The following is a 57,671-nucleotide window of genomic DNA, read 5'->3' as shown; positions in this document are numbered from 1 at the left end:
TTTGCCAACACGCCAGTAGGCGAACAGCATAAGACCCATCAATACAGTCAGGGAAATACTCGCTGCTGAACCAAACGGCCAGTCACGAACATTGAGGATCTGACTCTTGATGACGTTACCAATCAACAGGTTCTTCGCGCCGCCCAACAGGTCAGATACGTAGAACATACCCAGTGCTGGAAGCAGAACCAGAAGACAGCCAGCGATGATGCCCGGCATGGTCAAAGGTAAAATAACTTTGATAAATGCCTGAAGCTTGCTTGCACCTAAGTCTTTCGCCGCCTCGAGATAGCTGTTGTCCAGCTTCTCGATGCTTGAGTAAAGCGGCAGAATCATAAATGGCAGCAGGATATAAACCAGGCCAATCATCACCGCATACTCGGTGTACATAATACGTAGTGGCTTATCGATAATACCCAGCGTTAGCAGGCCTTCGTTAAGCAAACCACGGGTACCCAGAAAAATTTTCAGGCCGTAAGTACGGATCAGTGAGTTAGTCCAGAAAGGAATAATCACCATAAACAGCATCACAGGACGCCATTTCACTGGCATGCGCGCAATAATGTACGCAAATGGGTAACCAATCAGCAAACAGAGCAGGGTAGCAATGGCTGCCATATAGAATGAATGCCAAACCACCTTCGCGTAGAGCGGATCCATCAACTTGGCGTAGTTGCTCAAGGTGAAGGTCATCTCAATCAGGTTTGCGTCATCGCGGGTCAGGAAGCTGGTGACAATAATCATCAGGTTCGGGATAAACACGAACAGCAGCAACCAACCTACAATCACGCCAATGATGGCGTTTTGGAGATTAAGCTTCTTCATCAGGCAGTACCACTTCCCAGCTTTCAACCCAGGTAATCGCGACTTTCTGATCCAAAGAGTGGTCTACATCTGGATCGTCTTCATTGAAGAACTCGCTGACCATGACTGACATGCCAGATTCCAGCTCAAGCACTGAATCCAGCGTCATGCCCTTGTAGTTGCGCTCGCGAACGTAACCGATAATGCCATTACCAGAATCTGCCGCTTCGATTTCTTCGATACGCAGATCTTCAGGGCGAAGCAGGACCTTCACGCGGTCACCCGCTTTAACGTCCAACTTACAGTAAACCTGACATTCACGGCCTTCGATGGTGGCAGTAATGCGCTCTTCATCAATACGGGCAATAACATCAGCGTCAAACACGTTGATTTCACCGATGAAGCGAGCAACGAATAGGTTTGCTGGTTCTTCGTAAATTTCACGAGGTGTGCCGTCTTGAACCACTTCACCGGATTTCATTACGATGATGCGATCGGACATCGACAACGCTTCTTCTTGATCGTGAGTAACGAAGATGAAAGTAATGCCAAGCTTACGCTGGAGTTGTTTCAGCTCAATCTGCATTTGCTTACGCAGTTTGTAGTCCAGCGCAGAGAGGGACTCATCAAGCAGCAGTACTTTTGGTTTATTCACGACAGCGCGAGCAATCGCGACGCGTTGCTGTTGACCGCCCGAAAGTTGATGAGGTTTGCGTGGTGCAAATTGTTCCAGTTGAACCATGCGAAGGGCTTCCGTCACACGTGGTTCGATTTCACTTTCAGCGACTTTCTGCATGCGCAGGCCGAAAGCAACGTTATCGAACACTGTCATGTGCGGGAACAATGCATAGCTTTGGAAAACGGTATTAACATGACGATGTTCTGCGGGGATAGCAGTAACGTCCTGCTCATCAATGATAATTTGGCCATCGTCTGCATCTTCAAGACCAGCAATCAAACGAAGTACTGTGGTCTTGCCACAACCTGACGGACCTAGAATTGTTAAAAACTCACCGTTGTTAATTTCAAGATCGAAGTTAGAGATGATCTCTTTACCATCGAAGCTCTTACACAGTCCTTTTAACTGGACAACGGGTTTTTTAATTGGTTGTGTTGCGTTCAATTCTACTCTCACTCCTTACACCACGGGCGATTAGCTAAGTAAAAATTCCCCTAAAAATTAGACCGCGCATGATAGACGTGCGAATCATGAAGTTAAAGCGTTTTTTTGTGTTTTATCGGGAATTTTTCGCCCTGAATTGACGCGGCATAAGAAAATGTAGAAACCGCGAACAAAACCGATTCTTGTGACCTGCATCATCCATTTGAGGACGCGGGCGCCCGCAAGTATAGACCCTTAATGTGACGTCCAAAAATGCGACACCTTGAGACGCATCCAAAAAATATCACCTATAACTTTAAGAGTGGGGAAATTTCTTAGGCTAAAGACAAAAGTTACTTTGTTATGAATAAACAACAGTTGAGCAACGCACTGCACGTTGGCGGTACCTTAGAAAATGCGCTGAGTGGTGATTACAACTTGAGTGCTTCAAGCGTGGTTCAAGAAGCCGTTAAGCTAACGCAAAAGCATTTTTGGCAATTTCTGCCAGCGACAGTGATTTTGACCATTGCGCACATTCTGATTTTTCTTGTGGCATTGACCATCATGAATGGCACGCCTTATTCGGTGATGGAAGCCTTTATAGGCAAGCAGCAAATGACGCCTGATCTTATGGCGTCGGCCAGAATTGCTGTTTTCGCGGCCACCGTGCTATCCGCACCACTTTATGCCGGTGCGAGCCTGATGGGTTTAAGCCACGCGATAGGCTTTAGAACCAAACCTAGGCATATCATAAAAGGGTTGGCTTATGGTTTGGCAGTGACGTTGGCAATGAGCTTTATCAACGCATTACAAAGCTTCAGCAGCCAACTCATTCCGTTGCTGGGCATTTTCCTCGGCATTACCTTTTCCATGACCATTCTGCTTATCTGTGAAAAACGGCTGCGCCCGGTGGAGGCGATGATCGTTTCATTTAGGGCGATTATAAAAAAACTGATACCATTGACCTTGGTTTACATCGTCATTGCTATCTTGTTTGTCTTTTCATATGCGACGGCAGGCTTGGCCTTGGTCTGGGCGCTACCTTTCATGTTCAATGTGAAGGGCGTGCTTTACCGTGAAATGTTCGGTGTTGGTATTGAAGTGACCGTGTCACAGGAGGGAGATGACGATTCTTCTTCTGATGGCGGTAATAAAGAGGTTTTCAACGCGTAAATGAAGCTTTCCCATGCTGTATTGGCTTCGGCTCTGTTTATTTCTGCGTGTAGCGACGCCCCACAATCTCCCATCACAGTAGACAATCTACAGCCGGCTTCACCACCACCTTCGATGGTCGTGAAGCCTGATTTTGGCTCTTACCAGATAGTCGATGAGAAGAAAAAAGCGTTCGTGGCTTTCATGAAACCCGGCATCAATTACGTCAACGGACTGATCAAAGATGCACGAGCGCGTCTGATTGAACTAGATAAAGGTAAAGCTCCAAATCAAGAAGACAAAGCGTTTGTTGCACGTGTGGCAGAGCTCTTTAATCTGCCTTTACCTGAAGCCGGTGCCGACAAGGCGTGGTATCAGGAAGCATTAAAACGTGTCGATGTGATCCCGGCTGACCTTGTTCTGACTCAGGCAGCGAAAGAATCTGGGTGGGGCACATCACGCTTTGCCCGCGAAGGAAATAACTACTTTGGGCAGTGGTGTTACACTTCGGGCTGCGGCATGGTGCCAAGCGCACGTTCGCAGGGTAAAACCCACGAAGTTGCCGTGTTCAAAGACACTTACCAATCAATCCGCGCGTATTTCCTTAACGTCAACCGCAATAAAGCGTATGCCCAGTTGCGGGATATCCGAGCTGACTTGAGAAAATCAGGTGAGCCGATTTCCGGCGTTGCTTTGGCTAATGGATTGAAAAGTTATTCTGAACGCGGCCAAGCTTATGTCGAAGAAGTGCAAAGCATGATTCGATACAACGAGAAGTATTGGAGCCAAGGATGATTAAAGGACTTACGGCTGTCTTGTTGGCAGCTGTAATTTCAGCACCTGCTGCTGCGGCGCAGGTAAAGTTCAGTTATAGCAAGCTATACACCCAGCTTAAGCATAACTATGGTGAAAACCATCCAGACGTAAAAATTGGGTATTTTATGGTTTCTCCTTCTTCAGGGGCGACTTGTCAAATCACCAAAGCCTGGATGACCAAAAAAGCACATTACGAAGAGTTTGAGATCCCAGCATCACAAGAGCTACCACTTCCCATTGATAACCACCTGCGTAAAGTGAATCCGGATGTGTTTATTGAAACTGCTGGCACCCAAGCTTGTGATATTTCATTCCAGGTGTTGGCAAAGAGCAGTTTTGGTTCTGAAGTGACGGAAGAAGAGGTGAATAACCTGGTTCCTCAGATGACGACCATGATGCAGGATTTAGGCGGTATGTTTGCTTCTTGGTTTATGCCGGAAGTGGAAGGTGTGACTGTACATTTTGCTGATGCACAACCTGAGCTGAAAACCTCAGAAGGGCGCACAATCGATGTAAATGGCAAGGCCGCTGTTATACGCGCTTCGGAGTTAAAGAGTGGGGAGCGTGTCTTCTTCCCGCAAGAGCCGCTGAAAGTGACGCCTTGGATTCCGCAAAGTTAGCCTCTGGCCTTTAAAAAAGAAAAAGCCCGCTGCTGCGGGCTTTTTTGTCTCTGTTGGTCTGCTTAGTTCACTTGAACCACGTCCAGTTTCAGCGATGGATCAAATTCAACTACATCGTCTTCTGATGGTTGTGTATCGCTGAATTGTTCTTTATCGAACGCAGTATCACCACCATTAATGACACCAGAATCTTTATCGATGCTCTTGAAGTCGAACAGTTCGAAGTCAGCCAGGTGCGATGGCACCACATTTTGCATTGCTCGGAACATGGTTTCGATGCGACCTGGGAAACGACGGTCCCAATCGCGCAGCATTTCTTTGATCACCTGACGTTGCAGGTTTGGCTGCGAACCACACAGGTTACAAGGAATAATTGGGAACTCAGCGGCTTCTGCATAACGCTCGATATCTTTCTCACGGCAGTACGCCAGAGGACGAATCACAACGTGTTCACCGTTGTCGGAAACCAGCTTAGGTGGCATGCCTTTCATCTTGCCACCGTAGAACATATTCAGGAACAAGGTTTCCAGAATGTCATCACGGTGGTGACCCAGTGCAATTTTAGTTGCACCTAACTCTTTAGCTGTGCGGTAAAGAATACCGCGACGCAGGCGAGAGCATAGTGAACAGGTGGTTTTACCTTCTGGCACTTTGTCTTTAACAATCGAGTAGGTGTCTTCTTCTACAATCTTGTACTCAACACCAAGACCATCAAGATATTCAGGCAGCACGTGCTCAGGAAAACCCGGTTGCTTCTGATCCAGGTTTACTGCAATGAGTTCAAAAGAAATCGGTGCGCTTTTCTGTAGACTCTGCAGAATCTCCAGCATGGTGTAGCTGTCTTTACCGCCACTCAGACAAACCATGATACGGTCGCCGTCTTCAATCATGTTGAAGTCAGCAATGGCTTGGCCGACTTTACGGCGAATGCGCTTTTGCAACTTATTCTGGTTGTACTTTTGTGCTTTGGTGATTTCTTGATTCGACATGTTAATACTAAGTGCCTCTAAAATTTCTCTACGCGATCAAGCCAGCCAATGGCATATGGTAATGGCACATCGCTCCCCGATGCGAAGGTTAGGCGCGTATGATACGGATTTCGTGGCAGGATGCCAGTGCCGAAGGGAAATAGACTTAAAGTCATAGACAAAGAAAAAGCGCCTTTCGGCGCTTTTCAAAATATGTTTCTCAGCCTAAGCCAACATTAGGTGCGAGCGGGCTGACATAACCGTCAGGTTTAATCGCTAAAACGTCACAGTTGAGTTGGTCAATAGTATGTTCAGCGGTATTGCCGATAAAGATGGCCGACAATCCCACACGCCCTGTTGTTCCCAGTATCACTAACTCAGCATCAAGCTCTTTGGAAACGGCGGGGATAACATCCTCGGGCAAACCTTCCAGGCAGAAAGTCTGCTCTTCATCAATGCTATGTTTTTGCCGCAATGCTTTCATCTGAAGCAAATGGTGTCCTCTCACGGCGTCAGTGTATGAAGCAGGATCGAACTCAGGAAGCTCTATCGTGACGTTCACCGGTGTTGCAGGGTAGGCGTTAACGAGGTTCACTTCTGCGTTAAGAAGTTTACTCATCGCTTTTGCTTCATCTATCAGTTTGTCATTGAGCGGCTCATGGGTTTCATTTTCAGAAGAAACATTCACCGCGGTGAGGATCTTTCCATGCTCAGGCCAGCTATGTTCTTTTACGAGAAGAACGGGGCATGGGCATTTGCGAAGCAGGTGCCAGTCAGTTGGCGTGAAAATCAAAGAACCGAGCTTATCGTGCTGATGTGTCGCTTTGATAAGCAAGTCATGCTCTCCATCAAACACTTTTGCGATCATGCTTTCGTAAGGACGATTGTGCCAGACAAGGTGTTTTACAACATCTATCCCTTCACACGCATTGTTTTCAACGACTGAATCTATCCATTCTTCTCGCTGTTTGAGCACGCCTGCACGCATTGCCTGACGCTCTTCTGCGGAAAGCATAGAGGTCATTTCATAAGAAAAGTCATAGATGGCAAGGAATAGGGTTATTTTGACAGGCGCAGAAGATTTTCTCGCGATATCCATCGCGCGGGAGAGCGCGGGTTGTTCTTCGTGGTCGGGATCGATAGCGACGAGCAAGTTGGTATATCTGTTCATAACAACCTCCAGCTGGGTGATGCCGATACTTTAATTTAACCCATTGTGGCAGGAGTTTGCGATAAATTCAGATAGATAAACGTAAAAAAAGAGAAATGGCGCGTGTAGCGCCATTCCATAAGTCATTTGTAAAGCAGGGGGATTTACTTGGAAACACCCGCCAAACGGCTTAATTCATCGTGGTCAAGAATCGTAATGTATTTGCCTTTAACACTTAGCATGCCGCTCTTTTGGAAACGGCCAAGCAGACGGCTGATGGTTTCAACAGTTAAGCCAAGGTAATTACCGATATCACCACGTGTCATCGTCAAACGGAACTCTTTTGCTGAAAAGCCACGCTGAGAGAAACGAGTAGACAGGCTGTGTAAGAATGCGGCTAGACGTTCTTCTGCATTCTTCTTAGAAAGAAGCAGGATCATTTCCTGATCACCTTTGATTTCGTTACTCATCAAACGCATGATCTGCTGACGAAGCTTAGGCATTTTGCCTGATAGGTCATCAAGAATCTCAAACGGGATTTCACATACCATAGAAGTTTCCAACGCCTGCGCAAAGCTAGGGTGGGACATATGGTTTATCGCGTCAAAGCCAACGAGATCTCCAGCTAAGTGGAATGCTGTGATTTGCTCATCACCTTGCTCGGTGATGGTGTAGCTTTTGATGGTGCCGGAACGGATGGCATACAACGAACGAAGTTGATCGCCCGCTTGGAATAATGGCTGACCTTTTTGAATCGGCTTTTTACGCTCGATAATTTGGTCAAGCTGATTCAGCTCACTCTCGCTTAACGTAAAAGGAATACAAAGCTGACTGATGCTGCAGTCCTGACAATGGATTGCACAACCGCCAGATTGAACACGTTTAGTAGGAATTTTGTCTTGAATCATGAGCCTGCTTAGCCAAATTGATTTGAGTCAATATTTTACCATTTCCGGAAGAGAAAGCGAGACTTAGTACAACTGATTGTATACAGAGTAAGCGGTAACAATTCCGTACATTAGCAGTATCAATGATGAGATCCTTCGGAATATCAGATTGTTAAGGAGGTTCTTGGTTGCTTCTGCAGCAGAGCCAACCAAAATCATTGCAGGGAGAGTTCCTAAACCAAATGCGAGCATTATCAACAATCCATCTAGTGCATTTCCGGCCACAGCTGCCCAGCTCAACGCCGAATATACCAACCCGCAAGGCAACCAGCCCCACAACATACCAAATGGTAAAGCCGCCATGGGGGAGCGCAACGGAAGTAACTTAGTGGAAAGGGGGGAAAGACGTTTCCAAAGCACTTGGCCCACTTTCTCCACATAGGCAAGGCCATTCCAGAACCGACCAATGTACAAAGCAAGCAAAATCATCATGATAGCAGCAGCCAACCTTAGCCAAAGTAGCTGTTGGGTGATTTGCGTTACACCGACAACACCTGCTACTAATCCACCTGCAATAGCACCAATCAAGCCATAAGAAAGCAGGCGGCCGCCGTTGTAAAAGAGAAGGAAAGGGAGTTTATGTTGATTTTGGGGAGTCCCCATGGAAACAGCGGCGGCGACACCGCCACACATACCTAAACAATGGCCTGCACCAAGCAGGCCAACTGTAAAAGCAGCAATGAGATCACTGATGGGCATTATTGTTGTTCCGACGAGGTGTCGCTCTGCTTCTTTGATGAGGATGTTGATTCATCCTCATCAAGAAGGATGTTCATGCCTTGTCTTTCAAGATCTTCAAATTGCTCGGATTTTACCGCCCAGATAAAAATCCCTACGGCGACACAAACCAAAGCAATTGCGATGGGGATGAGGATATACAGACTTTCCAAACCGTTACTCTCCCTTCAGCTTTTCAATGAGGTCTTTCTTAAACAAACGAAGCGAGTTCGTAACGACGATCACCGAGCTGCCTGACATACCAGCTACCGCCACATAAGGTGCGACAAATCCCATCACCGCCAGTGGCAAAATCACAAGATTGTATCCTAATGCCCAAGCCAGATTCTGACGAATGATTTTTTGGGTAAAAGCCGCCAATTTGCGCGCATCGAGTAGCTTGGTGAGGTCATCACCGAGCAATACCATATCCGCAGAGGCTTTTGCCACGTCAGTGCCTCCGCCCATGGCAACCGAAAGGTGCGCACCAGCCAGCACAGGCGCATCGTTCACCCCATCACCAATCATCATGGTAATTTGGTCCTGCGGTAGAGAATTTAAATACTCGAGCTTACCTTGCGGCGATACACCTGCGACCAGTTCATCAATACCCAATTTATCAGCGACAGCTTGAGCTGTGGCTGAGTTGTCGCCGGTTAGCATGGTGACTTTGATGCCAGCTTCGTGGAACTTCTCGATCAGCGTTTTGCTTGACTCACGGATTGGGTCAACAAGCAAATATGACGCTACCGCCTCACCATTTCGGGATAGCCAAATCTGGTGAGTACTTTGCTCGGAAATTTGCGTGTTGTTTAATGCAAACTGAGGCTTGCCGATACGCCATTCGTCACCATCTAATTGGCCTTTTAAACCTTCACCGATGACGTTTTCAACGTTCTCTAACCCCTTAGTTATATCAAAGCCGCTAAAAGCTTCCGCGATAGGGTGGTTAGCATAGGACTCCAAAGACGCAGCGATAGCAGTAGCCTGATTTGCATCAATGTCTGCGTATATCTGGGTATCAGCAATTGAAACGTTGCCTTCGGTTAGTGTGCCGGTTTTATCAATGACAACTCGGTTAATGTGCGTCAGTGTTTCGAATACATGGCCCCGACGCAGAAGAATACCGAGTTTGCCAAAGGTGGATGTTGAACAGGTCAATGCGGTAGGTGTTGCCAATGACAACGCACAGGGACAGGTTGCGACCAATACAGAAAGCATGATCCAGAAAGCGTCTTCTGGGCGATGACTTTGCCAGTACCACCAGGTACAAGCCGAAATGACGAGAATAGCAGCGACGAAATAGCGTGCGACGATATCAGCAATTTCAGCGACTCGCGGTTTGGCAAGCTGAGCAGCATCCTGGAGCTCAACAATATGGGCAATAAGGGAGTCTTTTTTCTCAGCCGTCACCTTTACATTCACGTTTCCATCAATGTTCATGGTGCCCGCATAGACATACTCACCACTTTGACGTGATTCGGGCATGGACTCACCAGTCAGCATAGATTCATCGACCGTTGTCACGCCCTCTAAGACCAACCCATCTGCAGGGAAGGGTTCACCAGGTAATACACGCACAACATGACCGATGGTCAGCGACTTAGCTGGGATTTGCTCACCCGATGCCAGTGTCGCCAGACGCGGGATCAGCTTAAGCAAGTTTGCGCTTGCAGCAGCCGCCGTTCTTCGGGCGCGCATTTCAAGGAATCGGCCAACCAGCAGGAAGAAGGTGAACATGGCTATGGATTCGAAGAACACTTCGCCTTTTCCTGTGATGGTGGCATACAAGCTGGCGAAATAGGCAAACAAAAGCGCGATTGAAACAGGAACATCCATTCCGAGCGTTCGGGCTTTGAGGTTTCGCCAAGCGTTGATATAGAAAGGCATCGCGGAATAGAGTAGAACCGGCGTTGCAAATATCAAGCTTACCCAGCGGAAGTAATCACGAAACGCTTCGTCCATGTCTCCGAATACTTCGAAGTACATAGCAACAGCCAGCATCATGACCTGCATGGTCGCGAGACCAGCAATACCCAACTTATAAAGGTATTGCTTCATTGTGTGGTGATATTGCGCTTCCTGATTATCAGCTTCGAAAGGTGCCGCTTTGTAGCCAAGCGCGTGAATCTTATTAAGCAAAGTACTGAGTTTGGTTTTTGATGGGTCCCAACGAAGCGTTGCGCGGTTGGTTGTGGTGTTGACGCGAATGCGCGAGACACCTTCTTGGCTATTTAGTTGTTTTTCAATCAACCAAGCGCATGCAGCACAAGATACGCCATCGACTGACAAAACAACTTCATCTATCCCGCCTTCATGACGCACGAATTCCTGTTGGACGTCTTCGTTGTCGTAAAGAGAGAGTGATTGAAGTTCTTCCGGTACTAGGCTGGCTTTTTCTGCTGGAGCAGTGCGGTATTCGTAGTAAGAGGTGAGGCCGCTTGCCACAATGGTGGTGGCGACCGCTTCACATCCAGGGCAACACATAATTCGGGTGGCGCCCTGAATCTCGACTTTATAAGAGTCACCGGTAAGAACCGGCTCTCCACAGTGATAACAATCTTTCGTCATTCCTTGCTCTGACCATACAACGCTACTGGGTCTTCAGATGGGAAATTTGCGCGGCCATTTAGCGCCCACGTCCCATCAAATGCGTTAACTTCAACGTACCAAGGGCCAGTGAGCGGTTCGCTCAGGGCGAGTCGGTAGCGGCCGGAAGCATCAGCGTTGACCATCTGTTCGATATCTCTATCAGCAAGCGTACGGTGTTGGAATGTAATTTTTAGAGTAGGGTATTGCGTTAGCTCACCTTTATCCAAGGTGAAAATAGCGGTGTCATTCTGTGCAGACAGGAAAGCGGAGATGGCGAGCTCATCGGCTTTCTTCAAGCGGGATATGTCGATGTTAATCCCTTTACCTTCTTTGTAATAATCTTCGGCGACAAGGGATACCTGATTTTTGCTGAACAATGCAAAAGTGAAAAGACTGGCAACGACAACGCTACCTGGAAGGGCTATCAGGAACCAGGGCCAAAACTGCTTATACCATGGCTTAATCATATCGCTTTCCTGTGTGAACTGAATTCTTGGGGAAAAAAGCCCCTGCAAGCAGGGGCTTAACTAACTAATTATTGATTTTATTGGTTTTGCGGTGTGCTTAGCTGCCAAACATAAGCAGAAAGCAGCTGGATCTTGTCTTCGTCCAGAATGTCTTTCCAAGCTGGCATAACGCCTTGGCGACCATAGCGAATGGTTTCTTCAACGGCTTTACGAGAGCCGCCGAACAGCCACACGTTGTCAGTCAGATCAGGTGCACCAAATGCTGGGTTACCTTTACCGTCTGTACCGTGACATGCTGCACACACAACGAAGCGTGTTTTACCTTTCGCAGCTTCCTGAGCGTCAACCTTACGGCCCGACAGGCTCAGCGTGTAAGAAGCGACTTCACGAACGCCATCTTCACCCAGCGCGTCAAGCCATGATGGCATATTACCCACTCGACCATTAACCAGAGTCGCTTTAATGGTTTCTGGCTCACCGCCATACAACCAAGCTTCGTCGGTTAGGTTAGGGAAGCCAGACTGACCTCGAGCATCAGAGCCGTGGCACTGAGCACAGTTTTGAATGAACAGGCGTTGACCCACTTTAATTGCTTCAGGGTTCTTAGCAATTTCAGTGATATCTTGCAGTTCATCCGAACCTGGCTTGTATGCGAGTTTGCGGAAGGTTTCGCCGAAAATCGCGTTCGCAGATGCTAGCTCGCGCGCATATTGGTCAATACCGTCGCTATTAGCCAGCAACTGACGTGACTCTTCAATATTCGCAACGTCCTGAGCGGAACTTTGCCAATTGAAAACGCCTTTCCAGTTACCCAGACCAGGATACAGTACGAAGTAAACCGCGCCGAATACGATGGTCGCCCAAAACATGTACGACCACCACTTAGGCAGTGGGTTGTTCAGCTCACGAATACCATCGTATTCGTGGCCCATATCTTCACCATCAGCCACGCCATCAAGGTCTTTGCTACACCAAATAATCAGTGCGGCACAACCCACAAGGGTACCAATGGTAATGACAGTGATAAATAGACTCCAAAACGTAGTCATTTGTTATCTTCTCCTGTCTTTTTATCGCCTTTCTCCTCGTCAGCGAAGACGAGGTTAGCAGCTTCGTCGAATTCCTTTTTACGGCGACTGCTATAGGCCCAAAGCACAATCACAATGAAGCAGACGAAAATCGCTAGCGTCCATAGGGCATGAAAAGATGCCATAAGAGCTCCTTATTTCATCGCGTGGCCGAGTGACTGCAGGTAAGCGATGATGGCATCCATCTCCGTTTTACCTTCAACGTCTGTTTTCGCATTTGCGATTTGCTCATCAGTGTATGGAACACCGAACATATCGCGGAAAACAGTCAGTTTCTTAGCTGTGTTGTCGCCAGTCAGAACATTCTCTTCCAACCAAGGGAAGCCAGGCATGTTTGACTCAGGCACAACCGCACGAGGGTCGATAAGGTGAACGCGGTGCCACTCATCAGAGTAACGGTCACCAACGCGCGCCAAATCAGGACCTGTACGCTTGGAACCCCATAGGAATGGGTGTTCCCAAACACTTTCACCCGCCACAGAGTAGTGACCGTAGCGCTCAGTTTCCGCACGGAAAGGACGAATCATCTGGCTGTGACAAACGTTACAGCCTTCACGGATGTAAATGTCGCGGCCTTCCATTTCCAGTGCAGTGTATGGGCGCAGGTTATCAACAGGTTCGGTCGTTTGCTTTTGGAACAGCAACGGTGTGATTTCAACAAGCGCACCGAGGCTGATAGCAATGACCGTGAGGATAGCGAAAAGACCAACGTTCTTTTCTACAATTTCATGACGACTAGAACTCATTCGTTGGTCTCCTTATGCTGCTTGCTCAACGGATTTGAGGCTTGCTTTTGGCGCGGCAATCGTCTTGTAGGTGTTGTAAGCCATCAAGAGCATGCCTGACCAGAAGATTGCGCCACCAACGAAACGTACAAAGTAGAACGGATAAGAAGCTTCCAAAGATTCTACAAAGCTGTAGGTCAGGGTGCCGTCAGTGTTAACTGCACGCCACATCAGACCCTGCATTACGCCGGAAATCCACATTGCAACGATGTACAGCACGGTACCTACAGTTGCTAGCCAGAAATGGACATTGATCAGGTTGATAGAGTACATACGCTCTTGCCCGAACAATTTTGGAATTAGGTGGTAAACCGCACCGATAGATACCATCGCTACCCAGCCCAAAGCGCCGGAGTGAACGTGGCCGATTGTCCAGTCGGTGTAGTGTGACAGTGCGTTAACTGTCTTGATTGCCATCATCGGACCTTCGAAGGTAGACATACCGTAGAAAGACAGAGAAACAATCAGGAATCGAAGGATTGGGTCATAACGCAGTTTGTGCCAAGCACCTGACAGCGTCATGATACCGTTGATCATGCCACCCCACGAAGGAGCGAACAGGATAACGGACATCACCATACCCAGTGACTGAGTCCAGTCAGGTAGAGCAGTGTAGTGCAGATGGTGAGGACCCGCCCAGATGTACAGAGATACCAGTGCCCAGAAGTGAACGATAGAAAGGCGATAGGAGTAAACCGGACGACCTGCTTGTTTCGGGACGAAGTAGTACATCATACCCAGGAAACCTGCAGTCAAAAGGAAGCCTACAGCATTGTGACCGTACCACCATTGGATCATGGCATCGATGGCGCCCGCATATATCGAATATGACTTCATTCCGGAAACTGGAATTGCCATGCTGTTTACGATGTGCAGGACAGCGACGGTGATGATAAATCCACCGAAAAACCAGTTAGCAACATAGATGTGCGAGGTTTTACGTTTGATTAGCGTTCCAAAGAACACGACGGCGTATGAAACCCATACGACCGCAATAGCGATATCGATTGGCCATTCCAGCTCTGCATATTCTTTACCACTGGTGAAACCCATAGGTAGTGTTATTGCTGCAGACAGAATGATTGCTTGCCATCCCCAGAAGGTAAATTCAGCCAGCTTACCTCCGAACAGCCTTGTCTGACAGGTGCGCTGTACAACGTAATAAGACGTCGCAAACAGGGCGCTGGTGCCGAACGCAAAAATCACCGCATTGGTATGCAGTGGGCGTAAACGGCTATAAGTCAGATAAGGAATGTCGAAGTTCAGCGCAGGCCATACCAGCTGAGCGGCAATTAGAACACCAACACCCATGCCCACGATTCCCCACAGGATAGTTACCAGGGTGAATTGACGGACAACGCGGTAGTTGTATTCCAGTTCAAGCTGCTTTTCTTGGCTCATATTGCATGCTTCCACTTTTTGATTACTACACTCACGTATTACAAAGTGACTTAAACGTCACAATGCCACCCCAGAAGCAATGCAATGCGAATAGTGATTGATTTATACCCACTTGATGCATTCCATTGCTATTTCATTGTAAAAGTGGCATTTTCATTGGTGATAATACTTCAGTTATTCAGTTAAATACAGGGTCGAACCCACACTCGGTTTACGCTCGGGTAACATTTCTACTAAAACTTTGAGCTCTGTAACACGGGAAAAGCATAAATCACATGGCAGCAGAAAAATTAACCACAGGTCGTTTAGTACAAATATTAGTCGTTATGACAGTGCTCGTAACCGCTTTTATTTGGAGGACGGTAGACTATTCCAATACCCAAGAAACTTTAAAATGTTCAGTAGTAGCGGGAAGTTGCAGCGTTTCTATTAATGGTAAAACAGTGGAGATTAAGGTTGAAAATCAAGCTGATAATTCACTTATTATGCTTGTTGATTCAGTCTATGCACCCGGTGAGTTGCAGTGGTTAGGTCAGCCTGAAAAAGTCATAACTTCTCACAAATTTTTTGAAAAAGAAGATAAAAAACGGGTCTATATTTATGCTTTACCTACTGATGTTAATTCCGGGTCATCGCATAAATGGCTTTTAAACATTGATCGAGATCAATTAGAAATTAACTTTTAACATCGAATTAATATTTATGCGAATGGCGTTAACAATCTTGAGTTAAGTCATTCAAATTGGCTGAACGTCTTAAAATTCACATTAAAGCAGCTAAAGGCTGCTTTTTTACTGCCTGTTAATCTATCAAATTACCAAAATAAAATGCCTGATGCCGCACTGCTTTAGCATGTTCAGAGCACAGGTAATGGATAAGATCTGACGCATCGGTTGCAATATCGGGACACTTTGGACCCTGAGTGTATTGATCACCGCCAATGACGACATGATTCACTTTTAGTCCTTTGTGAACAGTTTTATTCGAATGGGCAAGTTGGCATAGCTTTAAGTGAAGTGCTTTCAAAGAGTCGCTAGCATCTTCGCTTTTATCGGGAACGATAACGTAGGTCAGGGTGAGTTCATCAATAGTGTCTGAGGCGTTAGCTTTTAGCGAAGCAAAGAAGGTTTCATCCAGCGGCATTTTGAGTTGGTCAATCGTACTCTCAGATACCAGCACGACCACGCCATCCACAGAGGCAACATTTGACGTAGCCCAATCGAACTCGTCAGCAATCATGGTGCGATCGAAGGGCAGGCAATATCGATATCTGACTCTTGGCTCATCGGCGGCAATGGCATATCCGTCTTGCTCATTGTCTGCCAAATACACCACAGTATTGCCTTTTTGGGCGAGGCGCTTGCTAATTATTTGTCCTAGTGGGAGATTCGCATTAATGACGATATAAAGCTGGCTATCCATTGCTCAAGCGGAGTTTTTGGTCGATGTCGGCGATTCTATCGTCTATTAATAGAGAATTCAGTGATTAAGCGAAAAGAATCACGGTAAAAACTGGTGTTTGCAGAAGTGAGAAGGCTATTATTGAAGGTATTGCCGCAACCAAGCTGTGTAGATGTAAATGAGAATTGCGACATCATCATCAACCGCCCCCAAAGCCTGTGAGGCCATACAAGTCATAGCCAGGGAGATATCTCAAAAAATCTCCTCTCCTTCGCTCATGCTTGTTTATTACACAGAAACGCAAGACGCTGAAGCGATCAAACGTGAACTGAATACGCATTTCCCCAATACTTATGTCATTGGTTGTTCCTCATGTCAGGGAACCATGACAGACAAAGGTTACGTCGGCGGGCATTCTATTTCAGTATGGGCCGTTGAAGATGCAGACGGTGCATATGGGTCGGCACTCTGCGAATTAAAAGAAGGTGATGACATCGCCGAATCCGCACGGACAGTTCTCAGCAGAGCTATTGATAGCAGTGGACGTCCCGGAGAGTTGCCCGCGCTCATCACATTACATGCCACACCGGGTCATGAAGAAACCATTCTTCAGGCTATTCGAGAAGAGCTCGGTGTCAATATTCCTATTATTGGTGGTTCAGCCGCTGATGACGGTGTCAGTGGTAAATGGTCTCTGATGGACAACGCGCGCGTGACGTCGGAAGGCATCGCCATGGCCGTCTTTTTCCCCTCTGCTCGTGTCAGCTATTCATTTCACAATGGCTATGCTGCCATGGGGTCAAGTGCGGTCGCTACCAAGGTAGACGGTCGTACACTCGTCGAATTGGACGGTAAACCTGCTTTTGACGTCTACGGAAAGTGGTATTTCAACGCCACAGGCAATGCTATCGATCCCGATGGGCTGTTTGCCCAGTCAACGCTTTTTCCTCTGGGTCGTCAGACAGGCGAAATCCATGGAATGCCTTACTATACGCTTTCTCACCCAGCCACAGTCTCTCCGGAAGGTGGCATTCAGATGTTCTGTAATATTCAGGAAGGTGAGACAGTTCATTTCATGTCCGGCACGACGGAAATGTTGGTGTCGAGGGCAGGGCGCGTTGTAGATTCAGCCAACGACCACGACAAGAATACCTGTGACCCAATCGGCGGATTAGCAATATATTGTGCAGGATGTATGCTTCATGTTAGCGATTCTCTGCACAACGTCGCAGCGAATATGCGTCTATCAATGCATCATGCCCCCTTTATTTGCCCGTTTACCTTTGGCGAGCAAGGACAGTTCCTCGGGGGAGAAATTGCCCACGGAAATTTGATGATATCCGCCGTATTGTTCCACAAGGATGAGCTATGACAGGCGCAATCTCAGAGAAGTTGCAGGAAACACTGTTCGAACTGAACCGTGTTGAAGAGAGAGAGCAAAAGTTCAAGGAAGAAAACCGCGCGATTCTGTCAGCGATCTCCGCGATGTCTGGTGCCAGCAACAAAATCGAAGTGTTCAACACGCTGTTGAAAGTGATTGAGCGCTATGTTTCTTTTGATAATGCAGTGGTGCTAACCCGTAACAAAGAAACGGAAGACAAATATTCCTGTTTGGTGTCCACATCACCACATGTAGAAAACTTTATCTGGGAAGATGGCGGGACTTTCTCCCGCTGCGTGAATGGCCAGACCGTCGTACTCTATGCGCCAGAAAGAGTGAAAGAATTCTCCTTGTTGCAAGGCGATGATTTTGACTCGTGCCGTTCCGCGCTGATCACCGGGATGACGGTGAATGCCAGCGAGTCGATCCTCATCCTGTTCGCTTCAGAAAAAGGGCGTTTCCAAACCAAATCACAACAGGTTATTGAGCGTTTTCGACCGCTAATCGAACGCACAATCATAGATATTGACTACCGCGAACGTCTCCAGTGTTTGGTGTCAGTCAAGACTCAAGAATTAACTGCCAGTCGTCAGCGTTTTCGTGACTTTGCGAAAACTGCCGGTGACTGGTTCTGGGAAATCAATAATAACCTGCAGTTCACCTATCTTTCTTCGCCATCAAATGAATCATTCTCTGCTGAGCCGCAGGGGATAATGAACCAGTTGAATCGCCAGCCGGATGTGAAACACAAATTACTCGACTTGATTCAACTTGAACAACCATTCTCTGAAGTGGAGTGGAAAGTATTCCAAGAAGGAAGAGAGCAGTGGATCAGCTTGTCAGGTCGACCTTATTACGACAAGCGTGGGAACTGTATGGGGTTTCGGGGTACGGCGAAAGACATTACAGCCCGAAAGCAGCGGTTACACGAACTGCAACAGGCAAGACAACAGGCAGAATCTGCCAACGCCGCGAAATCCCAATTTCTGGCAATGATGAGTCATGAAATCCGTACGCCACTCAATGCGGTAATGGGGTTACTGGATACGTTGCAACAATCTCCGCTGGATGACGAGCAAACCGTTTGGGTTTCCCAAATGGATAAATCGGCTCAATTGCTCCTTACCATCATTAATGATGTGCTTGATTTATCGAGAATTGAGTCAGAACGCTTCTCTCTGCATCCTGAAAGTATCAACCCACGTGACAGTGTCACTGTTGTGTTCAGCCAACTCAACGAAGTTTCGTCCCGTAAAGATATCAAAATGGAAATGGACATCGCCGATGATGTACCTGACAACATTTATCAGGACGGTAACCGCTTCACCCAGATCTTATTGAACCTGGTTGGCAATGCCGTGAAGTTTACCGAGCACGGTAAAGTCAAAGTCTCAATGCGTGTCCGTAATGGAAGATTGAAGCTCTCCGTGAAAGATACCGGAATTGGTATCAACGCCGAACGTAAAAAAGATGTGTTCCTGCCGTTTACTCAGGCAGATGGCAGCATTACCCGCCAATATGGTGGAACCGGTCTGGGGCTTTCCATCTGTAAAAAGTTGGTGACCATGATGAACGGCAGCATCGACTTTGACAGCGAGCAAGGTGTAGGCACCACCTTCTATATCGATATACCTCTTATTGAGCCTTCGCCGACAGAGCAGGTGAAAAAAGACAATGTTGAAGAAAGTGACCTTCACGCATTGAGCATTCTGGTAGCAGAAGACAGCAAAGCCAACCAGATGGTGGCAAAGCTGATGCTGGAGAAAGCGGGGCACCATGTCGTCGTAGCAAACAATGGCAAAGAAGCGGTCGATTTGGTTCATGATGGACACGTCCAGTTCGATATGATTCTGATGGACATGTCGATGCCAGTACTTTGTGGTATTGAAGCGACCAAGCAACTGCGTGCTGAAGGCTATGAATTACCAATTATCGCTTTGACAGCCAACGCAATGAATGAAGACAAAGAACGTTGCATGGAAGCCGGAATGGATGACTTTGTTACCAAACCTATCCGTGCCGTAGTACTAAAACAGGCGTTACAGCGTCACGCAAAGGTTAAAGAGTGAGCGGGTTGGGTGTTCTTTGTCCGACTTTGGCTGAATTGTGACGCCGTCACATTTTTACAATCTGTCGTTCCACCTCTATATCCTCGTGATTATTGCGGCTTAACAGATAGTTACTGAACGCCTGCGCGATAGGCGACAGTGCCTTGTCACTTCGATGGACCAAATACCAATGCCGAATGATCGGCATGTCTTCCACATCCAGCACTTTAAGTTTTCCTGCTTCCAACTCTAACGAAATGGTATGGCTGGAAACGATTCCCAAACTTAAACCGGCAGACACCGCTTGCTTAATCGCTTCACTGGCACTCATTTCCGCCGAGACATTTAGTTCGTGCCCGTGTTGAAGGAAAAAGCGCTCAATCGAAAATCGTGTTCCCGAACCTTTCTCTCTCACAACCATTGGCTCTTTGGCTATCACAGATAACGGAATCTTGCTTTGGCGGCAGAGTGGATGATTCACAGGGGCGATGACTACCAATGGGTTCTCCATAAATACCGTCGCTTCTACATCAAACTCCGCCGGCGGCTTTCCCATGATCACCAGGTCACAATCATTACTTTTAATGTCTTTCAGTAATTGTTCGCGGTTCGTGACTTTCAAGCTGATTTTTATCTCTGGGTGTTGCTGAGAAAACTCAGCCAGCAGCTTAGCCGCGAAATAGTTTGCGGTGCTGGCGACGGTCACTTTAAGTTTTCCGCAGGTCAGTGATTTCATTTTCTCAAACGCATCTTCGGCATCGCGTAGCTGCTCAGAAATGCGTTCGCAGTAACCCAGAAGCTCCTCGCCGGCATGAGTGAGAAATAGGGATTTCCCTAAATGCTCAAACAACGGCAAGCCGATATTGTCTTCGAGTTGTTTTATCTGCATCGAAACGGCAGGCTGAGTGAGGTGCAGTTCAGCGGCAGCGCGCGTGAAACTTAAATGCGTTGCAACTGCCTGAAAAATATTGAGCTGTCTTAACGTCAAATGCATAACAACCTTCCTTGTTTCTTATGCAGAGAGTGCTTTTAATGAACAGCGAATGATTAGGCAGACGTCCGGGTAATGCTCGCGAACAAGTTCGGTAATACATCAGGCAGTCTGTTGGCATCATCCAAAACTGAATAATGGCCTTCACCAAATATCTGAGCGACGTAATTGTCCGCGTCCGGATCTATCGTCAGACAGAATGGAGTGATGCCTTGCATTAACACATCATCGATAGCATGTTTGGTATCAGCCTGAAGATAAAGCGGATCACGGCTGTCTATGTCCGCAGGTTCTCCATCGCTGATCATTAACAGTAGCTTTTTTCGCTGGGGTTGCTGAGCCAAATATGTTTTGGCATGTCGCAATGCTGCGCCCATTCGTGTCGATAAACCGCCTTCCATACCAGCTAACCGGGATTTTGTTATGTCATCGTATGCTTCATCAAAATCTTTAAAGCGTTGGTAACGAACATCACTTCGTCCGTTGGAATTGAACCCATGAATGGCAAATGGATCTCCAATACCATCAATCGCATTTGCCAACATCACTGTCGCTTCCTGGGCAATATCCAGCACTCTGAGATCACCGTGATTTCTAGGTAGTGAATCCACGGTCGATTGAGAAAGATCCAGTAGAACCAATACGGCTAAATCCCGCTCGCGCCGAATAAGCCTTTGGTCAATGTTCATATCCGGCAGCGCGCCACGACGAATTTCTTTCATGGCATCAATTGCCGCATCAAGATCCAACTCATCACCTTCAAACTGTTTTCTCAGTCGCTGAAGCCCTTTAGGTTGAAGCGCTTCAACGATGGCTTTGATTTTCCTGAGTTGAGCTTGCCGGCTTTCTACGAGTTCATCGATTTTAGAAGCAGTACTTTTTTTTACCGAACGCTCTGTGAGTGTTACCCATGCCGGGCGCATTTGATTTGCCGTATAGTCCCATTCTGGATAGTGGAAGGGGGATGATATTTGTTGTTTGCCTTCCAGTTCATTCATGCTGACGTTTTCAGGATCGCCATCCCGAAAAAACTCAGACTCCAGAATCCATACTTCCTGAGCGTTATCATCAGCCAGTTCGTTGTCTATTTCATTGACCATTTCCATCACATTGACGGTTCTTTTAACCTGAGGTTCAGAAAGAAGCGGCCATTGATAAAACTCATCACCGTTTTCAAACCAGAGGTAAGTATTGTCGTCACGATAAAAAAGCTGATTAGGCAAATTGCCCTCATCACTGATCTCTATATCACAAGCTAAACGTCGGGCTAGCGTGTCTGTATGGACTTCCTGTTCTAAAGAGTTATTCATGCTCAAAGCATTGAACGTATTAACGACGTAAGTGAGATGCGCTGGAGCATCTTCAGCATTACCTGATAGCAATGCCAGTGACAGTTGGTTGGCTTCGTCGTTACTTTTTTTGACTTGAGCAAGATGGAAGGGCATCCATAGTTGGCGCAAACCGGGAAAATCTCTGATTGCTAACGCTTCGACGCGGGCATCTTCTACGAGTCCGTAACAGTAGCGCTGAATGTCAGAGTAATCGCCGTGTGGTTTTGGTCGAGAAAACATCAAGTGCGCTGCGGCATGAGTCACAGACGCTCGGTATAAATTTTTCGCCGAAAGTGTTGGATTGCTGGGTTCCTGATCTTCCATGGCATCCGGCAACAAAATGGTGCCGCTGTGAATAGTAGATAGTGGCGAAGAATTTTGTTCACTTTCGGCGCCATTGATCTCGATAATTCTGGGACGGAGAAAGAAATCGCGGCCCCAGATAGCACGGAGGTAAAAATTAAGTTGACGCTGGGCATCTACAAAAAGGGTACCGCGGCGCTGTCTTTGAAAAATATTCTGACTTTCCGGTGACGCGAGTGTGAAGTAACTGTGTAGGGAATCTATCTGGTTTGCATGTGATTTAGCGCCAATGAGTGCCCAGTGACGCAAGCCTAAAATGGGTAACGATGTGAGAAAACTGGGAGATCGCGTGAGAAATACTTTAAGGCACCTAGGCGCAGTCCGAGCTAATTCCTCAACAAGCTTTTGGTAGATGTTTAAGCCATCCTTTGAGCAAAGCCTTTCCGCGACAGCAGGCAGGGTATTCAGATATTGAGATAGGCGCTCCGAACCTAACCATTCAGACAAGGTAACAATGGTATTTCTTATATCAAGTGTGACGCTGTCACCTATGTGGTTATGAGTATTTGGAACGGATAACAGGAATGCAGTTATTGATTCATCAGATTGATTTTTATCGAATAAATCTAATGCCGCCGTCAAATATTCATTCAGATCAATGGTACTCATCAGTGCTTCAGCTTCCTGAAAGCCAGTTTCAAAAGCGAACTTTAACCCATCTGCTTTTTCTACCAGCTGCGCTTCAATTCTTTGTTTATTGGCGCGTATTCTGTCATCCATATTTAGCCCCAAAATCTCTCATCAGAAGCAACCCTGAACCGTTGTTTCCAAGGTTTCTCGAATGTCTGTGTCATCGCTCAGCGGACGAACCAAAGCCATGTGGCAGGCCGCAACAGGGGGAATGCCTTTCTTGATAAGTTGTGCGGTATACACCAGGAGGCGGGTAGAGATACCTTCATTGAGCCCATGTCCCACGAGGTTTCTGGCGTGTTTGGCAATTTGAATCAACCGACCGGCTGTGCCTTCGTCGATACCAGTTTCATGACAAACAATTGAGGTCTCGGTTTCCTCATCCGGATACCCGAATTCCAATGCCGCGAAACGCTGTTTGGTGGAGGTTTTAAGATCTTTCATCAGCGTCTGGTAACCGGGATTGTAGGAGATCACCAATTGGAAATCGTCATGTGCCTGCAGCAGTTCACCTTTCTTTTCCAGAGACAGTGTCCGGCGGTAGTCAGTCAGAGAATGAATAGCGACGGTCGTATCCTGACGCGCTTCAACCACTTCATCGAGATAACAAATCGCTCCGATTCTCGCTGCGGTCGTCAAGGGGCCATCTTGCCAGTAGGTGCCTTCTGCATTGAGTAGGTAGCGGCCAATTAAGTCGGAAGCTGTCATGTCTTCATGACACGAAATCGTGATAAGCGGTTTACCCAATCGCCAGGCCATATGTTCGATAAAGCGGGTTTTCCCACAGCCCGTGGGACCTTTGAGCATCATAGGAATGCGGGAATCATACGCGGCTTGGTACAGCGAAATTTCATCGCCAGATTCTTGATAGTAAGGCTCGTTGGCAATCAGATATTGATTGTTAAGCGGCACAGGTTGGACTGCCTGACTCATAGTGAACTCCGTAACGAATGAGCTAAACCAACAGGGAAAAAGGGCTGGGAGACGCAGGACCGCACATTCCCAGCCAAGCCCTATCGAGAAGGTTTACCCAAACAGCACCGGAGAAGTTTGGGTAAGTTCGGGGTTACTCAAATCCTGGGGCGCGGTAGATAACCATGGATGCTCCCTGACTTTGGCGATAGTTGTCATAACCAATCAAACGAACATGGTGGTTCGGATTCAGGTTATGGCAGAGCTGCGCTTCGTTCAGGATCTGATCGACATTGGTTTCACCAAACATGGGCAGTTTCCACATGTACCAGTAAGAGCTTGCCGCTTCTTCCGGCTCAGTGTGCTCAATGGCCGGGTTCCAACCTTTGCTGACAATGAACTCGACCTGACGGCGAATCTGTTCAGCGGTCATTCTCGGCAGATAAGAAAAAGTTTCAAACTTGCGGCTGTGCGGGTCAGTCAGCCGCGACGAATAATCCATCACTTCACTCATTGGGATTCTCCTTCATCTATCACTAGGCGTGCACAACATCGAGTTTGTCGACTGTATCGAATTCAAACTTGATCTCTTTCCACGTTTCCATGGCGGCCTTCAACTCAGGGCTGTGTTTCGCTGCCTGTGTAAGAATGTCTTTGCCTTCACGTTCCAGCACACGGCCTTCGTTGCGCGCTTGTGTACAAGCTTCCAAAGCGACACGGTTGGCAGCTGCGCCTGCAGCATTACCCCAAGGGTGACCCAAAGTACCGCCACCAAACTGGAACACCGCGTCATCGCCGAAGATAGACACCAACGCCGGCATATGCCACACATGGATACCACCAGACGCCACAGGCAGAACGCCAGGCATAGAGCCGAAGTCCTGATCGAAGAAAATGCCACGGGAACGATCTTCCTTAATGAAGCGATCACGCATGATATCGATCCAACCCAGCGTCGCCTCACGGTCGCCTTCGAGTTTGCCCACCACGGTACCGGAATGAAGATGATCACCACCTGACAGACGCAGGCATTTCGACAGCACGCGGAAATGGATACCGTGGCGGGGGTTTCTATCAAGAACGGCGTGCATCGCACGGTGAATGTGGAGCAACATACCGTTTTCACGGCACCAGTTCGCCAGACCTGTGTTGGCGGTAAAGCCCGCGGTCAGGTAGTCGTGCATGATGATGGGCATGTCGAGTTCTTTCGCAAATTCAGCGCGACGATACATTTCTTCCGGGGTAGGCGCGGTCACATTCAGATAGTGGCCTTTACGCTCTCCGGTTTCACGCTCAGCGCGGTGAATGGCTTCGGCGACATACTCGAAACGATCACGCCAGCGCATGAAAGGCTGGGAATTCACGTTCTCGTCATCTTTAGTGAAATCCAACCCTCCACGAAGACCTTCATAACACGCGCGGCCATAATTCTTCGCCGACAAACCCAGCTTGGGTTTAATGGTGCAACCCAACAGCGCACGGCCGTATTTGTTGAGCTTGTCGCGCTCGACTTGAATACCGTTCGGCGGTCCGCCACAGGTTTTCACATACGCGATGGGGAATCGCACATCTTCAAGCCGCAAACCACGAATCGCTTTAAAGCCGAATACATTACCAACGAGCGACGTCAGCACGTTAACCACAGATCCTTCTTCAAACAAATCGATGGGATAGGCGACGAAGGCATAGAAGGTACTGTCATCACCAGGCACATCTTCAATCGCGTAAGCGCGTCCTTTGTAGTAATCCAGATCCGTGAGCAAGTCAGTCCATACCGTGGTCCATGTACCGGTCGAGGACTCTGCAGCAACCGCGGCGGCGGCTTCTTCTCTTGGCACACCCGGTTGGGGTTCGATTTTAAAACACGCCAGAATGTCGGTGTCAGCGGGGGTATATTCGGGCATCCAGTATGTTTCCCGGTACTCCTTTACACCTGCCTGATAACTCTTAGCCATAACCCATTTCCTTCTGTGAATCGCCAGATGGCTTGAAACCTTCTGATGAAGATTGCTTGTGATTAAGTGTTGGGAAAGGGCGGCCACAAGTGAAATTGGTTCTTCTTATGCTCAGGATAAGAAGTTCTGTTAAAAGGCAGATTTTCACCATTTTGATGACGAGATATAACGATAATATATTGACTTTGTTAAGATATTTTTGATTGATGTCGATTCGACAAAGCAGAGTTTTTGTCAGGCACTAATTCACTAACAAACTGATTTCATTTGGTTAAGTGTTCGAATATCAAGGCTATAAGTTTTCCTTATCATCTTTGCGGCTATTCCTGATTGGAGTCACCGTAACCGACTGGATAACTTGGAATGCAGAAGGAATTTTATTTTGCGTCCAAGGAGACCGTCATGGCATTGATCAGTTTGAGACAATTGCTCGACCACGCCGCCGAATTTGGATACGGCGTTCCCGCATTTAACGTCAACAATATGGAGCAGGTACACGCCATTATGGGGGCTGCTGCCAGCTGCGATGCGCCCGTGATCCTGCAAGCGTCAGCGGGAGCCAGAACCTATGCAGGGGCAGGGTTCCTGCGTCATTTAATGCTGGCATCTGTAGAGCAATGGCCAGAAATTCCCGTCGTCGTACATCAGGATCACGGGGCTTCACCCGCCGTCTGTCTGCAATCTATTCAGCAGGGGTTTACTTCCGTGATGATGGACGGATCCTTGCTCGAAGACATGAAAACGCCCGCGAGTTACGAATATAACTGCGACGTAACAGCGCGGGTGGTTGACATGTCCCACGCTGGTGGCGTTTCTGTAGAAGGGGAGTTGGGCTGCTTAGGCTCACTCGAAACTGGCACAGCAGGGGAAGAAGACGGCTCCGGTGCGGAAGGGGTGTTGAGTCACGATCAATTGCTTACTGATCCCGAAGAAGCCGCCATGTTTGTGCGTCAAACAGGCGTTGATGCTTTGGCCATCGCTATTGGTACCAGTCATGGTGCTTACAAATTCAGCCGTCCGCCAACCGGCGACATTCTTGCCATCGAGCGTGTAAAAGCCATACACGAAAGGATCCCGGATACGCATTTAGTGATGCACGGTTCATCTTCCGTGCCTCAAGAGTGGCTGCAAATCATCAATGAGTTTGGTGGAGATATGGGAGAAACCTACGGCGTGCCCGTTGAGGAGATTGTCGAAGGGATTCGCCACGGCGTTCGCAAAGTGAACATTGATACCGACCTTCGCATGGCAAGCACAGGCGCGGTGCGACGCTTCCTCGCACAAAATCCCAGCAACTTTGATCCCAGAAAATTCCTCGTAGCTGCCACCAAAGCCATGGAAGCCTTGTGTAAAGAACGCTATCAAGCCTTTGGTTGCGCAGGTATGGCATCGAAAATTAAACCTGTCAGTCTGGAAGTTATGTCTGCCCGTTATGCTTCCGGCGAATTGAATCCCTCCGTCAGATGAAATCGATCTGAACCTACAACGCATTTCATTTGAAGGAGAAAACTATGTCAGTGAAGCATCCCATTGTAGCAGTGACCGGATCATCCGGTGCTGGCACCTCAACAGTGAAAAACGCGATGGAACAAATTTTCCGTCGCAACCAGTTCAAAGCCGCCGTGATTGAAGGCGACAGCTACCACAAATATGACCGCGCAGAGATGCGCGAAAGGCTGAGGAGGGCGCAGGAAAAAGGGAAGAACCTGAGTCATTTTGGTCCTGAAGGCAACGATTTCGCCGAACTGGAGAAAACCTTCCGCGCCTATGCAGAATCAGGTACTGCGCTGCGTCGTTACTATGTTCACAACGAAGAAGAAGCTCAGCTTCATCAATCACGCCCCGGCACTTTCACCGATTGGAGCCAGATACCCGAGGGATCAGATCTTCTGTTCTACGAAGGTCTGCATGGCGGCGTGGTCACTGCTGCCAGCAATGTCGCGCAATACGTTGACCTTTTAATAGGTGTGGTTCCCATTGTGAACCTGGAATGGATTCAAAAAATCCACCGAGATACCCATGTGCGAGGCTATAGCAGAGAAGCTGTGACCGATACCATTTTGCGTCGTATGCACGACTACGTTCATTACATCACACCGCAATTTTCACTCACGGACATCAACTTCCAGCGCGTGCCTATGGTGGATACCTCTAACCCGTTTATCTCGCGGGATATTCCCACTCTGGACGAAAGCATGGTGGTGATTCGTTTCCGTGATCCCAAGAAAACCGGCGTCGATTTCCAGCACCTGCTCAATATGATTCACGGATCGTTTATGTCCAGGCGCAACAACATCGTCGTGCCTGGCGGAAAAATGGGATTCGCGATGGAGCTGATCATGCAGCCATTGATTGAAGAACTGGTACTGCACGGTTCTAACCGTGTGAGTGTTGAAACCACCCATGATCGCTTCTCGAAGCGCGTGCCAGCGCTGTAAGGAGGAAGCATGATCAGGAAAGGAACGACATTTACCCGTTTTATCATCGAAGATTTACGAAAATTGCCCGAAGCGACAGGTGACTTTACCTTGCTGCTCAACACCATTGTCACTGCCTGTAAAGAGATTGCAGACGACGTGAGCCGTGGGCAACTCATCAATGTACTTGGTTCAGCCGACACTGAGAATATTCAGGGCGAAACCCAGAAAAAGCTCGATGTGATTTCCAATGAAATCCTGATCAAAGCGCTGGAATGGTCAGGGCATGTAGGCGCGATGGCATCGGAAGAAATGGAAGAGGTTTATCCAATTCCCGCCAAGTTTCCCAAAGGGAAATACCTGCTGGTTTTCGACCCCTTGGACGGTTCTTCAAACACCGAAGTGAATGTTTCGATTGGGACGATTTTCTCGATTCTTCGCTGTCCATCGGGCGTTTCAGCGCCGACAGAGCAGGATTTTCTGCAACCTGGTGCCAGTCAGGTGTGTGCAGGGTACGTGCTCTATGGGCCTGCTACCAATCTGGTGCTGACCACAGGGCAGGGCGTGAATGGCTTTACGCTGGACAGAGACATTGGCGAGTTCATTCTCACCCATCCCAATCTGACCATTCCTGACAAGACCAGCGAGTTTGCCATCAATATGTCGAACCAACGCCACTGGGAACCTGCGGTAAAACGCTATATCGACGAGGTTGTCGAAGGCAAAGAAGGCCCACGAGGACGTGACTTCAATACCCGTTGGGTAGCGTCCATGGTCGCAGAAGTGCACCGAATTCTAATGCGTGGTGGCATATTTCTTTATCCGCGGGACAGCCGTGAGAACGTGAAAGAAGGGCGCTTGCGTCTACTTTATGAAGCTAACCCTATGAGCTTCATCATCGAACAGGCGGGAGGCGCAGCATCAACGGGTAGGGAACGTATTCTTTCCGTTAAACCTCACCGTTTGCATCAACGTATTCCCGTCGTTATTGGCGCCCGTGAAGAAGTGGAAAGAGTGGAACGGTATCACCTCAGTATGGATAAAGAAGCGTAACTTAATGACCTAAATAGGAAATTAAAGGTAAATCATCATGATAATAGAGACTTCTGAAACCCACTCGTCTTTGGGCGATTTTTTGAAAATGCGGGAAAGCGATCTGCAATCTCTGCTTTTCGATATCGTCAGAAGTACGGCGTTCAAAACGATACTTCCACTGTATCAGCTCGGTTTGGCTAACACCGATATTGGCTACAAAGACAATAATGACATAGTGACCGCCGCCGATACGGAGATGCAGAACCGTTTGATTGATGCGTTTTCTACCTACTGGCCAAACATTGGGGTACTCAGTGAAGAACAGCCTATAGAGACACAACAAGCTGTTTTTAAAAACAAAAAAAGACCGTTCTGGGTGTTGGATCCGATCGATGGAACCAGCAATTTTGCCTTTGGCATACCGTATTTCTGCACATCTTTGGCACTGATCTTCGAAGGAGAGATTCGTGTTGGTCTGGTTTACGATCCGATCAGGGATGAGTGTTTTTACGCTTCTCAGAGGAATGGCGCTACACTTAATGGAGTCAAGCTGTCTGGTTTCACCCAAATAAATCAGGCGGATAGCGAGAATAACTTAAAAAGCACAATGGCTATGGTCGACTTCAAGAGGTTGCCACAAGCACTGGCTACAGAACTTGCTGCCAAGCCGCCATATCGTTCACAACGAAGTTTCGGGGCGAGCGCGTTGGATTGGTGTTGGATAGCCGCAAATCGTTGCCAGCTTTATCTGCACGGAGAACAAAAGCTGTGGGATTACGCAGCAGGAACTTTGATTCTGTCAGAAGCCGGCGGCATGTCATCATCGTTTGATGGCAGCAACGTGTTTAACCAATCCATGCAGGCAAGGTCAGTCATTGCCGCCACACAGCCAGCGCAGTTTGAGCGATGGCAACAACTCATCAACCAACATCTGTAACCGGATCGGCATCAGCCACACAAGCCAGGCCGCCGCATCCGGCTTTCGATAATTCACCAAAGCTAGAAGAACTCTGTTGGAACAGAATGATCCAATATGAGCGTCTTAGAGAATTGGTAATTATCTATTTTATGGTAAATAGATAATTACGTTTAATAGACTGAAATCTTTGAAGAAAGTGGGTAATGACAGACGTAGGAGAGTCAGATTTGGCGTAGCCGCACATCACATTTAACATAATATACATAATGCGTACTGGAGGTGTAGGCGCTAAGTTGTAATGTCACTTTTAAGCACAGTTAAAATGTCCTCTAGTTCTTGATAAAAAACTTCGCCTCCTTGGACGTAAACCGATGCTGTTCAAAGTACTTCAAGATGTCGTAAACAACTTCTTTTACAAGCCGTTGCCGTAGTTCAGTCAAAAAAGAAGCCCGCAAATCGGGCTTCTTTACTAAAATCTATCAGTCCAGCGAATTGAATAAAGAAGATATGGGTCTCTGATCGCTATAACACTATCTTCAGCGTCAAATTCGATAAGAGGAGCCTTAACTTCCTCCTCTGTATCGTTGTCGCTCTCCTCGCAACTTCCAACACTTCCAAATACGTGCTCCGCACTGATGTCACTGATCTTTGTACAAGCCTGAAAAATACCAGTACTTTGAGGTGGTGTTTCACAAATTGACTTAATCTTTTCGTATAGCTCATTGTATCGAGTAATCATCGATGCTGGGTCTTTCTTTAGAGCTTTAAGAGTTATTGAATAAACATCACCTGTTGACCCATCCTTCAATTGGTAGCTGTTTCTAGGTTTACCCTTAGTCTTAGCGCCAGCCAACAGTTTTGAAATGAGGTTGTCAAAATCAGTTGTTTGACTGACTTTGACGCAGGTCTGTCTAAATTGATCCGAATTAGGAGTGATGTCTCTAGGAGCTTCTTGGCTGCAATGACTTGTCCTAGCTTCCATGACTCTACAAAGGTGCAGGCAGAGAGATTGCATAAGTTGAGGAGAGCCTGCCGCCTCAGAAATTAACTTACCCTTGGCTGTTCCATCAATAGCAAAATTTAGTTGCGCCAATCCGGTATCTACAATCTTTAGCAGTTCTGTATCCGACCAATAAGAAAGATCTATTTTGAAGAGCCTGCCCTGTAAATCTGAATTAGCCCTAATGATATCATCAGAGTGATAAGGGACTGATGCATAGACCACGGACACTTGGCTTCTGATTAGCTCTTTAACCTGCTGAGCAATCAAAGCTTGTATTTTCGGATTTATGTAATGGAAGTCATCAAGAAAAATAACTTTGTTTGAACCTGATAGAAGCTCAGTAACCAAGTTGAAGTAGTCGCGCGTTTGTTTAGTTGACCTTTGAGCAACGTTGCCTTCAGTTTCTGAAGTTGAAGCTCCCGCTCCCACAGACACACCCATGGCTTTTACACTACCTTTTGCATCAAATTTGGTTTGGCTTGTTGCGCTGTCACTGTTCGTTCTTTGACTTTCGTATGGCACACCAAGTTTATCTAAAACTTTCTTCCACACATCTTCTGAGTCAGTAATACCTCCACCGGTGACGGTAATGAGGTTGTCAGAACCGATTGCACTCTCCACCAAAACTGTTTTGCCTGATTTTGATGGGCCGCTGATATGTTGTTTCCACAATGGCGGGATGCAATTGCCAGCTTGACCTATTACGGCTTGGAAAAGCCGGTGTTGAAATGGCTTCGCCGTTTTTCCAAAAAGCCAAGTCAGCTTGATCCGGTGAAAGCTTAGATGCGAAGAGGCCCTGATAATCAGGGCCTTTTTGACTGAATTGTAAAAATTACAAACGTTCTTGTGCTGATTATGAATCACTTGAATTAAATTGATTGCATATTCTCGTTTTGCTCAAAAAACAGACTCCATACTTTTCGGTGCCTAATTGCGTTTACCGAACGAAACACCATAAGGAGTTTGTAATGAAGAATTGGAACACCTTCAGATGGCGTATTGCTTACCCACTTGTCACGGTCTTCATGCTACTGGGTTGTGATAGTGGCTCCGGCACAACACATCAAAGTACCAGTGCAAATAAGGATACATCTCAAGCTGACACATCCGAATCAGCAACGCCAAGCAGCCAAGAAGGCATTAAAGGCTTTCAATTTCTGGGAACCCAAGCAACCAATAACGACGAAGATAAAGATACCAATAAAACCGTCAACCTCTCAGGCTCCTCAGGAAATATCACAAACGCCTCCACACCAACAAACTCTGGCGTGAGCAGTCCATCAAATACAACATCCTCATCCTCAACGGAACCTTCCTGGTCTCCCTCCAATGTATCACCAACACAAACCGCCAATACCAACACAGATAACACCTCCAGTGAGACCGCTAACTCTGCAAGTGTTGAATCTGCGTCTGTAACCGCTGGATCGCCGGACAGTAAACAAACAACGACTTCTGCAGGATCAACAGGCAACGCGAATCAAACACAATCAGTAGCAGGCTCACAGGCCTCAGAGGTCTCTTTGACAACAGAAACCCCTGGCATCTCAGAAACCGGCAGCACCTCAGAACAACAATCAGCATCGACAGAGGCTGCTAAAGAAACATCAGAAAGCGTGGACGGGAGCAGCGATACAGCCCTCTCAGCAGGTAGTGATACGTCAGATCAGCTTGAAACCACGACGGAAGGAATCGGTTCAGAGTCAGCAACGTTCACTGCGTCACTAACAGAAAGCACTGCTGATACTGATAAGAACGCCCCAGAATCACAAGCTCCAGATCCAAGCTCAACGATTGAGACTACAAGCACCGATGCCACCACAGAAGAAGACACTCCATCGACGATTACCGATAGAGGAACGTCGGAAAATACCAGCGGTGAGAACCACACTGCTCTTTCGACAGGCAGTGAAGCTTCAGACCAAACTGAAACAACGACGGAAGTAACTGGTACAGAGTCAGCAACGTCCACTGCGTCTCTAACAGAAAGCGCTGCTGATAGTGATAAGAATGCCTCAGAATCATCAACCATAGATACGAATGCAACCACAGAGACAGAAGCCGTTGGTGAAAGTACAACAACGACTAACACAGAAAGTGAATCTGGTTTAGTGTCTGCCCAGAGCACTGATGTAGGGAGTGATACATCGACAAGTCACGCGTCGGCCGGGGTGACAGACCAATCAACGGAAAACGTTGAAGAAAGCGAGGCGCTAGTAGAAGAAGACACTACGCTGACCGCATCAATGACAAATGAAAGCGCCTCTGGCAACTCAGATAGTTCTGAAGCCTCATCAAGTATTGAAGTCCTTCCGGATGTGACAACGGAATCAGAAGCTTTTTTGGCTGCATTGGTCGAAGCAACACCGCCACAGAAAACGTTGAAGCTGCACCAACGAAACGCCTGACAAAAATTGAACTGGCGCCCTATTCATCCGTTGTGTTTTCCGGCACTGTTCAATTCACGGCGACGGGTACTTACGACGATGGCACAACAGAAGATATTACTCAGCAAGTATTTTGGTATTCATCCAATAGCCACATTGGCGATCTAGACCATAATGGATTAGCAACGCTCTACAATGAAGGCTCTATTAATGTATCTGCCAAGCTGGACGGCATATCCAGCAACGAAGCATTTTTAACGGGCAAAGAATTAGTTTGCGGCCATAAATTCAACCAGCCTTTCCAGTACGCTGCGAACGATAGAGATAGCGCCAATGCGGCAGGCGGCTGCGTTAAAATTGCCGAAACCGCGCAAGGTACCTGGTTTACGTCAGCGCCTAGCGCTCAAGCTGTGATTGATTTCGAATTCCCTGTCGCAGGCACTACCTATTGGGAAATGGGTCATCGGGGCCCTAAGGGGAACTTCATATCTCTGAATTACCAAGAATCAAATGCTTGGTGTAGCTGGCTGAATCGTCTGGAATTTGCCGGTCGCCAAAACTGGAAAATGCCTAATAACAGTCAATTGAAAGATCTTCACTCTCAGCTCGGTGATATGCACATAAACTATGGCTGGCCGGGTCTCTGGCACTATTATTCCACGGATCGAGGTTGGCTGGGGTATTGGACCCGTTCCCTGAAAAACAGTTTTAGCTGGGACGTGTTCGCTAACGACAGGCATAACACCTCATGCATGTCTGTGGGATAGCGCTGACTTGACACTTCTCGTTTGAACGATGATCTATTCAACCAAGCGGGCTCTGATGTCTATACCCAAACAACCTGAAGTTGGTTGGGTATAGACGCTGCGCGGGTTTGAATGATTGCGGAGATCAATCCTTCCTTTGCGGTCTATTAGCTTCCTCCATCGTTACACATATTGTTACAGCTCTAAGGAATACATGAATGGAAACGTTAATCGAACACCGTATTATTGCAGCCGAATGTTTACATTCTCTTGGAGCAGTCTGGCTATCAGCCATGGATTAAGACAGGGACCGTTTTGCAAGGAAGTCTTTATAAACAGCAATAAAAAGGCTTTACGATGAAGAAAATGACTATCGCATTGGTTGTCGCGTTATCCGCACCCACTTTTGCGTCTGATACGTCAGACGATACTTATCTTTTCGGCGGATACAAAGGCGGTGATCGTAGCGGTTTTGCTCTGGGGGCTGGCTATCAGTTCAGTGAAAGCTTGGGCCTCGAAGCCTCTTACGCCTATGGCGGTGATGAGAGTTTCCTTGAGTTCGAAGGAAACAGGGTTACCTATCGAAACAAGGTTAATGTCACTTATCACTCCACACACTTTGATGCGGTATGGAGCAAGGAAATGTCGCCCTACTTCATCCCGTTTGCTAAAACGGGGATCGCTTACAACGTTGGAAAATCGGACATGACAAGCACCTTCAGTTCTGGACAAATGTCATCCCGTGACAGTGAGATTAGACCTCATTTGGGCTTAGGTGTTGAGATGCGTTTGCCTTCTGAAAGTAACGTATTTGCCAGGATGGAATACAACACCTACCTCATGTCCAGCCCAGCCAGTGACAGTTGGTGGGGATTGAATCTGGGTTACCGGTTTAGCTAATAACTGCCGCTATAAGCTTTATCATTAAAGGGGCTGAATCTGGGGCTCTTTAGGTTGGCTTGCTTTGTATTTCTACTGGTAATTTCAAAAAATAAAGCCCTCTTTCGAGGGCATTTTCTTACGAGTTGTGTCTACTCAAACTTTGAATTTGTTTAACTCACTTTCCTGCTGGCCAGCTAAATCCGATATCGCGACACAAAGCGACTCCTGCTCTTTGGCTTGCTGAGAAAGAGTTTCACTGATGTCACGGATGTTGTCTGTATTCTGTTGGATATCAGCGGCAGTATCACGCTGTCTGAACGAGGAGTTAGAGATCTCAGTGATCAGTTCGTTAATACGGTAAATGTGGCTGTGGATGTGGGTCAATGCTTCATTCGCGCCCAGTACTTCTTCCTGTGTACTTGATGCCGTATTGCGGCTTTGAATAATGACACTTTCCGCTTCGCCAACACCAGCTTGAAGCTGGGCAATCATGTTTTTGATTTCTTCCGTTGAAGTTTGGGTGCGTGAAGCCAGTGCACGAACCTCATCGGCAACAACAGCGAACCCTCGACCCATTTCGCCAGCACGAGCCGCTTCGATCGCGGCATTTAATGCCAGTAAGTTGGTTTGCTCAGCAATGTCGGTGATCACGGTTAGGATGGATTCGATGTTCGCGCTGTAGTTAGCCAGTTCGTTGACTTTGGATACTGCGGTTTCCATTTCGCCCATCAACACTTCTATAGACGCTTTGGTTTGCTCAACAGAACGCCCACCTTTGTTAGTGGCCTCACTACTTTCCGCTACCGCTTCGGCGGCGTGGCGCGCACGCTCAGCTACGTCATTGGAGATCTCTGTCATTTCATGAATGGCGTTGGACACCAGATTGATCTCATTGAGCTGGTGATCAGCGCCCTGCGCTGCATTTTTGGCAGTGGATACTGTCAGGCTGACATTGTTGGAGACTTCGCCAGAGGTGGTTTTGATATTGGTGACCAGCGCTTGAAGGTACTTGATAAAGCCGTTGAACTCGTTAGAAACGCCACCGAATTCGTCATTACTTTTAATGGTAAGACGCTTAGTGAGGTCGCCGTCACCGCTGTTAATTTCTTCCAGACTTTCACGGAGGTTTTCCAGAGGTTTAAGTTGACGGGAAATCAGCAAGCTAAGCAAAATCCCAATAAGAATGGCGCAACCGGCCGTGGTCGCTGCTGCGGTGAATCCAAAATTATCGCTGTGCGCCATAACAATGGATTTATCAAGCACAACACCTATCAACCAGTTACTGCCTCTCAGACCATCAAGCGGCTGAAATGCAGTGAAAGCAGCTCCGGCATCGACCTCAACTTCCTGAAATGTATCATCCAGCACGGGTAATGTGCCTTTGAATAGCTCACTGAGTTTGAGTCCATTTAGCTCGCCATTTGGGTGGCTGATGATGGTGCCGTCTGCACTCAACAAAAAGGCGTAACCGGCATTGTTGAAATTGAGGGTGTTGAGCGCTTCTGACACGGTTTTTAAGCTGAGATCCCCACCAAAGGCTCCTTTGGATTTGCCGTTATCATAAAGATTGGCAACAACGGAGATGAGAATTTCTTTGGTCGCGGCGTCCGGATATGGGTCGGTCAGCATCGCAGAATCGTTTTTCTTGGCAAAGGGATACCAAGGACGTTTCCGAGCATCCCAGCCTTCTGGATTCCAAGTTGGATCATTGGTGATGCGTTTCCCATCGGTGTCGAGCCCTCCAAATATCAGGATAAACTCGTCTTTAAGCATCGGAAGATCGAAGGTGCTTTGAATGGTTTCTGCACTGAAGTCGGCATTGATGTTTCCGGCCATCATATCGATGAGGGCGAGTTTACCGTTCAGCCAGTTGGTTATTTGCTCTCCCATGGCAGCAGTGGTTTCAAGGGTGTTTTGTTGTGAGCTGATCAGCTCTTCCTGTTTGACGCTCTGGTATTGAAACCAAGAAAGCGCCGAGAGTACTCCGATAACAACTGTTGTAGAAAGTAGAGCAACACGATAAGAGACTTTCATTTGCGATACCCGTCATTGATTAGGTGGATCAATTTTTCTTATATGTATCGCTTAATGAAGCAGACCATTTAGTCTCAAGCTAGGGCTTGTTAATGATTATTGTGTTATTTGTAAATATAATGAGCTGAATGTGTCAGTATATTTTACACCCAGCTTTTTTTCCTCGATCTTTCAGTGTATTGAACTTGAAGCATGACAAAGTGAATCGCCTGTTTTTATAGGCTTTTCACCCGGACTGAGACCTTTACTCCGCGGTACTCTACTTGCTCTATTTCCTCAAACCCAATGCGGCCGTATAAACCTCCGTCTAGCTGTTCGGTTTGGAGGTGAAGTTTTTCAATACCCAAGTCTCTCGCCAAGCGCTCTAACTCACCAACCATCTGAGATGCGACCTTCTTGCCACGATGGGCTTTTTCTACATAGACGCCACCGACCCAATGTTCCTTGTCGGTGTAGATGCTCATTTCGTGATAACAGAGGTAGGAACAACCGAGGATCTCGTCACCTTCAACGGCATAGATCATCAGTGGCAGTTTGTCTCTGTTGAGGTATTCGCTCAGCTTGGCTTGGTTGCGCTCTAGCGTCGCTTCCGGGTTCAGGTGGCCCCATTCATTGAGAAACCACTGAGCAACGGTAGGAAGTGTTTCTGGCTTATCTGCAAGGAAGATGAATTTCATGATTTGGCCTTTTCCAGAAGGTTCTTGGTTTTTAACCAAGAATACAGACCATAGAAGATACCGCCTAATGGAAATGCCCAAAGCGAGAAAGAGAGCGCTTCTATGAAGCCTTTTCCGGTAAAAAGCGGCGTGATAGCGGCATAAAAAATCGCGGTAGGAATTCCCCACAACAACACACCGTAAACCAGTATGTGTTTGGGCATCCCCATCGCGATCTTTTGTTCTAGTTTCTTGAGGTCTTCTGGATTCGTCACTGTCGGCTCGTATGCATGATAGTTAAGTCATGCGTTGTTTATGCCTTGGTGACTTGCTCCTGCAAAGTTGCCGCAATGATTGTTGCGAGTTCAGTCGCAGGCGTTTTGGTGCTGTCTAGTTTGAGATCATATTTCAGATGATGTGGTGATGTGTAGAAGCCATGCCTCACTTCATCTAACGTTCTATCTCCTCGGTCAAATGTGCGTCTCTCTAACTCTGCAAGTTCGCAGACAAGACCAACATATAAACGCTCATGGCGCTCGAAAGCCAGATCCATTTTCAGTGCTCGCTGTGGCGTTGAAATCACAGCATCAAAAATCACTTTGTTGCCTGCTTCAAGCAATGCATTCACACAAGAGAATGCCCCGTTCATCAGGGTATTTGGGTCCAGTGAACGCCAGTCATTTTCCTGATTACAGCGCTGAAGCACTGACGGTGGAAGTGAATAGACTAATGTGTCGATAGAAAAATACAGCCAGTTTTCTGGAAGAAACTGCTCCTGGAGAGCTTTTGCCAGCGTGGTTTTACCCGCTCCAGAGGCGCCATCGAGAACGATTAAATTTGGGCTCATAAAGAAAATTGCCTCTTTGTTGTTTTTGTTGGCGACATCATTCTTGTTATGTGAATCTGAGGGAAGTTTTTCCGGTTTATGTGGAAGAAAAATGCGATCCATACGCACTCTGTTTCAATGATGAGTCACACATTTTTTAGGTAATTTCACTGCAATATCGAAGGTGTTTGTAACTGACCGATGTACCGATTGCACTCAGAATAGACCAATCTCGAATTACTGATTACTCGCCTTGTAGCCCGCCACTGCTGTACTAATGTTCTGAAAAACACAGATAAATATGAGCCTAACCCATTGGGCCGTAACAACAATAACGTCAGTAACTACATCAGGGGAAATAACGTTGGCTAGAGTTCTTATCATCGCTGGTGACTTCGTTGAAGACTATGAGATCATGGTGCCCTTTCAAGCGCTTCAGGTTTTAGGGCACGCGGTTTCTGTGGTTTGTCCGGGGAAATCAAATGGCGAAACCATCAAAACAGCTATCCATGACTTCGAAGGCGACCAAACCTACGCAGAAAAACCAGGCCACAATTTCACGTTGAATGCGGATTTCGATGCGGTATCCGAAGCCTCGTTTGACGGTTTACTTTTACCTGGCGGACGCGCACCAGAATACCTACGTTTGAACGAATATGTGCTCAACCTGATCACTGCGTTCAACAACAAAAACAAACCGATTGCTGCCATTTGCCATGGCGCCCAGTTACTCACGGCATCGTATGTGGTTTCAAACCGTGCGATTTCCGCTTACCCCGCTTGCGCGCCGGAAGTTCGTTTGGCTGGCGGTGAATTCACAGACATTGCAATGGACGAAGCCATTACCGACGGTAACCTCGTCACGGCACCAGCATGGCCAGCTCATCCTGCCTGGCTCACCCAGTTCCACACACTGCTTACTCAATAACTATAACGATCCATCACTAAGCCTCCCATTTGGGCGCGATTCGCGCCCTTTTTTTATTAGGCTTACTTTTTGTTTAAACCTCATATTTTCAGTTAGATAAGTCGTCGGATTTTCGAGTTATCCAGATTGAGCTTATGCGAACGAATGTTAAGTTATAGTGCGTTAAAGTTATGTTTATACGCTATAGCCACTGTTCAGTTTCCGTCTTCGCGGAATAGAAAACATCAGGTGCGAAATCCCGTAGTGAGTCCGGTGTTAGCTGGGGTTTCGCCACCACGACGTAGCGCAGTGGTCCGTTGAATGTCATGGCGTCGAAAGGATAACAGGTCACCAGAGTGACGCGATCATCGTCCGTTTGCTCTATCCACTGAGTGTCGGATTCATGAGCGATGCTGATTTCTTCCACGCTGTAATACACCTGAGTGCCGGCGCGGGTCTCAATGCTCATGGAATCACCCGGCTTTATCTCAGCTAATCCCGCGAAATGGGTGTCGTTATGACCGTAGATGACGACGTTTCCCCTCCTTCCCGGCAAAGCAGTTTGCATCTGCAGTGTGGGACCAAACGCCAGGTTTCGCATGTTTGCGCCAGACAACACCCACTGCGGCTTGTTGTTCTTCAATGCAATCTTGGCGATGGGATAAGTATCAGCCCACGGCCAAGGGGCTTGGTTCTCGCCCGTTTGTTTCTGCTTCTCCCAAGCATGGGCAATCATGAATTGGGCAAGTTGCGCCTTGGCTTTGATGTATAGGCCATTTGCCATGATGACACCTCCACACAGGAAGCTGGCGATAAAAACGAGTTGCCAGGGCTTCTGTGGAAAATAACGACGGATGACTTCCATGTATACTGACCTTCTATTGAAAAACGTCACGCGATGCGCGACTGAAGCGAATCCCTACCGCACTGACAGCCAGCATTAATCCACCCAGTAACATCATGAAGGAGCTTCTTAAACCACTTTGCAGCATGGCGACGTTGTTTTTGGGCGCATGTGGATTGATTTGATGTGGCTTTGCTTTCTCATCCAACGGTCGGCTTGGGTTGTTATCAACGGCGACCAGCGATGTATGCTTGGTGACAATGTGATGGTTTAAACCTAGCTCTGTGATTCGGTTTTCTTTCTCACCTGCACTCAAGCTTTGATTGAGGGTGATACTTTCTATTTGTTTGCGAGCCCAAAGTACATCGATACCTGTCGCAGCGCCCGCCTGAATCGCTTCAAGGTCAATATCGAGTTGCCATGGTGCGTCACTTTGAATGCCTGTTAGCTGTAATGTGCTCGCGTTTTCAGGGATGGTAAACGCCAAATCCAAAGGCTGGGTTTTGTACAGATCCGGCACTGGGTTTGGCCATGCATCGACAGGCTCGCCGTTATCCCATTTCACGGTGATGTCTTTCATTACTGGGCTTGAAAGCTTTTCAAACAGTGGCTTTAGGGACGTAGAAACTTCGTTGAGGTTGCTGATATGGGTGAAGCTTCCTTTACCTGATACGGCGGCGCGCTGCATAAAGGCACTGTTTGGCGCAGAGCCGATCCCTACGGTAAACAATCTTCGATCTTTCAATCCTTTGCTGATTAAGCCGTACAGTTCGTCTTCATTGCCGATGGCACCGTCTGTCATAAAGACAATCTGATTCAGGTAACCAGCCATTGGCTCTGACGCATACGCCAACTCTAATGCTGTCGCCATTTCGGTGCCGCCATCTGCTTCGATGCCACGAACAATACTGCTGACTAAACCGATATTCTTGAGGGTTGCTTGCACAGGCACTGACGAATAACGACGCGCTTCGTGGTTAAAGATAATCAGGTTGAAGTAGTCATCGGCTTCGAGGCTGTGCAGCGCGTAGATGACGGCTTCTTTGGCTTGCTCGATGGACTCACCGTACATGGAGCCGGAGATGTCCAACACCAAAGTGATGTTTTGGGGGATGCTGTTGGCCTGCTTCGATTGCGGCGGCATCGCCATTAAAAGACCGTATTTTTCGCCTTCCTTTTCCTGAACAAACAAAGCAGCTACTGGCATGCTGGCAGCCGCTGGTCGCCATTTCAGTACAAAATCCTGATTGGCGATTTCCATTTCACTCAGTGTGACGGAATAGCGGCTATCAGTGACTTTCTGGACATTAATGGAAGCCGTAGTGCTTTCAACAAAATCAATGGGCAAACCCATATTGATGTCGGCTTCCAAGGTAAAAGCGATTTCATCTTCCAACAGCGGATCACGATACTCCGGCGTGATTTCATTGGCATCCGGCACCTGACGCGTTGCCACAGCCCAACCGTTTTGCATTTCCTGCAACGGCGTTACCACTTCTTCAACGTGCTGTTCACCTTCTTCTGCGACTGGGGCTTCTGTGTCACCTCTTGCCTGGAGTGCCGTCGAACCTGGCAAACCCGGAATGTAGCGATGCGTGAAGGTGGTTGGGAAACGAAGGCTGAATTCGCCATCTTCATAGTGAACCGTCTCCTGATATTGGATATTCACCACAATGGTTTCACCAGGCGCGACATTGGCAATCTGCGTAGAGAACAAGTTCGCTCGGTGCAGTTCCACCAACGAGGCTTTTTTGCCCTGCTCAGCGGCACGGTTGAAGGTTTCCCTCGCCTGCTGTTTCTTTTGGATTTCACCTTCAATGATGCGCTCACCGATTTGAATCGTCAGATGATCAACCGCTGCATTCTGAGGTAGCGGAAACAGATAACGGGCGTTAATCCAATCGTCTGTTGGATTGGTAAAACGCTGTTCGACCTTCACACGATTCACCAGACCGTTTATCACCATATCTGCACTGGTGGAAAGCTGAGGTGCTGCCGTCCAGAGTTTGTCTTCGCTGTTTTGCGTTTGTATATACAAGCCGCCTTCTTCCTCACTGGCAAAAGCAATTGCCGGGAGGAACATGATGAAAAGCGCTGTCAGCAACCAATCTGCCAATGGCGCTTTGAATGAGACTTTGGAGATTTTCAGGGAGTACATTGCCACTTCCTTGACCTGTTGTTATTGACTGGCATTACACCAAATCAATCTGTCGGTTCCGGGTAGCAACTGAGGCCAATTCAGACCAATTGTGGCAAGATTATGGCAGTGCAACACTAACAAGTTATAGTGCATTATAAGATGTAAAACAGCAGGAGACATGCTCCTGCTTATCTTATTGATTTAACGTGTGGTCAGTCGTATCTACCCTTTCACACAAACCACTTGCTTCAAGGTATGTACAACTTCAACAAGGTCTTTCTGTGCTTCCATGACTTTGTCGATATCTTTGTAAGCGTGCGGGATTTCATCGATCACTGCTGCATCCTTTCGGCACTCAACACCTTCCGTCGCAGCCTCCTGATCTTTGATGCTATAAACCTTTTTCGCCTGTGTTCTCGACATGACACGCCCTGCGCCATGGCTACAGCTTTCGAAGCTTTCAGGATTACCCAGCCCTCGAACGATAAAGGACTTCGCCCCCATGTTACCAGGGATAATCCCCAGTTCGCCCTTGCCAGCCCTCACCGCGCCTTTACGGGTGACATAGCACGACTTTCCAAAGTGCGTTTCCCGCGAGATATAGTTATGGTGACAATTCACCGCCACGTCTGCCGTTTCAAATGGCACTGGGATTTGTTTTCTCAGCGCTGTAATCGCATTGATCATCATGATCTCACGGTTCTTGGCAGCGAAATCCTGCGCCCATTCGACGGCTTCCACGTAATCGTTAAAGTAGTCGCTACCCTCTTCCAAATAAGCCAAATCCTGATCGGGAAGGTGGATTTGGTGGCGTTCCATCTCTTTCTTCGCCAGTTCGATAAAGTAGGTACCAATGCGGTTTCCTACTCCGCGGCTGCCTGAGTGAAGCATGATCCAAACGGCGTCGTTTTCATCCAGACAAAGCTCCAGAAAGTGATTCCCCGTTCCCATGGTACCCAGATGGTTAACGTGGTTGCTTTTCCTGATCGCCGGATGCTTATGGCAGATGGCCTCGAAGCGCAGTTCCAGCTTTTTCCACTCTTTTGCTACCACTTCAGGGATGTTGTGCCACGCGCCGCGGTCGGTTTTCCCTCGCCCAGATGTCCTTCCATGAGGAATAGCAGACTCAAAGGCATGTCGGATACCACTAAGGTTATCCGGTAGCTGTGAGGCTTTCAGCGAGGTTTTGGTCGCAAGCATCCCACAGCCGATATCCACACCTACTGCTGCCGGTATCACGGCTTTAACCGAGGGGATCACGCTACCAATCGTGGCTCCCATACCAAGGTGGACATCTGGCATCACGGCAATATGGGAATGAACAATATCCATAGACGCAATGTTATTCAGCTGTTGGCGTGCCTTATCTTCAAACGGTACGCCTTTGGTCCACGCTTTTATCGTTGCTTTGTTTTCGTTCTTAATTTCGATGTAGTTTTCAGTACACATTGTGCTTTCCTTGATGACGCGCCTTACCGTATTTGCTTCACGGCAAGACGCGTTTTCTATGTCATTTTCACCACGCCTTGCATGAGTCCTTCCAGACCGCCGTAGACGTTGAGGTTGCTGATTTTATCCGCCACTTTTTCAAGTGCTTCCAGCTCTTTCAGGCGCATCAGTGTTGGGTTGTTTTCCATCACTTTGGCGGTGTTGTGCAGACTTCGTGTCGCAGCAGTTTCCTCACGACGTTTGATCACGTTGGCCTCTGCCGCTTTTTGCGCTTCAACCACCTGGTTGAGAATCGCTTTGATTTCACCGGGTAAAATGATGTCTTTCATACCCACGTTGCCTAACTCGACACCGACTGCTTTCAAGTTTTCTGCCACCAGCTCTTTCACGGTTTCACCCACGTAGAGCTTGTCCAACAGCAAATCATCCAATGCTTTGGTGCCAATGGCTTCACGCAGCGCTAACTGCAGCAGTTTGTAGGCGTATTGCTCTACATCATCCACGCTGCTGGCAGCTGTTTCAGCATCCAGGATACGGATGTTGGCGGTTAAGTTGATGCGCAGGCTAACGCGATCTTTGGTCATTATTTCCTGACCTGACACTTCCAGAATTTGCGTGCGCGTGTCATAGCTTTTAAGCTGAAACTCGCGGTTAAACTGCCAGTAGCCATAAGTGCCCGGAGACAATTTTTCTGCCAGCTTACCGTCGATGTACAGCAGACCGACATGGCTGTTTTTTACTGTCGCCACCGCCACAGGTTTCACCGCGACTGTCGATTCACTGCGGATCAAACGCGTTGCCAGGTTCACACCCGCTTTGTTGATCAAATACAGCGTCTTATCTTCCACCAGCGGTGTCTCTGCAATGTCGATACGATCCAATCGGATCTCACCGGCATCTTTCCACATAAACAGACGCTCTCCCGGTGCCACCACACCACGCAACATGCCATCAAGATACAACATGCCTACTTCTGTATCCTGAAGTTTCTCGTGTTGGATGTGCTCCTTCAAAGAGGCTGAGCCTTGGTATAAACGCTCTCCGTTTTTCTGGGAGAAATACAGCTCGTCGATATCGAAAACTTCGAATTCAACGTCGTCTTTCATGTCCCAAATTTTGTGTAGGCCCGGCATAAGCACTTGGGTTAGTTTCTGGTTTTGAAAAACCAGTGCGCGTTCGTTTTCTGCAATTTTGATGGTTTTACGAAACATAATCTTTTTCCTTGTTTAAGTGAGAAACGAAAGGACACAGCGTGAAGATGCAGTGGCAACTGTCGCTCTTGGTAAAGGGAGCTTCCTGCCTGCTTTACCCTTCTGCGCGGTTGCGTCTTCATCTCATTGGTTGCTCCGTTCGTTTCCTTGTTTCCATTTATATGCGTTATCTGAGTGGGACTCGAACCCACGACATACGAATTAACTTCGCCGTTCTACCAATTGAACTATCAGTTAAGGTGACTAGAGCGGGAATCGAACCCGCAGGTGACGGAACATGTCCGCTGCTTTACCGTTTAGCTATCTAGTAGTTTTTAGGGAATCGAACCCTCGGCAGTTTCCTGCTCCCTCCCAGGGGAAGCGTGGTTGGTATACACAATCACAGTGTGAGATGCACCGGGGTGGCATTCAGAACCACACGCCGCTAACCACGAACTTGTTATTCCAAGTCACGTGCCAGTTTCAAAAGAAGAGTAAGAATTAATTTTTATTTCATTGTTTTTATTGAATTAAAATATTTTCAGTCGATTATAAGTCGCCAAATTCATTGCCGTTAACATTCAATTACTCGATACTTTTAGATATGGATATATCTTTTTGGATATGAATGCGGTGATGAAGAAAACGATTGTTGTCAGCCTTTTGGGCACACAGTTAGACAGAATTGGTAAACGGGTTGATAGATGGACACGCTGGAGGCCGAATGTCGGATTGGTTCAACAAGAGAACCTGCCTATCGACACGCTTTACTTACTTCATGACAACCATTCCAAGCGTCTTGCCAATAACGTTGCCGTTGATATCGAATCCGTTTCGCCAGACACAAGCGTTGCCTTATGCCAGATGAACTTCACCGATCCGTGGGATTTTGAAGAGGTGTACGCCAAGCTTTATGACTTTTGTGAAGCGATGGATTTCGACATCGATAGTCATGATTACCTTTTCCACATCACGACCGGTACTCACGTGGCACAGATTTGTAGCTACCTGCTGACGGAGAGTCGTCACTTTCCGGGGAAGCTAATCCAGTCTGCGCCAGACCTGTCCAAGGAAGATAAGACCATTGGCCGTGTGCAGATTATCGATCTGGATCTGTCTCGCTATGACCAGCTCGCCACGCGCTTTGATAATGCACGAATTGAAGACGAAACCTTTCTGAAAGGCGGCATAGAAACACGCAATGAAGCCTTCAACCGGATGATTTCGCAGATCGAAAAGGTCGCGATTCGCTCCACTGCCCCTATCCTGCTTACCGGACCAACAGGTGCAGGGAAAAGCCAACTCGCTCAGCGTATCTATCAGCTTAAAAAGCGCCGTGCATTGCTCAAAGGAGAACTTGTCACTGTGAACTGCGCAACGCTTAAAGGAATGAATGCGATGGCGGCGCTGTTCGGACATACCAAAGGCGCTTTCACGGGCGCTTCTGCGGCGCGGGAAGGTTTTCTTCGCGCTGCCGACAAAGGGTTACTGTTTCTGGATGAAATTGGCGAGCTTGGGCTTGAGGAGCAAGCTATGTTGCTTCATGCCATCGAATACAAACGGTTTCACCCTGTTGGCAGCGACAAGGACGTACACAGCGATTTTCAACTCATCGCCGGTACAAACCGTGATTTGAAAGCCATGGTGATAGAGGGCACGTTTCGTGAGGATTTGCTGGCAAGAATTAACTTGTGGACGTATCCACTTCCCGGGCTAAAAGACCGCAAAGAGGATATTGAGCCTAATCTGGATTATGAAGTGATGGCCTTCGCCGAGAAACATGGTGATCGCATTCGCTTCAACAAAGAAGCACGCGATAAGTTTCTCTCCTTTGCGCTCTCTCATCAGGCGACCTGGAACAGTAACTTCCGCGACTTAAGCTCTGCAGTCACCCGATTGGGTACATTGGCGGATTCATCCAGGATCGCGGTTGAAGATGTAGACGATGAAATAGCGCGTCTATCAGGTATGTGGAGCGGCTCGTCTAATGAAAGCTCCAGTTCCTATCTTTCTCTGTTAGATGACGAAGTCAGGGAGGATTTGGACACCTTTGACGTGCACCAGCTTAACTATGTGTTGAGTGTGTGTGATCGACATGATTCGATGGCGTCTGCAGGACGTGAATTGTTCAATATCAGTCGCACGAAAAAGGTTCAGTCTAACGATTCAGCGAGGCTTCAAAAGTATCTGGCAAAGTTTGGGGTTTCTTGGAAGGACTTGAAGAAAAAATGACCAATGAATGTCTTGTAACGTAATGAAATTTAGAAGATAAATTCAGAGTAATGAATACTTACGCATGAACTATTTTACTTCCCTCGGGAATTTTTTCACTTTAGTGATAAGTCATTCAATTCAATGAATAAAAGACGTAAAACTGCACGAATACAAAAACGGACGCTTTTTAGGCATCCGTTCTTGTATTTATTCTTTGTTCACCACCAGCTCGGTGTAGCCAGTATCGGGATCATGCTCTCGACTGAACCCGTAACCTTCAAACCGTAACAAGCAGACTTCTGCAGTGTGGCTGACAACACACCCATCCATCAAGTGACCGCCTATCACTGCACCCTGTTTATCCGCAACCGAAATATGTAAATGAACATGCTCTGGCGTGAGCGTGCCAGACACAGAAAGGATTTCGAATGGCTCGATTTTGCTCAGCGTCGATTTTCCATCTGCCACCCGAATTTTTAGTTCAGACAGACACCCCACCAGCGATGCAACACAGCCAGCGCTAATCTGATGCGTTTTCACCGCATCGAGAATTGACTGCTTGAGATCTGCACCTCGGGTAAGACGAAATGCAATGGGTTCAACAGATGACATGGCGACTTAAACGATGGTTATTTAAATGATTTGTGTGGGAAAACGTTGCGGATACGTTGTTGCACTTTGTGGTCAATATCTTTTGATAGAACCAGCTTGGCAGGATTAAAACGGTTTCGATACACCTTGATTGTGCCGCTGAAAGGCGTTCGCTTGTTGATTTCTTCACAGTCATGAAGAAAACCATGAGGAATTTTCCCTTTCTTATTAACAAGCTGACCGTCCTTAAACTTGATAAGAATAATAGGACGGTCAACCAAAAGATAAGCGAATAAAGCGATAAAGCTGGCTGCGAGAAAGTACTCCATGCAGACTCCTTACATGTCGAGCAAACTACTCAAATCCTTCTTCAGCGCATCTACTTTCTTGTTAGCATTCTGGGAACGGTTGGCTTCACCAATCAGGTATTCAATCGTGTCCGAGAGCGTCGCATCGAGTTCCTGCGCTTTCAAAGACAATTTTTCCCAAACTCTGAAGTCCAGGTCAATCGACTTTTTACGCGTGTGCTCTTGTTCAGCATTGAAGTGACGCTTACGCTTCGCACGAATCGCCTGCTTAAGCTTGGTATCAAGCTCTGAAGACATGTGCTCGCCGATCCATTCGATCACTTTTGTAGGCTCGTATTCGAGCGCTAACAGTGATTTTACTGCGGCTTCGACCTCGCTGGTGTCGACATAACGTGTAACGTTCGCACCTTCTTTATGCTTTTTGACCAGATAGCTCCATTTCCATCCGGCTTCGAGGTTTTCAAGTTGTTGATATTTCATAATTCGAGTTTTATTTGGTTGAGAGCAAAATAAATGTGAAATACAGTGACAGCGTAACAGCAGTTTACTTTTTAATCAAATTAACTCTGCGTATCTCTTTGATCTTTTCTATTCAGATATCAAAACTTAACCCTTTTGTATCGAGGCTCTATTCACTTCGTTTCTTTAACACCGACAACTGGTTATCTTCGCTACTTTGAAGAAGCGTATTCATTTATACTCATCGGTAATTAATACACTGAAAAAGTTGATACCCAAACGTATGCAAGAAGTTTCCTGGCAGTCCGTCGTGCCGCAGTTTTCTCATGTTGAAGCGCACATTCGTCAATACGCCGCTATCGAAGCGACCTCTCCTTGTGCATTGCAACCGAGATTAAAAAGCAGCATTGAACGTCTCGTTCATGAGCATCACTTCCCGCGTCTTCTTCTGGTAACAGCCCCAGATGTTTATGACTACCTGAAATTGCTCGAGAACATGACAAAAGCGGCGCTACCGTCAGATGATATGCCTGTGGTTATCGCAGAGAATATCGATGAAGTTCAGCTGTTTGGCGCAGTGTATCCGAACAATTCAGATGTGACAACGTCACGAACGGTGAATGGCCTCCTCCATCAAGCAAATGGCGGCGTGCTTCTCATTTCTCTTGGCTGCATTCTTGCTCAACCCAACGTTTGGAGCCGATTGAAGTCTCTACTTTCAACGAACAAGCTGGGCTGGAAAAGCGCAAAACCAGATGTTTACTGCGAGCTACCACCACCTTCAGAAATTTCCGTCAGAGTTATCGTCGTTGGCGATCGCGCATTGATGTCTGACTTTGAAGCTGGCGAACCTGAATTACATGGTTTGGCGAGCTACACCGAATTCGAACAGGACATGTATCTGACTGAAGAGAACGTTGGTACCTACCTGTCGGTGCTAAAAGGCCATCAACAAGCTTTCGGTATCAAGCCTCTCGATCCAGAAGCCGCTCAACGTGTGATGCAGGCTGGTGCGAGATATACCGAAGATCAAGAAAGATTGCCGCTCTGCCCGCTCTGGACACAAACCTTGTTGCGTGAAGCTGACTATCAAAGCACTGGCGAGACAATTGTGGCAGCAGATGTTGAAGCCGCCATCGAAGCCAAATACTTCAGAGAGTCTTACCTGCCATTACGCGCAGTTGATGACATTCATAAAGGTCAGGTATTCATTGATACCCGTGGCGAACACATTGGTCAGGTAAACGGCCTAACAGTAATTGAAATGCCCGGACACCCGATGGCTTATGGCGAGCCAGCACGTATTTCCTGTGTGGTTCACTTCGGTGACGGCGATATTGCCGATGTTGAGCGTAAAGCAGAACTCGGCGGCAACATACACGCCAAAGGCATGATGATCATGCAGGCGTTCGTTAGCGCTGCGCTGGACTTAGACGAGCCACTGCCATATTCCGCGTCCATTGTATTCGAACAGTCTTACTGCGAAGTAGACGGTGACAGTGCTTCCCTTGCTGAGCTTTGTGCGTTTGTCAGTGCCTTGTCCCAAACCCCAATTAATCAAAGCATCGCCATCACCGGTGCTGTTGACCAATTTGGACGTGTACAGGCCGTTGGCGGCATCAACGAGAAAATCGAAGGCTTCTATCACATCTGTGAGCATAGAGGCCTGACAGGCGATCAGGGTGTAATCCTGCCAAAAACCAACCTCAACGCCTTGTGCTTAAGCAAAGAAGTCACTGAAGCCATTCGCGACGGAAACTTCCACATTTGGGCTGTCGAACACGTTGAGGAAGCATTCCCACTGATCACGGGCTTACCATTTAGCGGTGATGAGGAAGAGGAAGATAGTGTTGAAACTGAGACACTTCTCGGCAAAATCGCCCAGAGAATTGATGTTTTTCATCACGGTGAGACCCGTCACACATCCTTAATAAATAAGCTTAAAAACTGGTTAAACCACAACTGATCCGAGTTGTTTAGCGTACACGTGTACGCTAATCTGCTCCTATCTTTTTGCAGGAGCAGTTTAATGCTAATGAAACGCCACTCTTATGACAGAGACGACCTCCTAGCCTCTAGCCAAGGAGAGCTTTTCGGCCCAGGTCGTCCACAACTTCCAGCGCCTAACATGCTGATGATGGACCGCATTTCTAACATCACGGACGAAGGTGGTGATCACGGTAAAGGCTTCATCATTGCCGAGCTAGACATTACTCCAGACCTATGGTTCTTTGATTGCCACTTCCCTGGCGACCCAGTCATGCCTGGTTGCCTTGGCCTTGACGCGATGTGGCAACTGGTTGGCTTCTTCCTCGGATGGGTCGGTGGTGAAGGTAAAGGCCGCGCACTGGGTGTGGGCGAAGTGAAATTTACCGGTCAAATTCTGCCTACCGCAAAGAAAGTGACGTATGAAATCCAGATGAAGCGCGTTATCAACCGCAAACTGGTGATGGGTCTGGCTGATGGCCGTGTGCTGGTGGATGGTAAAGAAATCTACGTAGCGAAAGACCTGAAAGTGGGTTTGTTCCAAGATACCTCTTCTTTCTAAGTCGATATCGACACGCCAAATTCTAAACCGCCTCCGGGCGGTTTTTTGTTAATTGTGTTTTACCTCCTCTCCCGCTCCCCCTAATAAGCAACGCGCTAGCCACTATCTCTCTGTAACGAAGCTTAAGTAGAGCCAAACACATATAGTTATAGTGCGTTAAAGGGTAAACAAAAGCCCCGTTTTTCGGGGCTCATGTATAGTTTGGTGTGGGTTAAAAAGTTACTTCAGCATCGATACTTTCGTATCTCGACCTTCGCGCCAACCTCCTAGCCATTGGCTGCGCGCGTCCATGGCTTGATAGGGACATGTCTCAGAGGATCGACCGTTTACACCAGCTTGATAGCCTTTCGCTTGTGCTCGCTCTAAACGATCTCGCTTCTGTCTTTTCATATATTCGCCCTCTTATCCTAAGATGGTTGTATCTTTTCAGTGAGGTTTCATTCAAGTTGATCTTTTATGACCCTCACCAATTAAGATTCACGCATGGTTAATAAATAATCAAGCATCGAAAGGCTCATCCAACATAAATTTGTGAAGATGAGCCAGAAAGTGAAATTACTTTTTACGACGGAAAATACCACCTAACGCCAGCAACACGAGGCCTAGCACACCAATACCACCACCGCTACGTTCGATGGTTTTAACCTCATACGGACGAGCAGTAATTTGAGCGGTATCATCACGCGTCAGTTTGACCGCAACCAACTCTTCAGTGCCGTTACAACGTGCATCATGCGCAACGGATGAATAACCGCCTGCACAATAGAATGCAGAAGCAGCGATAGCACCATCATCATTTATATCAAAGGCTTCTGCGATACGGAACTGGTTATTGTTGCCCGAAGCATTTCCGTCATTGGTCAGATCATCTAACAACCAAGCAGACGAACTGCCAATCGCCCCACCGTGTGCATAGATGTAGCCACGTTGACGGCGAGAACGGTCACGGGCATTCTCGGTATCAACCTTACCTACCAGCTCGTTATTGTCGTTGATAGCGGCGGCAGTACCGTTATAGCCCGTAAAGAACAGAGCATTTTGGGAAGCACCCAGAAGTGTCGTTGAGTTGCCGCTGTTAACAAAAATAGTTTCTGCATAAGCACCGTTATTCAAACGCGCGCCTTTAGCCACACCGACAACCAAACCGTTACTGTTAATGTCAGTCGCTTCTGTATAACGGTAAACGATGTCGCCGCCTTGACGGATGTCGACACCAGGGATGAGTGACATTTCCCAGCAACGTTTCGTTGCACCGTCGATACAAGTAGCAAAATCATTGACTGGTGTATATTTCACTGCTCGGGCGTAGAAGCGGCTGTCATTATAAGTATTGAAGCCGACCATAGTTGGTGAAGTGGCTCCAGATACCATAGCAGCAGCATTGACACTCGCCTGAGCCGTATCATCGGTATTACCCGTAGGCGCATTGCTTGGCGTTTGGAAGTCAGCAATTGCAAAACCATTGACTGCATCATTTTCAGTGGTACCAGATGCCAGCCAGATTGACGCTTGGTTTGCAAACTGGAAATACTGACAAGCGCGGTCTGAGTAATCAAGGCTATTTGCACAGCTTGAAAGATTCCCTAAGCCAGTATCCTGTGGAACTTTGTTTCCATTTCCAGCATCAGCCATATTTGCCACTGAAGTAGAACCGAAAACAATTGTCTTGCCTGCCGCTTCAATCACACCGTTGGCGTTGGTTTGCCCAATACCATCTATTACAGAGCCCAAACCAGTCGGTGGCAATAGCTCAGCTTCACCATAAAATCCCCTACGCTGATAAGCTCTGGCATGAATGCCGTTATTCTCGTAATAAGGGCTACTTGAAGCACCAATGGTAATTCCGTCATCATCGACATAGGAAATGACAACATTCGTAGACTCAGGATCAATCGTTCCTTGTGGAGAATAGTCGTAAGTACCCTCTTTGAAAGGGTTAACAGTCACTGAACCAACGACATTCCCGTTTGCATCCAACTCGTCATATTTAGCAACACTATTGCTGCTAAACCCTTGAGTCCAAGCATCAATTTCTTTCTTTAGGCCACCAAGACAGTTTTGTTCGCTGTCTTGGCTTTTACAGACGGTTCCGCTGGCTTGAACGCCATACCACCTTTCGTCTGCCCACTCTTCACAGGTGTTATAGCCGAGGTAGTCGCGACAATAGCGGTAAAGATCATCCTGACTGTTGATGAAGTGCTCAACATCCACCATATAAGGAAGTTCTTCTGAATAATTCAGACCAACCGGGCCGCTTAGCCCTTCTACGGCTACCTTCGAAGAATCAGAAGAAATAGCGGTTGCCTGAGAGGAATTACTTGAAGGCGAGTCCAATAGTTGAACTTGGTAATAAGCAGCATTTGCTACCGCAGGGATACCTGCTACCGCAAGCGCGATAGCAGATAGTTTGAATTTGTTGAATTGCATTACGATTCCTTTTGCATCTCTTCGAGTTCTTCCCATCGTTCAAAGGCGGTTTCCAACTCAGCTTCTGCTTCGCTTAAACGCTGCAGAACAGGCTGTGTCTCTTCCGTGCTTTTCTGGAAGAACGCAGGATCGTTTACCGATTCCTGTATTTGCGCGATTTCATTCTCTAGGTTTTCAATAAGCTGTGGAAGTGCTTCAAGCTCTCTTTGCAACTTGTAAGACAGTTTTTTGCCCGGCTTATTGTTATTTGCCTGTTTTTTAGGCGCTTCTTCCTTTGGAGTTTCCTTCGCTTTCGGTTTTTCTGACTCGATGGTCTTGAGATAGTTCTCACGTTGCTGCATCGCATCGTGATAGCCACCAACAAATTTGCGGATGACACCATCGCCTTCGAAAATCCAACTGTGAGTAACGGTATTGTCGACGAACTGACGATCGTGGCTCACCAACAGTAACGTACCCTGATAATTGGCAAGTAATTCTTCCAAAAGTTCCAGCGTTTCGATGTCCAAATCGTTGGTTGGCTCATCGAGCACCAAAAGATTGCAGGGTTTTAGGAAAATGCGTGCCAACAGAAGCCTGTTTTTCTCGCCACCTGACAGTGCTTTTACCGGCGTACGGGCACGGCGTGGATGGAACAAGAAGTCTTGTAGATAACCGAGCACATGTCGCTTACGGCCCCCTACTTCCACTTCCATCTTGCCTTCTGCCAGGTTGTCGATAACCGTCTTTTCCGGATCCAGTTTTTCGCGGTACTGGTCAAAGTAAGCGACTTCCAACTTGGTACCGACGTGGAACTTACCTGAATCTGGCGCGATTTTTTCCAGCATCAGCTTCAACAGCGTACTTTTACCGCAGCCATTGGGTCCGATCAGCGCAATACGGTCACCGCGCATCACATTGAAACTGAAGTCACCGATGATCTTTTTACCATCCCAGTGGTAGTCGATGTCACTCGCTTCAAACACAATCTTGCCCGAGCGCACAGCTTCATCCAGTTGAATGTTTGCATTGCCCTGCACTTCTACGCGATCCGCACGCTCTCGACGAAGCTGTTTCAGAGCGCGCACACGACCTTCATTGCGGGTACGGCGTGCTTTGATACCCTGACGAATCCAGGTTTCTTCCTGAGCCAGTTTTTTATCAAATTCGGCATTCTGCTCAGCTTCTACGCGGAGCATCTCTTCTTTGCCTTCTAGGTACTTCTCGTAGTCGCCCGGCCAGGATGTCAGTTGGCCACGATCTAAATCGACAATACGGGTTGCCATAGATCGGATAAACGCGCGATCGTGCGAAATGAAGACGATGGCACCTTTGAAATCTTTCAGGAAGGTTTCCAGCCAGATAATGGTCGCCACATCCAGATGGTTGGTTGGCTCATCAAGCAGCAGAACGTCTGGATCACACACCAGCGCGCGAGCCAGTGCCGCTTTGCGCTGCCAGCCACCAGAGAGCTCAGACAGCTTTTTAGTGCCATCCAGTTTCAACGCGCCTAGTACCGTGGTCAGTTGGTTTTCAAAACGCCACGCACCGGAATGTTCCAGTTGCTCTTGAACACGTGCCAAGCGATTAATGTTCTTCTCGCTTGGGTCATGCTCAATTAAGCCCAGAAGGTCGTGATACTCTTTGAGTTGCGCACCAACCTCTGCCAATCCTTCAGCGACATAATCAACAACACTTCCCTCAGCATCACGTGGAGGATCCTGCTCTAGGCGGGAAACTTTCAGATCTTGTTGGCGGTTAATGCTGCCGTCGTCGAGTTGAACGGTGCCATGAATCACCTTCATTAAGGTTGATTTACCTGCGCCATTACGGCCAACCAAACAAACCCGCTCGCCCTGCTGCAGGACAAACTCTGCGTGATCCAGCAACGGGTTATCACCATAAGCCAGTTGCGCGTTAGTGATGTTAATCAATGCCATGTTTTACTAACCAAGTGTTTAAAGCTGAAGAATCGAATGGCCAGCCCAGTTCATCGTCGACTGAGCCGTCATTGTTTTGGAGAGAAAGCACCGGAATAGTGACGCCGTAACGCTCAAACAAAGCGTCATCAAACGCTATGTCTACAACGCGCAAGGCAGCGGTTTTACCCGCTGCCTGATATAGCGCCAATGCCTCTTCACATAAGTGACACCCTTCCGTGCTGTAGAGGATTAAGGCCATTAACCTTCCTTGTGTGTGACAATCCAACAGTTATGAATCTGCTTGTTACGCTCAAAATCCATCGGGATTGAACGGTTTGTGATGTTCTGAGCTTGTAAGCCTATCTCTGTCAGCGCTTCGACATCCATTTTGAAGTTACGCTTGTTGTTAGAGAAGACGATTTCTCCGCCTTCACGCAACAGACGCTTAAGTTCAGTCATCAGTTTGATGTGATCACGTTGGACATCAAACGTATCGAGCATGCGCTTAGAGTTCGAGAAGGTCGGCGGATCGATAAAAATCAGGTCATATTGCCCTTTCGCCAACGACAGCCACTTCAGGCAGTCTGCTTGCTCAAACATGTGCTGGCGACCCACTTTGCCGTTAAGCTTCATGTTACGCTCAGCCCAGGCAAGATAAGTCTTCGACATATCTACCGTGGTTGTCGATTTAGCGCCGCCTACCGCCGCGTGAACGGTCGCTGTGCCGGTGTAAGCAAACAGGTTGAGGAAATCTTTGCCTTTCGCTTTTTCACCCAGCATCTTGCGTGTATAGCGGTGATCCAGGAACAGGCCTGTATCCAGGTAATCATAGAGATTCACTTCTAGCGTCACACCGTACTCGTGAACCTTCATAAAGCGTTTGGCTTCACCTAACTTCTCGTACTGGTTAGTGCCCTTTTGCTTCTCACGGGTTTTCAGCACCACGTTATTGGCATTGACGCCCGTTACTGCAATTGTGGCGCGAACCATGTCCAGCAAACGACGACGTGCCTTTTCTTCTGGGACGGTTTTAGGTGGCGCGTATTCCTGAATAACGATGTTGTCGCTGTAACGGTCAATTGCCGCGTTGTAATCAGGCAGGTCTGAATCGTATAGACGGTAACATTCAACACCTTGTTGCTTAGCCCACTTTTCCAACTTCTTGATATTTTTACGAAGACGGTTGGTAAACTCAGGCGCTACATCAGCGAGAGGAGCAGAGTCGCCTTGTGACGTTGTCACCTCGCCACGAGCAGTAATGTGATAAGTCTTCATCACACAGTCAAGCGCGCCATTACGGAGCTTGTAAGTGTTGTCTGCGCGCATGCGAAGGCAGCTCAGCAACTCGTCAGAACCCGAGTAGATAGATGCAATTGAGCCTTTAAATTGGCTCTTCAACTGCACACCTAATTGGGTATATAACGCGATAAGGCCCGGCGTAGTGCCCAGACGCTCACCATATGGAGGGTTACAAATGATGTTACCCTCTTCGAAGCCTTCTGGACGCGTCAGTTCCGCTGCGTCACCTAACTCAAACTGAATCAGGTCTGCTACGCCAGCACGACGGGCGTTTGCCTTAGCGGTTTCCAGCACGCGGCGGTCGTTATCGAAGCCGAAGAATTTACTTTCGCACTTCGCAGGCCCTTTCTTCGACTTGAAAGTTACTTCCGCGTGTACTTCCATCCACTCTTCACGATTGAATGATTTCAGTGCTTCAAAGCCCCAGCGCTTGCGTTTCAGGCCTGGTGCCACTTCTGCGGCCATCATCGCCGCTTCTATCAGCAAGGTACCTGAACCACACATTGGGTCCAGCAAAGGCTTATCAAACGTCCAACCACTTTTCATGACCAATGCCGCAGCGTTGGTTTCACGAAGCGGTGCAGCTCCAGATTCTGTGCGATAGCCGCGTTGGTGCAAGCCAGAACCCACCATGTCGATACCCAGCAGGCCTTGCTCTTTAGAGAGTCGCATATGAATGCGTAGGTCTGGCTGCTCACGATCGATGCTAGGGCGATCCAAGTCCGCCTTGACGAAGCGGTCTACAATCGCGTCTTTCACTTTCAACGCACCATACTGGCTGTTTCGGATTTCACGGTTTGTACCATTGAAATCAACAGCAATACGCTTTCTCTCGCTGAAATATTGTGGCCAGTTAATGGCAGATGCG

At 47.7% G+C, this 57,671-nt stretch carries 53 protein-coding genes and 1 tRNA gene (2 of these 54 cut by a window edge); 17 read left to right on the top strand and 37 right to left on the bottom strand.

The genetic code is table 11. From position 1 onward, the window contains the following. Both potB and potA read right to left on the bottom strand, forming a co-directional pair. On the bottom strand, positions 1-828 hold the 5' portion of the coding sequence (potB, locus tag QL223_RS16070; protein ID WP_192815496.1) for a spermidine/putrescine ABC transporter permease PotB. It extends 30 nt beyond the left edge of the window; only the first 828 of its 858 coding nucleotides appear in the window; its start codon is at positions 826-828; its stop codon lies off the left edge, out of view. After that, positions 812-1,927 carry a spermidine/putrescine ABC transporter ATP-binding protein PotA gene (gene potA, locus QL223_RS16065; protein WP_002537165.1) on the bottom strand — a complete coding sequence of 372 codons (1,116 nt, stop codon included), beginning with the start codon at positions 1,925-1,927 and terminating at the stop codon, positions 812-814. The genes potB and potA overlap by 17 nt, the downstream gene beginning before the upstream one ends. 342 nt (positions 1,928-2,269) lie before the next feature. Between potA and QL223_RS16060 the strand changes: the two genes are divergently transcribed. The 3 genes from QL223_RS16060 to QL223_RS16050 are packed head-to-tail and all read left to right on the top strand — an operon-like array spanning position 2,270 to position 4,494. Continuing rightward, positions 2,270-3,079, top strand: a complete 810-nt coding sequence (locus QL223_RS16060) for a hypothetical protein (protein ID WP_002537163.1) — start codon at positions 2,270-2,272, stop codon at positions 3,077-3,079. After that, the gene (locus tag QL223_RS16055; protein WP_002537162.1) at positions 3,080-3,853 is read left to right on the top strand and encodes a glucosaminidase domain-containing protein; all 774 of its coding nucleotides are present in this window, start codon (positions 3,080-3,082) and stop codon (positions 3,851-3,853) included. Then, positions 3,850-4,494 (top strand): DUF2987 domain-containing protein, encoded by a 645-nt coding sequence (locus QL223_RS16050; protein WP_281545295.1) that lies wholly within the window; start codon positions 3,850-3,852, stop codon positions 4,492-4,494. The genes QL223_RS16055 and QL223_RS16050 overlap by 4 nt, the downstream gene beginning before the upstream one ends. A gap of 62 nt (positions 4,495-4,556) precedes the next feature. On the opposite strand, the gene ttcA is transcribed toward QL223_RS16050, so the two are convergent. The 11 genes from ttcA to ccoN form a co-directional block, all read right to left on the bottom strand. Then, the gene (gene ttcA / locus QL223_RS16045) at positions 4,557-5,483 is read right to left on the bottom strand and encodes a tRNA 2-thiocytidine(32) synthetase TtcA (protein ID WP_281545294.1); all 927 of its coding nucleotides are present in this window, start codon (positions 5,481-5,483) and stop codon (positions 4,557-4,559) included. A 199-nt stretch (positions 5,484-5,682) separates the two neighbouring features. Continuing rightward, positions 5,683-6,633 (bottom strand): universal stress protein UspE, encoded by a 951-nt coding sequence (uspE, locus tag QL223_RS16040; RefSeq protein ID WP_002537157.1) that lies wholly within the window; start codon positions 6,631-6,633, stop codon positions 5,683-5,685. 143 nt (positions 6,634-6,776) lie between these two features. Then, entirely contained in the window at positions 6,777-7,520 is a 744-nt protein-coding gene (locus QL223_RS16035; RefSeq protein WP_002537156.1) for an FNR family transcription factor, read from the bottom strand. Between the two features lie 63 nt (positions 7,521-7,583). Continuing rightward, on the bottom strand, positions 7,584-8,258 hold the full coding sequence (locus QL223_RS16030; RefSeq protein ID WP_281545293.1) for a sulfite exporter TauE/SafE family protein: 675 nt from the start codon (positions 8,256-8,258) through the stop codon (positions 7,584-7,586). Further along, entirely contained in the window at positions 8,258-8,449 is a 192-nt protein-coding gene (gene ccoS, locus QL223_RS16025; protein WP_281545292.1) for a cbb3-type cytochrome oxidase assembly protein CcoS, read from the bottom strand. The genes QL223_RS16030 and ccoS overlap by 1 nt, the downstream gene beginning before the upstream one ends. A 4-nt stretch (positions 8,450-8,453) precedes the next feature. Beyond that, positions 8,454-10,847 carry a heavy metal translocating P-type ATPase gene (locus QL223_RS16020; protein ID WP_281545291.1) on the bottom strand — a complete coding sequence of 798 codons (2,394 nt, stop codon included), beginning with the start codon at positions 10,845-10,847 and terminating at the stop codon, positions 8,454-8,456. Continuing rightward, positions 10,844-11,335, bottom strand: coding sequence for a FixH family protein (locus QL223_RS16015; protein WP_281545290.1), 492 nt, complete (start codon positions 11,333-11,335; stop codon positions 10,844-10,846). The genes QL223_RS16020 and QL223_RS16015 overlap by 4 nt, the downstream gene beginning before the upstream one ends. 77 nt (positions 11,336-11,412) lie before the next feature. Then, complete coding sequence (gene ccoP / locus QL223_RS16010) at positions 11,413-12,384, bottom strand: cytochrome-c oxidase, cbb3-type subunit III (protein WP_046302645.1); 972 nt, start codon at positions 12,382-12,384, stop codon at positions 11,413-11,415. After that, positions 12,381-12,548: a CcoQ/FixQ family Cbb3-type cytochrome c oxidase assembly chaperone gene (locus QL223_RS16005; RefSeq protein ID WP_002537147.1), complete on the bottom strand. Its 168-nt coding sequence runs from the start codon at positions 12,546-12,548 to the stop codon at positions 12,381-12,383. Before QL223_RS16005 ends, ccoP begins: the two co-directional genes overlap by 4 nt. A 9-nt stretch (positions 12,549-12,557) precedes the next feature. Next, entirely contained in the window at positions 12,558-13,169 is a 612-nt protein-coding gene (gene ccoO / locus QL223_RS16000) for a cytochrome-c oxidase, cbb3-type subunit II (protein ID WP_002537146.1), read from the bottom strand. 12 nt (positions 13,170-13,181) lie between these two features. Further along, on the bottom strand, positions 13,182-14,609 hold the full coding sequence (gene ccoN / locus QL223_RS15995) for a cytochrome-c oxidase, cbb3-type subunit I (RefSeq protein WP_002537144.1): 1,428 nt from the start codon (positions 14,607-14,609) through the stop codon (positions 13,182-13,184). Between the two features lie 275 nt (positions 14,610-14,884). Between ccoN and QL223_RS15990 the strand changes: the two genes are divergently transcribed. Next, positions 14,885-15,295, top strand: coding sequence for a hypothetical protein (locus QL223_RS15990; RefSeq protein WP_281545289.1), 411 nt, complete (start codon positions 14,885-14,887; stop codon positions 15,293-15,295). Positions 15,296-15,410: 115 nt separating this feature from the next. Here QL223_RS15990 and QL223_RS15985 read toward each other — a convergent pair whose 3' ends face one another. Beyond that, positions 15,411-16,031 carry a hypothetical protein gene (locus QL223_RS15985; RefSeq protein WP_281545288.1) on the bottom strand — a complete coding sequence of 207 codons (621 nt, stop codon included), beginning with the start codon at positions 16,029-16,031 and terminating at the stop codon, positions 15,411-15,413. A 157-nt stretch (positions 16,032-16,188) separates the two neighbouring features. Here QL223_RS15985 and QL223_RS15980 point away from each other — a divergent pair, with 157 nt between their 5' ends. After that, positions 16,189-17,382, top strand: a complete 1,194-nt coding sequence (locus QL223_RS15980; protein ID WP_281545287.1) for an FIST N-terminal domain-containing protein — start codon at positions 16,189-16,191, stop codon at positions 17,380-17,382. Further along, on the top strand, positions 17,379-19,460 hold the full coding sequence (locus tag QL223_RS15975; protein ID WP_281545286.1) for a PAS domain-containing sensor histidine kinase: 2,082 nt from the start codon (positions 17,379-17,381) through the stop codon (positions 19,458-19,460). Before QL223_RS15980 ends, QL223_RS15975 begins: the two co-directional genes overlap by 4 nt. A gap of 46 nt (positions 19,461-19,506) precedes the next feature. Here the strand turns inward: QL223_RS15975 and QL223_RS15970 are convergent, their stop codons facing one another. From QL223_RS15970 to QL223_RS15950, 5 genes are all read right to left on the bottom strand, one after another. Then, entirely contained in the window at positions 19,507-20,433 is a 927-nt protein-coding gene (locus QL223_RS15970; RefSeq protein WP_281545285.1) for a LysR family transcriptional regulator, read from the bottom strand. A 53-nt stretch (positions 20,434-20,486) separates the two neighbouring features. Next, positions 20,487-22,844, bottom strand: a complete 2,358-nt coding sequence (locus QL223_RS15965; protein ID WP_281545284.1) for a VWA domain-containing protein — start codon at positions 22,842-22,844, stop codon at positions 20,487-20,489. A 21-nt stretch (positions 22,845-22,865) separates the two neighbouring features. Beyond that, positions 22,866-23,687: a CbbQ/NirQ/NorQ/GpvN family protein gene (locus QL223_RS15960; protein ID WP_281545283.1), complete on the bottom strand. Its 822-nt coding sequence runs from the start codon at positions 23,685-23,687 to the stop codon at positions 22,866-22,868. Between the two features lie 133 nt (positions 23,688-23,820). Beyond that, positions 23,821-24,180, bottom strand: a complete 360-nt coding sequence (locus QL223_RS15955) for a ribulose bisphosphate carboxylase small subunit (RefSeq protein ID WP_002537135.1) — start codon at positions 24,178-24,180, stop codon at positions 23,821-23,823. Between the two features lie 22 nt (positions 24,181-24,202). Further along, on the bottom strand, positions 24,203-25,621 hold the full coding sequence (locus QL223_RS15950; protein ID WP_251879526.1) for a form I ribulose bisphosphate carboxylase large subunit: 1,419 nt from the start codon (positions 25,619-25,621) through the stop codon (positions 24,203-24,205). Positions 25,622-26,023: 402 nt separating this feature from the next. Between QL223_RS15950 and fba the strand changes: the two genes are divergently transcribed. The 4 genes from fba to QL223_RS15930 all read left to right on the top strand — a co-directional run bounded on the left by fba (position 26,024) and on the right by QL223_RS15930 (position 30,010). After that, positions 26,024-27,088, top strand: a complete 1,065-nt coding sequence (gene fba / locus QL223_RS15945) for a class II fructose-bisphosphate aldolase (RefSeq protein WP_281545282.1) — start codon at positions 26,024-26,026, stop codon at positions 27,086-27,088. Between the two features lie 44 nt (positions 27,089-27,132). Then, a complete protein-coding gene (locus QL223_RS15940) occupies positions 27,133-28,059 on the top strand; it encodes a phosphoribulokinase (protein WP_002537127.1) in 927 nt (308 codons plus the stop codon). 9 nt (positions 28,060-28,068) lie between these two features. Beyond that, positions 28,069-29,091: a class 1 fructose-bisphosphatase gene (locus QL223_RS15935; RefSeq protein WP_281545281.1), complete on the top strand. Its 1,023-nt coding sequence runs from the start codon at positions 28,069-28,071 to the stop codon at positions 29,089-29,091. Between the two features lie 88 nt (positions 29,092-29,179). Then, the gene (locus tag QL223_RS15930; protein ID WP_281545342.1) at positions 29,180-30,010 is read left to right on the top strand and encodes an inositol monophosphatase; all 831 of its coding nucleotides are present in this window, start codon (positions 29,180-29,182) and stop codon (positions 30,008-30,010) included. A 451-nt stretch (positions 30,011-30,461) separates the two neighbouring features. Here the strand turns inward: QL223_RS15930 and QL223_RS15925 are convergent, their stop codons facing one another. Next, entirely contained in the window at positions 30,462-31,859 is a 1,398-nt protein-coding gene (locus tag QL223_RS15925) for a hypothetical protein (protein ID WP_281545280.1), read from the bottom strand. A 104-nt stretch (positions 31,860-31,963) separates the two neighbouring features. On the opposite strand from QL223_RS15925, the gene QL223_RS15920 reads away from it, so the two are divergent. The 3 genes from QL223_RS15920 (at position 31,964) to QL223_RS15910 (ending at position 35,028) form a co-directional block, all read left to right on the top strand. Next, entirely contained in the window at positions 31,964-33,403 is a 1,440-nt protein-coding gene (locus tag QL223_RS15920; RefSeq protein WP_281545279.1) for a hypothetical protein, read from the top strand. A gap of 32 nt (positions 33,404-33,435) precedes the next feature. Then, complete coding sequence (locus QL223_RS15915) at positions 33,436-34,149, top strand: hypothetical protein (RefSeq protein WP_281545278.1); 714 nt, start codon at positions 33,436-33,438, stop codon at positions 34,147-34,149. 336 nt (positions 34,150-34,485) lie between these two features. Beyond that, the gene (locus QL223_RS15910; protein ID WP_281545277.1) at positions 34,486-35,028 is read left to right on the top strand and encodes a porin family protein; all 543 of its coding nucleotides are present in this window, start codon (positions 34,486-34,488) and stop codon (positions 35,026-35,028) included. Between the two features lie 135 nt (positions 35,029-35,163). On the opposite strand, the gene QL223_RS15905 is transcribed toward QL223_RS15910, so the two are convergent. The 4 genes from QL223_RS15905 to QL223_RS15890 all read right to left on the bottom strand — a co-directional run bounded on the left by QL223_RS15905 (position 35,164) and on the right by QL223_RS15890 (position 38,547). Continuing rightward, on the bottom strand, positions 35,164-37,044 hold the full coding sequence (locus tag QL223_RS15905) for a methyl-accepting chemotaxis protein (RefSeq protein ID WP_002537114.1): 1,881 nt from the start codon (positions 37,042-37,044) through the stop codon (positions 35,164-35,166). Between the two features lie 215 nt (positions 37,045-37,259). Further along, positions 37,260-37,721 (bottom strand): GNAT family N-acetyltransferase, encoded by a 462-nt coding sequence (locus QL223_RS15900; RefSeq protein ID WP_281545276.1) that lies wholly within the window; start codon positions 37,719-37,721, stop codon positions 37,260-37,262. Continuing rightward, a complete protein-coding gene (locus QL223_RS15895; protein ID WP_002537110.1) occupies positions 37,718-37,975 on the bottom strand; it encodes a hypothetical protein in 258 nt (85 codons plus the stop codon). The genes QL223_RS15900 and QL223_RS15895 overlap by 4 nt, the downstream gene beginning before the upstream one ends. A 38-nt stretch (positions 37,976-38,013) precedes the next feature. Continuing rightward, a complete protein-coding gene (locus QL223_RS15890) occupies positions 38,014-38,547 on the bottom strand; it encodes an AAA family ATPase (RefSeq protein WP_281545275.1) in 534 nt (177 codons plus the stop codon). Positions 38,548-38,890: 343 nt separating this feature from the next. Here QL223_RS15890 and QL223_RS15885 point away from each other — a divergent pair, with 343 nt between their 5' ends. Next, the gene (locus QL223_RS15885) at positions 38,891-39,454 is read left to right on the top strand and encodes a DJ-1/PfpI family protein (protein WP_281545274.1); all 564 of its coding nucleotides are present in this window, start codon (positions 38,891-38,893) and stop codon (positions 39,452-39,454) included. A gap of 181 nt (positions 39,455-39,635) precedes the next feature. On the opposite strand, the gene QL223_RS15880 is transcribed toward QL223_RS15885, so the two are convergent. The 5 genes from QL223_RS15880 to QL223_RS15860 all read right to left on the bottom strand — a co-directional run bounded on the left by QL223_RS15880 (position 39,636) and on the right by QL223_RS15860 (position 45,386). Continuing rightward, positions 39,636-40,298 (bottom strand): class GN sortase, encoded by a 663-nt coding sequence (locus tag QL223_RS15880; protein WP_281545273.1) that lies wholly within the window; start codon positions 40,296-40,298, stop codon positions 39,636-39,638. 13 nt (positions 40,299-40,311) lie between these two features. Continuing rightward, positions 40,312-42,435: a marine proteobacterial sortase target protein gene (locus tag QL223_RS15875; protein ID WP_281545272.1), complete on the bottom strand. Its 2,124-nt coding sequence runs from the start codon at positions 42,433-42,435 to the stop codon at positions 40,312-40,314. A 204-nt stretch (positions 42,436-42,639) separates the two neighbouring features. Continuing rightward, on the bottom strand, positions 42,640-43,866 hold the full coding sequence (locus tag QL223_RS15870; RefSeq protein ID WP_281545271.1) for an RtcB family protein: 1,227 nt from the start codon (positions 43,864-43,866) through the stop codon (positions 42,640-42,642). Positions 43,867-43,922: 56 nt separating this feature from the next. Beyond that, positions 43,923-45,077 (bottom strand): slipin family protein, encoded by a 1,155-nt coding sequence (locus QL223_RS15865; RefSeq protein ID WP_281545270.1) that lies wholly within the window; start codon positions 45,075-45,077, stop codon positions 43,923-43,925. Positions 45,078-45,317: 240 nt separating this feature from the next. Then, positions 45,318-45,386, bottom strand: a tRNA-His gene (locus tag QL223_RS15860). A 294-nt stretch (positions 45,387-45,680) separates the two neighbouring features. Here QL223_RS15860 and rtcR point away from each other — a divergent pair. Further along, positions 45,681-47,288 (top strand): RNA repair transcriptional activator RtcR, encoded by a 1,608-nt coding sequence (gene rtcR / locus QL223_RS15855; RefSeq protein WP_281545341.1) that lies wholly within the window; start codon positions 45,681-45,683, stop codon positions 47,286-47,288. 189 nt (positions 47,289-47,477) lie between these two features. Here the strand turns inward: rtcR and QL223_RS15850 are convergent, their stop codons facing one another. From QL223_RS15850 to matP, 3 genes are read right to left on the bottom strand one after another with little or no spacing between them, the layout of a single operon-like run. Continuing rightward, complete coding sequence (locus tag QL223_RS15850; protein WP_281545269.1) at positions 47,478-47,882, bottom strand: PPC domain-containing DNA-binding protein; 405 nt, start codon at positions 47,880-47,882, stop codon at positions 47,478-47,480. A 17-nt stretch (positions 47,883-47,899) separates the two neighbouring features. Continuing rightward, positions 47,900-48,190 carry a DUF3634 family protein gene (locus QL223_RS15845; protein ID WP_002537093.1) on the bottom strand — a complete coding sequence of 97 codons (291 nt, stop codon included), beginning with the start codon at positions 48,188-48,190 and terminating at the stop codon, positions 47,900-47,902. A 9-nt stretch (positions 48,191-48,199) separates the two neighbouring features. Beyond that, positions 48,200-48,649 (bottom strand): macrodomain Ter protein MatP, encoded by a 450-nt coding sequence (matP, locus tag QL223_RS15840; protein ID WP_281545268.1) that lies wholly within the window; start codon positions 48,647-48,649, stop codon positions 48,200-48,202. A 262-nt stretch (positions 48,650-48,911) separates the two neighbouring features. On the opposite strand from matP, the gene QL223_RS15835 reads away from it, so the two are divergent. After that, positions 48,912-50,594, top strand: a complete 1,683-nt coding sequence (locus QL223_RS15835) for a Lon protease family protein (protein WP_281545267.1) — start codon at positions 48,912-48,914, stop codon at positions 50,592-50,594. Between the two features lie 63 nt (positions 50,595-50,657). Then, complete coding sequence (gene fabA, locus QL223_RS15830) at positions 50,658-51,176, top strand: bifunctional 3-hydroxydecanoyl-ACP dehydratase/trans-2-decenoyl-ACP isomerase (protein WP_002537089.1); 519 nt, start codon at positions 50,658-50,660, stop codon at positions 51,174-51,176. A 219-nt stretch (positions 51,177-51,395) separates the two neighbouring features. Here fabA and rmf read toward each other — a convergent pair whose 3' ends face one another. From rmf to rlmKL, 5 genes are all read right to left on the bottom strand, one after another. Beyond that, the gene (gene rmf, locus QL223_RS15825) at positions 51,396-51,566 is read right to left on the bottom strand and encodes a ribosome modulation factor (protein WP_082111327.1); all 171 of its coding nucleotides are present in this window, start codon (positions 51,564-51,566) and stop codon (positions 51,396-51,398) included. 165 nt (positions 51,567-51,731) lie between these two features. Beyond that, positions 51,732-53,603, bottom strand: coding sequence for a DUF3466 family protein (locus tag QL223_RS15820; protein ID WP_281545266.1), 1,872 nt, complete (start codon positions 53,601-53,603; stop codon positions 51,732-51,734). After that, a complete protein-coding gene (locus tag QL223_RS15815) occupies positions 53,603-55,522 on the bottom strand; it encodes an ABC transporter ATP-binding protein (protein ID WP_046302686.1) in 1,920 nt (639 codons plus the stop codon). The genes QL223_RS15820 and QL223_RS15815 overlap by 1 nt, the downstream gene beginning before the upstream one ends. After that, a complete protein-coding gene (locus tag QL223_RS15810) occupies positions 55,509-55,763 on the bottom strand; it encodes a glutaredoxin family protein (RefSeq protein WP_002537084.1) in 255 nt (84 codons plus the stop codon). Before QL223_RS15810 ends, QL223_RS15815 begins: the two co-directional genes overlap by 14 nt. Next, positions 55,763-57,671 carry the 3' portion of a bifunctional 23S rRNA (guanine(2069)-N(7))-methyltransferase RlmK/23S rRNA (guanine(2445)-N(2))-methyltransferase RlmL gene (gene rlmKL / locus QL223_RS15805; protein WP_281545265.1) on the bottom strand. It continues 224 nt past the right edge of the window, so 1,909 of the gene's 2,133 nt are visible here — the last part of the coding sequence; the start codon falls outside the window, past its right edge; its stop codon occupies positions 55,763-55,765. The genes QL223_RS15810 and rlmKL overlap by 1 nt, the downstream gene beginning before the upstream one ends.

Source organism: Grimontia sp. SpTr1 (assembly GCF_947387585.1).
GTDB classification, from domain to species: domain Bacteria; phylum Pseudomonadota; class Gammaproteobacteria; order Enterobacterales; family Vibrionaceae; genus Enterovibrio; species Enterovibrio indicus.
Note: the sequence above shows the minus strand (reverse complement) of the source record. Positions and strands in the feature narration are given on the sequence as shown.

Excerpts from the sequence above, each read along its gene's own strand:
- QL223_RS16060 (WP_002537163.1), top strand. The coding sequence starts at position 2,270 with ATGAATAAACAACAGTTGAGCAACGCACTGCACGTTGGCGGTACCTTA.
- QL223_RS16055 (WP_002537162.1), top strand. The coding sequence starts at position 3,080 with ATGAAGCTTTCCCATGCTGTATTGGCTTCGGCTCTGTTTATTTCTGCG.
- QL223_RS16050 (WP_281545295.1), top strand. The coding sequence starts at position 3,850 with ATGATTAAAGGACTTACGGCTGTCTTGTTGGCAGCTGTAATTTCAGCA.
- ttcA (WP_281545294.1), bottom strand. The coding sequence starts at position 5,483 with ATGTCGAATCAAGAAATCACCAAAGCACAAAAGTACAACCAGAATAAG.
- uspE (WP_002537157.1), bottom strand. The coding sequence starts at position 6,633 with ATGAACAGATATACCAACTTGCTCGTCGCTATCGATCCCGACCACGAA.
- QL223_RS16035 (WP_002537156.1), bottom strand. The coding sequence starts at position 7,520 with ATGATTCAAGACAAAATTCCTACTAAACGTGTTCAATCTGGCGGTTGT.
- QL223_RS16030 (WP_281545293.1), bottom strand. The coding sequence starts at position 8,258 with ATGCCCATCAGTGATCTCATTGCTGCTTTTACAGTTGGCCTGCTTGGT.
- QL223_RS16020 (WP_281545291.1), bottom strand. The coding sequence starts at position 10,847 with ATGACGAAAGATTGTTATCACTGTGGAGAGCCGGTTCTTACCGGTGAC.
- QL223_RS16015 (WP_281545290.1), bottom strand. The coding sequence starts at position 11,335 with ATGATTAAGCCATGGTATAAGCAGTTTTGGCCCTGGTTCCTGATAGCC.
- ccoP (WP_046302645.1), bottom strand. The coding sequence starts at position 12,384 with ATGACTACGTTTTGGAGTCTATTTATCACTGTCATTACCATTGGTACC.
- QL223_RS16005 (WP_002537147.1), bottom strand. The coding sequence starts at position 12,548 with ATGGCATCTTTTCATGCCCTATGGACGCTAGCGATTTTCGTCTGCTTC.
- ccoO (WP_002537146.1), bottom strand. The coding sequence starts at position 13,169 with ATGAGTTCTAGTCGTCATGAAATTGTAGAAAAGAACGTTGGTCTTTTC.
- ccoN (WP_002537144.1), bottom strand. The coding sequence starts at position 14,609 with ATGAGCCAAGAAAAGCAGCTTGAACTGGAATACAACTACCGCGTTGTC.
- QL223_RS15990 (WP_281545289.1), top strand. The coding sequence starts at position 14,885 with ATGGCAGCAGAAAAATTAACCACAGGTCGTTTAGTACAAATATTAGTC.
- QL223_RS15985 (WP_281545288.1), bottom strand. The coding sequence starts at position 16,031 with ATGGATAGCCAGCTTTATATCGTCATTAATGCGAATCTCCCACTAGGA.
- QL223_RS15980 (WP_281545287.1), top strand. The coding sequence starts at position 16,189 with ATGAGAATTGCGACATCATCATCAACCGCCCCCAAAGCCTGTGAGGCC.
- QL223_RS15975 (WP_281545286.1), top strand. The coding sequence starts at position 17,379 with ATGACAGGCGCAATCTCAGAGAAGTTGCAGGAAACACTGTTCGAACTG.
- QL223_RS15970 (WP_281545285.1), bottom strand. The coding sequence starts at position 20,433 with ATGCATTTGACGTTAAGACAGCTCAATATTTTTCAGGCAGTTGCAACG.
- QL223_RS15965 (WP_281545284.1), bottom strand. The coding sequence starts at position 22,844 with ATGGATGACAGAATACGCGCCAATAAACAAAGAATTGAAGCGCAGCTG.
- QL223_RS15960 (WP_281545283.1), bottom strand. The coding sequence starts at position 23,687 with ATGAGTCAGGCAGTCCAACCTGTGCCGCTTAACAATCAATATCTGATT.
- QL223_RS15955 (WP_002537135.1), bottom strand. The coding sequence starts at position 24,180 with ATGAGTGAAGTGATGGATTATTCGTCGCGGCTGACTGACCCGCACAGC.
- QL223_RS15950 (WP_251879526.1), bottom strand. The coding sequence starts at position 25,621 with ATGGCTAAGAGTTATCAGGCAGGTGTAAAGGAGTACCGGGAAACATAC.
- fba (WP_281545282.1), top strand. The coding sequence starts at position 26,024 with ATGGCATTGATCAGTTTGAGACAATTGCTCGACCACGCCGCCGAATTT.
- QL223_RS15940 (WP_002537127.1), top strand. The coding sequence starts at position 27,133 with ATGTCAGTGAAGCATCCCATTGTAGCAGTGACCGGATCATCCGGTGCT.
- QL223_RS15935 (WP_281545281.1), top strand. The coding sequence starts at position 28,069 with ATGATCAGGAAAGGAACGACATTTACCCGTTTTATCATCGAAGATTTA.
- QL223_RS15930 (WP_281545342.1), top strand. The coding sequence starts at position 29,180 with ATGCGGGAAAGCGATCTGCAATCTCTGCTTTTCGATATCGTCAGAAGT.
- QL223_RS15920 (WP_281545279.1), top strand. The coding sequence starts at position 31,964 with ATGAAGAATTGGAACACCTTCAGATGGCGTATTGCTTACCCACTTGTC.
- QL223_RS15910 (WP_281545277.1), top strand. The coding sequence starts at position 34,486 with ATGAAGAAAATGACTATCGCATTGGTTGTCGCGTTATCCGCACCCACT.
- QL223_RS15905 (WP_002537114.1), bottom strand. The coding sequence starts at position 37,044 with ATGAAAGTCTCTTATCGTGTTGCTCTACTTTCTACAACAGTTGTTATC.
- QL223_RS15900 (WP_281545276.1), bottom strand. The coding sequence starts at position 37,721 with ATGAAATTCATCTTCCTTGCAGATAAGCCAGAAACACTTCCTACCGTT.
- QL223_RS15890 (WP_281545275.1), bottom strand. The coding sequence starts at position 38,547 with ATGAGCCCAAATTTAATCGTTCTCGATGGCGCCTCTGGAGCGGGTAAA.
- QL223_RS15880 (WP_281545273.1), bottom strand. The coding sequence starts at position 40,298 with ATGGAAGTCATCCGTCGTTATTTTCCACAGAAGCCCTGGCAACTCGTT.
- QL223_RS15875 (WP_281545272.1), bottom strand. The coding sequence starts at position 42,435 with ATGTACTCCCTGAAAATCTCCAAAGTCTCATTCAAAGCGCCATTGGCA.
- QL223_RS15870 (WP_281545271.1), bottom strand. The coding sequence starts at position 43,866 with ATGTGTACTGAAAACTACATCGAAATTAAGAACGAAAACAAAGCAACG.
- QL223_RS15865 (WP_281545270.1), bottom strand. The coding sequence starts at position 45,077 with ATGTTTCGTAAAACCATCAAAATTGCAGAAAACGAACGCGCACTGGTT.
- rtcR (WP_281545341.1), top strand. The coding sequence starts at position 45,681 with ATGAATGCGGTGATGAAGAAAACGATTGTTGTCAGCCTTTTGGGCACA.
- QL223_RS15850 (WP_281545269.1), bottom strand. The coding sequence starts at position 47,882 with ATGTCATCTGTTGAACCCATTGCATTTCGTCTTACCCGAGGTGCAGAT.
- QL223_RS15845 (WP_002537093.1), bottom strand. The coding sequence starts at position 48,190 with ATGGAGTACTTTCTCGCAGCCAGCTTTATCGCTTTATTCGCTTATCTT.
- matP (WP_281545268.1), bottom strand. The coding sequence starts at position 48,649 with ATGAAATATCAACAACTTGAAAACCTCGAAGCCGGATGGAAATGGAGC.
- QL223_RS15835 (WP_281545267.1), top strand. The coding sequence starts at position 48,912 with ATGCAAGAAGTTTCCTGGCAGTCCGTCGTGCCGCAGTTTTCTCATGTT.
- fabA (WP_002537089.1), top strand. The coding sequence starts at position 50,658 with ATGCTAATGAAACGCCACTCTTATGACAGAGACGACCTCCTAGCCTCT.
- rmf (WP_082111327.1), bottom strand. The coding sequence starts at position 51,566 with ATGAAAAGACAGAAGCGAGATCGTTTAGAGCGAGCACAAGCGAAAGGC.
- QL223_RS15820 (WP_281545266.1), bottom strand. The coding sequence starts at position 53,603 with ATGCAATTCAACAAATTCAAACTATCTGCTATCGCGCTTGCGGTAGCA.
- QL223_RS15815 (WP_046302686.1), bottom strand. The coding sequence starts at position 55,522 with ATGGCATTGATTAACATCACTAACGCGCAACTGGCTTATGGTGATAAC.
- QL223_RS15810 (WP_002537084.1), bottom strand. The coding sequence starts at position 55,763 with ATGGCCTTAATCCTCTACAGCACGGAAGGGTGTCACTTATGTGAAGAG.